This window comes from Oceanicaulis sp. LC35, from assembly GCF_052055585.1.
Lineage (GTDB): Bacteria > Pseudomonadota > Alphaproteobacteria > Caulobacterales > Maricaulaceae > Oceanicaulis.
Map to the genome: position 1 here is coordinate 2,524,518 of NZ_CP170485.1, position 55,881 is coordinate 2,580,398.

Consider the following 55,881-nt stretch of genomic DNA (forward strand, 5'->3'; position numbering starts at 1 on the left):
TCGCGGCGGGCCGAGATCGCGGTCACGGTGAAACCGGCCACAACATCCAGCAGCGCCATTACGATCAGAAGGAAGAAGGTGGAGGTCGCAAAGACCGGCACCAGCAAGAAGAGCAGGATGCCCACCAGCAGGGTCGCCATGGACAGACCGTGATTGAGCAGGGACGACGTGCCCGAGCTGGCCGAACCGATCATCTCGATGAACAGCATGACCAGAGCCAGCGTCAGGATGAGGTCGGCTGCAGACACCGCCCATTCGCCGCTGGGCAGGCCCAGGGTGAACAGGGCGTTGGTCAGCATGGACGCGCCTTCAGCGCCGAAGAAGGCGTCGCTGTAGGCCACCAGGGCGTAGACCGCCATGGGAATGAGCAATTTCGGAAAAATCGTGAACATGTTGAGCCCCCCGCTCTGTTGAACCTGCGCTTCAGAGCTGGCGAGCCCCACAGCAACACCTGAACCCGTAGAATCGACCATGACCGGTCTCCTATCCCCGTCGCCCGTCCACTACCGGCGCCGGTCAGGACCGGAGCCTTCTAGATCTCGTCCCAGCCGCCGGGCTGACGCGCACGGCTGTTGAGCCACATTATACCTAACATATCGCTCAAAGAGGCGAAAAGGCGACCCAGATTGGTATATTTCGATTGTCCCGCGACGCGTGACCTGTGGCCCACATCCCGGAACTCCACGTGAAAGCCTTCGCGCTTCATGAGGGCGGGGAGGAAACGATGCTGGTGATCAAAGAAGGGCAGAAGCAAATAAGCCTCACGGCGGAAGGCCTTGAGACCGCAGCCGGTATCATCGGCGTCGTCATTGAGCAGCGCCTTGCGCACGCCATTGCCGATGCGAGACGCCGTCTTCTTCCATTCGCTGTCCTGGCGACCGACCCGGCGGCCCGCCACCATGCCGGTAGTTTCCGGCTCGGCCATCAGCGCGTCCACAAGCGTGGGGATGTCCGCCGGCGGGTTCTGGCCATCGCCATCCAGCATGCACACGATCGGCGCCCTGGAGGCCAGAACGCCAGTGCGGATGGCGCGCGACTGGCCGGCATTCTTGTGATGGGCGACGATGCGCAGGGTCGGAATGGCGTCCTTGGCCGCGATCAGCTCGGACAGGGTGCCGTCCGTACTGGCGTCATTGATGATCACGATCTCGTGCGAGCGATCCTTGAGAACGCCATAAATCTCTTCCACAAGGCGCGCGGCATTGCCCGCCTCATTGTGCATGGGGGCGATAATGCTCAGCTCTGGGCGGGGATCAGTCATGAAACGCTTCGTCTTGGACGGACTTGCTTGAAGAATATCTCGCCGCGTTTCATACCGATTATTGAGACAGACGCACGACCTTTTTCTGTTTTCCTGTCTGCGGGCCGTTCATGTCGTTGCAAGACCGCCTGATAAACACCGAACGGGCCAGCCTGTTCATCGCCCTGCTGGCGCTCCTTGCGAGCCTTGCGGGCGTGTTCACCCTGCCCGTGCTCGACCGCGATGAAGCGCGCTTTGCGCAAGCCAGCGCGCAAATGGTCGAGACCGGCGATTTTGTGGACATCCGCTTCCAGGATCAGCCCCGCCACAAAAAGCCCATCGGCATCTACTGGCTGCAGAGCCTGACCGTCGCCGTCACCACCGGACCCGAAGCGCGTGAGATCTGGACCTATCGTCTGCCCTCAGTGCTCGGGGCCGTGCTGGCGGCGTTGAGCGCGTTCTGGATCGGGCGACGGCTCTATGATCATCGCACGGGCGTGTTCGCCGGCGCGCTGGTCTCGGTGACGCTGCTGCTCGCCAGCGAGGGCGGCATCGCCAAGACCGACGCCATGCTGGCGGCCATGACCGGGCTGAGCGTGCTGTCGCTGGTGGAGGTCTGGCTGGCGGAAACGCCCGGCAAACGCCGCAAATGGGCGGTGCTGATGTGGGTGTTCGTGGCGCTCGCCGCCCTCATCAAGGGCCCGGTGGCCCCGCTCATGATGGGCCTGGCTGTGCTGGCGCTTTGCGCCATCGAACGGCGCGTGATCTGGCTGAAGGTGTTCTTCTACTGGCCCGGCCCGCTGCTGGCGGCCCTGATCATCCTGCCCTGGCTGATTGGCGTTCAGATCGTGTCAGGCGGAACCTTCCTGTCCGAAGCGCTCGGCGGAGACATGGCCCCCAAGGTCACGTCCGGTCATGAAGGCCATGGCGCGCCGCCGGGCAGTCACCTGCTGCTGCTGCCCATCCTATTTCTGCCCGCCATAGTCAGCCTGCCCGCCGGGATTGCGAGCCTGATCAAGGACTGGCGTGAACAAACGCCCGACGCTCAGGCGGCGCGCCTGCTGGTCGCCTTCATTGCGCCCGCCTGGCTCCTGATCGAGCTCATGCCAACCAAGCTGCCGCACTATTCCTTGCCGATCTATCCCGCCCTCGCCGTGGTCGCCGGGCTGGGCTTTGTGCGCTGGGGCCGGGTGGAACGCCGTTGGCGCTTGCTTGGACTGGGTCTTCTGACGCTGGGCGGTCTTCTGGCGGCAGGCGTGCTGATCGCTCTTGGCGTCCGCTTTCACGGCGCGCTCTGGGCGGCCTATCTCGTAACCGGAATCATGCTGGTCTGCGGGCTGGCCGCGACCTTCGCGCTCTATATGCGGCGCTATGATCTGGCCTTGATCGGGCTGGTCGTGATGGGCTTGAGCTGGCACGGGCTGGGTCGGGGCGTGGTCGCTCCTTCCGCCACACTCCTGTTTCCGTCCGGACAAGCGGTCGAGCACGTTGTCGATCTGCGTGAGCTGGTTCCGGACGCCCCGCTCATTTCAACCTATACCGAGCCCAGCTTTGTCTTCCTGACACATGGGGACGTGATCCTGCGTGATGCGGACGAGATCACTGCGGAACTCGCGAGCGGGGACCTCGATTTCTACTCCCCGCGACTTTACGTGTTTGACCTCAGCCGCTGGAGCGATCAGGCGGCCCATATGCTTCGTCCGATGATACAGCGCGCCTGCGCGGTGCGGCTGGTGGACGGGTTCAACTATTCACGCGGCGAGGGCACGGTTTTGCTGATCGCCGCGACCGGCTGCAGCCCTGCTGACGCCGAGCCTTCAGGGAGTACGCCATGAGCCGCCCGATCGAGATTGTGGAAGTCGGCCCGCGCGACGGGCTTCAGAACGACCCGGTGCTGCTGGACACGTCTGTGAAGCTCGAATTCATCGAGCGACTGATCGAAACCGGCGTCAAGCGCATGGAGGCGGCGAGCTTCGTCAATCCCAAGGCCGTGCCCAAAATGGCGGATTCCATCGAGGTGATGGCGCAAGTCCCGCGCGATCGCGGCGTGTCTTTCATCGGGCTGGCGCTCAATGAGCGCGGCATGCGCCAGGCGATCGAGTCCCGGTGCGATGAGATCAACTATGTGATGGTCGCCTCTGAAGGCTTTGGCAGAGCCAATCAGAACGCCACGCCTCAGGACACCGCCGACCTTCTGGATCGCATCGCGGTGCTGGCCCATGACGCGGCCATTCCGTTGTCCGCCACTATCTCGGTCGCCTTTGGCGATCCGTTTGATGGCGAGGTGGACCCGGCCATTCTGGGCGAGCTGGCCAGCCGTGCCGCCGCGGCGGGTGCGCAGGAAATCGCCCTCGGTGACACCATCGGCGTCGCGACGCCCTGGCAGGTTCAGAAAGCCGTCGGCATTGTGCGCGAGGCCGCGCCGAAAGCGCACCTGCGCCTTCATTTTCACAACACCCGCAACACCGCCATCGCCAATGTCTTCGCCGCGGTCGAAGCGGGCGTGGACGTGATCGACGCCTCGGCGGGCGGGATTGGCGGCTGCCCGTTCGCCCCGAAAGCGACCGGGAATGTGGCGACCGAGGACGTGGTCTACATGCTCGAACGCGGCGGCTTCAGCACCGGCATTGATCTGGACAGGATGATCGAGACCGCCCACTGGCTCGAACAGGTCGCGCTCAAACACCCGATTGAATCCGCCCTGTCCAAGGCCGGCCCGTTTCCGCCACGTTAACCTATAGAATTAATTCAGGTATTACCCAACCCGGCCCATGCGGGACGGTCATCTTGTGTTCATCCACGCGCCCTATCGTGCCTGCATCTGTTTGATGTCCAGCTTGGGAGAGCGCCATGACACGCACCAGCATCCAGCTTCTGGCTCTGACCGTGAGCGCAATGGCGCTGAGCGCCTGTGGCGGCCCGTCCGGCCCCGAGGGTTTGGAGATGCGCGCGCGGCCACTCTCTGGCGAGATCACGCTGGGCCGGAATTTCGGGGAAGAGGTGATTGACCGGGAGGTGCAGGCCGGCGGTCTGATCCGCGCCCAGTCCATCCCCGAGCTCAATGGCTGCGCAGGCGGCATCACCGCCGAGCCCACAGTGACGATCCGCTATTCGCGGCGCGAGGGCGAGTTTCATGTGCGCGCGACTTCGCGGGGCGACACAACGATGATCCTGCACACGCCCTCTGGCCAATGGCTGTGCAGTGATGACGCCATCGGCTTTGATCCGGTCATTCCGGTGCCGTTCGCCGAACGCGGCGCGTATCAGGTCTGGGTTGGCGCCTATGACGCCGGCGAACTGCCCGCCACTGTCAGCATCAGCTCGACCCCGTTCCCGGGCGCGCGGAACGCGCTTGAACAAGGCTTGCAGGATGTCATCGGCGCGATTGCGGGCGTGAACACTCAACGCTCTGTCGAGCGCATTCCACTGCGCCCTGATCAACGCCCCCATTACGGCCGCATCAACTTCCGAGCGGGTCGCGGCAATGAAGAACAGGTTGATGTGCACGTCACCCCCGAACTGCCGCTGTCCCAGGCCAGCATGGAGTGTCCGGGTCACGCGACTCAGGAGCCCACGCTTGTGGTCAATCGCCGCAATGGCGGGGATGCGCCCTTCTCGATCTCGGCGGGCGCTGACTTTGACGCCACCCTCGCCGTCCGCCTGCCCGATGGAAGCTGGGCCTGCAATGACGACGCCTGGGGGCTCAATCCGGGCCTGACCTTTACGAGCGCCGATCGGGGCGAATACATCGTCTATGTGGGCAGCCTGAACCGCCGCATGGGCGGCCCGGCGCAGGTCTATGTCACCGACGGCAATTACGGTCCGCAGCAGACCACACGCAAATAGGATCAGGCCAAGGTTCTAGAGCTCGGACGCCGGCAGCTTGCCCGCGGTCCGGGCCTGGAGCTGCAACAGGAGTGAGCGCATCACCGCGCCCACCAGAAACACCGGCCCCAGCACAAAGCCCTGCAGCGGGCCGATCACCCCGCCATGCAGGGTGAAATAGCGCGCCAGGCCCAGCGCCTTGAAGACCTCGACCTTGACCTGGCTGATCTTGGAGGTGGAGCCCACATGGGCGATTTCCACCCGCGGCTCGAAGATCACTTCACCGCCCGCATCACGGGCGCGCTTGCAAATGTCGATATCCTCGACATGCAGGAAATAGCCTTCATCAAAGCCTTCAAGGCGCTCAAATCCGCGCCGGGTCATCAGCATCGCGGCGCCGGAGACCGTCGGCATGGCGACCGGCTTGGAGGGCAGCGGCTCATGCTCGCGATGAAACTCGCACGACAGCCCCAGGAACCCCGTCAGCGCCGAGCCCAGCGTCAGCGCGCCCCGTCGGCCGCCGCGTTGTTCCTTGCCGTCCGGACCGATCAGACGCGCGCCCACAATGGCGGGTTCGGTCCGCCCCTGCAGGGCCTTGAGCATCTGGCTGGCGTCGCCCGGCTTGAGCACGGCATCAGGGTTGAGAAAAAGCAGGGCTTCGCCGCGCGCCGATTGCGCGCCGATATTGCAGCCTCTGGAGAACCCCAGATTGGCGCCGGTATGGATCAGTCGCAGGCGGGCGTCATGACGGGCGCGCTGTTCCAGCGCTTCAACCATTTCAGGCGGATTGTCGTGATTGACCAGAACCAGCTCGTCCACATCACTGGCGGCGAGCACGGAATCCACGCACTCGAGCAGGACGTCACCCGTACGGAAGGTCACGATGACGGCTGAAATCCCTGATCGGACCGGCTGATCCACGTCCGTTACCCCGCTCACTCATCCCCCGGTGCGGCGTTCGCCGACAGGATGTAGCCCTCTTTGTCGCGCGCCGGCCCCTCGCGTAGCGCCCAGACTTTCCACCATGCCGTTTCACGACGCGGCGGCGGAGCCGGATCATATCCCCAGGTCCCGCCCGGTCGGCATCGCAGAACGCGACCCGCCGCCAGCCAGGAGCCTCGCCACAAACCCTGCTCTCTCACGCAACCAACGGCGTAATTGGAGCAACTGGGCTCATGACGGCACCGCACGCCTAGCGCGTACAGCACCGGAGACAGTCCGATCTGATAGGCGCGGAGCAGTACCAGCCCCACGCGAGTCGGCAAACGTGTTATTCCAGCTCGTTCGCACATTAGAGGCCCAGTCTTACACACGATCAATCCAAATTTCGCCCAAGCGGACTTCGGAATTGTCAACGTTGCGGCAGAGCCGCCTCAAACGCCTCAACAGCCGCGTCAAAGGCCAGCATTATGGAGCCATGACGCTGTCTGTATGATGCGGCGGGTTGAAGCGCCTTAAGGGCGGAAAAGCGACCATTCGGCGCCGCCCCTTCCTCTTTCAGCATCACCCTGAGCGCTTCGCGTGTGGCGCGAATTTCGTCCAGATCCGCGCCGATGGCCGCGCGGGCGAACACGCTGGCGCTGGCCTGCCCCAGGGCGCAGGCTTTCACCTCAAGCCCCAGATCAGCGATGCGACCGTCCACGACCTTCAAATCCAGCGTCAGCTCGGATCCGCAAATGCGCGACACCTTGTGGGCGCTGCCATCGGGATCGGAGAGGCGGCCGATATGGGGAATATCGGCCGCCAGCTCCAGAAGGTCATTGGTGTAGATGTCGCTCATGGCGGTTATGTCCGCACGCGGGCGGCCAGTTTCAAGATGTCAGCCCTTAAGCCGCCAGACGGCCCCTTCCGGCCCGTCATCCACCTGGACATTCTTGGCGTTGAGAATTTCGCGAATGGCGTCCGCCTTTTCAAAATCCTTGGCCTGACGCGCCGCGAGGCGTTCGGCCAGCAGCTGGTCGATCTCCGCGCGCAGCGCTTCATCGACCATATCCAGACCGAACCAGGCGTCCGGATCCTGATCAAACAGCCCCAGAAGACGCCCCGCCGCCAGAAGCTCGCCCTTGGCCCGGGCCTGCTCGGCTCCGCTGTCGGCCTTGTTGGCGCGACCGGCGATTTCAAACAAGGCCGCCAGCGCCTTGGGCGTATTGAGATCATCCAGCAGCGCGTTCATCACCGCTTCGGGCACATCGACCTCAGCCGCCTCAACCCCGTTCAGGCGCCGCAGCATGCCATAAAGCCGGTCCATGGACCGCTGGGTGTTTTCCAGAAGCTTGGCGTTCCAGTCGAGCGGCGCACGGTAATGGCCGGTCATCAGGGCATAGCGGATCACCTCGCCCTTCACGCCATTTTGCAGAAGGTCGTTGGGCTTGATCACATTGCCCAGCGATTTGGACATCTTCTCTGACGCCATCGACAGAAAGCCGTTGTGCAGCCAGTAGTTCGCCAAAGGCGCGCCGTCATGGGCGCAAACCGACTGGGCCACTTCGTTTTCATGGTGCGGGAAGACGAGATCGCCGCCGCCGCCATGAATATCGATGGTCTCACCCAGATTGGCCTCGATCATGGCCGAGCACTCAAGGTGCCAGCCCGGACGACCATTGCCGAACGGGGCCTCCCATTCCGGCTCGCCCGGCTTTGAGGGCTTCCACAGCACGAAGTCAGCCGGGTCCTTCTTGTAGGGGGCCACTTCCACGCGCGCGCCTGCGATCATGTCGTCCACCGAGCGGCCCGACAGCTTGCCATACTTGTCATAGGAGCTGACCGAGAACAGCACATGGCCTTCGGCGGCATAGGCGAAGCCATCTGCGATCAGCTTCTCGATCATGGTGATCATTTGCGGCATGTGCGCGGTCGCCGCCGGCTCGAGCGAGGGCGGTGTGATGTTCAGCGCCGCACTGTCCTCGCGGTAGATCGCCGCGTATTTGTCGGTGATCACGGAAATATCAACGCCAGCCTCAGCAGCCGCGGCGTTGATCTTGTCATCCACGTCCGTGATGTTGCGCGCATAGACCACATGCTCCGCGCCATAGACGTGACGGAGCAGACGGAACAGCACGTCAAACGCGACCGGCGGACGGAAATTGCCAATATGGGCTTCGGAATAGACCGTCGGGCCACACACATACATCGTCACCCGGTCGGCATCGATCGGAACGAAGTCGCGCTTCTTGCGCGCGGCGGTGTCATAAAGCGTGAGGACGGTCATCTGAACTTTTCCAAAGTCTGAGCGCAGCGCAGGGATTTGCGTTGCACTAGGGCGCCGGTCTACAACGTCGACCGCTTGGGAAAAAGACTTCTTACGGCATTGGACATTTCAAAGCCTGAAACTACCTAAGCGTCGGATGCGGATGAAACCGCTTCCCGGAGGATAACATCTAGACCCGGCGCGCGCCGACGGCTTCCCCGTCCCGCCCTGCTGGATCCGGAAACCGGTACTTCGTCGTCCTGCTCATTTTCAGGGCGGCGCCCGTCAACGAAAGGATCCGCCAATCATGGACGCCATGACTGACAAAGAAACCCTGGCCAACCTCCCTGAGGACGCCATCGTTCGCCCGACCCGTGAAGAAGCTGAAGAAGCTGTGCGCACCCTGTTGCGCTGGGCTGGTGACGACCCCCGCCGTGAAGGCCTTCTGGAAACGCCCAAGCGCGTCGTGAACGCCTATAACGACTGGTTCCGCGGCTATGACGAAGACCCGCACAAAATCCTCGGCAAGCGCTTCGAGGACGTGCAGGGCTATGACGACATGGTCATGCTGACCCATATCGATGTGGAATCGCACTGCGAGCACCATATGGCGCCGATCCTGGGCACGGCCTGCGTCGCCTATCTGCCCGACCGCGCCGTCGTCGGCATCTCCAAGATCGCCAAGGTGGTCGAGGCCTTCTCCAAGCGTCTTCAAACGCAGGAGACAATGACCGCCCAGATCGCCGATGCGATCGAGGAAGCGATGAGCCCGCTGGGCGTCGCTATCTTCGTGGACGCCAAGCACCAGTGCATGACCACCCGCGGCGTGCACCACCCGAACGTCTCCACGATCACCACCATGTTCCGCGGCGAGTTCAAGGCGAACGCCGAACTGCGCCAGCGCTTCATGAATCTGTGCGAGCAGTCCAAGCGCTAGGCGCTGTTCCCTCCACAAACAGAAAAGCCCGGAAGCGCTGCTTCCGGGCTTTTTCTTTTAAAAGCTCGCACCCAGCGCTCTCGCGCGCTCAAGCGCCGCCTTCATGCTTGCTTCAAAACGGTCGTCGGCGAATTCCTGATACTCAACGCCCACATGCTCGACCCGGCTCGCGCCCAGATAGCCCGACACCGCCTTCACATGACCCACCAGATGGCCCTGCCCGTCCCTGACGCCGCCCGGCTCAAATCCGAACTCGCCCCAGGCCGTGGCCAGAACGAGCGTCTTGCCTGACAGGACGGGCTCCAGCGGGAAATCACCGCGCGCCAGATCGAAAGTGAAGGTCTGGTCCTTGCGCACGACGCTATCGACCCACGCTTTCAGCCCCGCCGGCATGCCGTAATTATACATGGGCGCGGTGATCAGGATGATCTCGGCCTGGCGCAATTCGGCGATGGCCTGGTCACTCAGCGCCAAAAGCTGTGACTGCGCCTTGCTGCGCTGCGCCTCTGGCGTAAAGGCCGCCGCCACCCAGTCGGACGTAATGATCGGCGGCGGGTTCACGCCCACATCACGCTTGGTCAGCTCAAGCTCGGGATGAGCTTTTGTCAGCGCTTCCATGAAGGCGTCTCCGATGGCGCGGCTGAGCGAGCCATCCTTGCGGACGCTCGCATCTACTCTCAGGACCTGCATAATATTCACCTCTTGGACTGTCGAAATTGAAAGAGGCTTTTGAATTTCCCCATATCACGCGGGCGCGCTATAGAGATGACTTCAGCCAGAGATGAGATTTTCTCATGTCATTACAGACCTCACACCGGGGACTTCGGGCCTTTGAAGCCGCCGCCCGGCACGGAACCCTGGCCCGCGCCGCGCAAGAGCTGGGGGTGACGCCGACGGCGCTGTCTCACGCCATCAAGGCGCTGGAGGGCCAGTTGGGCCTGTCCTTGCTGGTCCGGTCCCCGCGAGGCGTGACCGCCACGCTTGAGGGCCAAGAACTGGCCGAGCGCCTGTCTGGCGCGTTCAGGCAGATCGATGCCGCGCTGGAGGCGCTCAAACCCCGGTCAGGCCGCATCACCCTGTCAGTGACGCCCGCTTTCGCCAGCCTGTGGCTAGCGCCCCGGCTGGCCCGTCTTGAAGAAGACCTTCCCGGTCTGAGCCTCCAGATCGAGACCTCCTACGCGCCCGTGGATCTCAAACGCTCGACCGGGATTGATCTCGCCATTCGCTACGGCCCGATCCGTGCGGGTGAGGAGGTGCTGGTCGAGGATGCATTCGGGGCCTTCGCCACGCCCGCCCTCAGGGACAAGGCGCTGGCGGGACGCAGCATGGACCTTCTGACCCCGCAATGGCGCATGCCGATCGGGAGTGCGCCCGGTTGGCGAGACCTGTCAGAACCGGCCGGCGCACCGTTCAAGATCGCCAATGAACGCGCCTTCGAGGATGAGCAGTTTGCGGTTCAGTGCGCATTGGCGGGACAGGGCGTGCTTCTGGGCAGCCCGCATCTGCTGAGCCTTCTGATCCAGAGGCATCTGCTGGTTCCGGTGGGCCCTGTGATGCAGCTCAAGGGCCCCGCCTACAAGATCGTGGGCCGTGAAGAGGTCTTGCAATCGAGCAAGGTCCGAAAATTCCTGCACTGGCTTCGCGCGCAATTTCAGGACTGACCATGAAAAAGGCCCGGCTGAACCAGCCGGGCCTTCCCGTTTCAGATCTGGCCGCGCCTATTGGCGATAGGCCGAGCATTCAAAGCAGGTGGCGTAAACGCCGTTGGGATCGTTCATCATGTTGATGGTCTCGATCTCGTCCTGCACGTCGCTGGCCATGTCGGCCAGAAGGCCCGTGCCCAACAGGCCTTCGCCAAACAAGGCAGTGCTGGCGCTCGAACCGAACATTTCCAGGAACTGGTGGAAGGGATCCACCTCGTCACGGAATTCGATGACGCGGTAATCGCCCTCTTCCAGACCCGCGCGTGCAGCCGCGGCGGCGATGGCCTCATCATAGCCGCCAATCTGGTCCACCAGACCGCGATCATAGGCTTGCTGGCCGGTCCAGATGCGGCCCTGGGCCACGGCGTCGACCTGATCGCGGGTCATGTTGCGCGATTCCGCCACGATGGACAGGAAGCGCTCATAGCCGTTCTCGATCGACGATTGCAGGATGATGTCCCACTCATCGGTGACGCCGCCCGTCGGGCTGGGCTGACGCGCCGTCTCGGTGAGCGCGATGCCGTCTTCATAAACGCCGATCTCGGCCAGGCTGTCCTCAAAGGTCGGGATAAAGCCGAAAATGCCGATCGAGCCGGTGATGGTGGTCGGCTCGGCCCAGATTTCATGGGCCGGGGTCGCGATCCAGTAGCCGCCCGAGGCCGCCACACCGCCCATGGAGGCGATGACGATCTTGCCTTCCAGGCGCGCCATTTCCAGCTCTTCCCGGATCAGTTCGGACGCAAAGGCCGAACCGCCGCCTGAATCGATGCGCAGCACGATGGCGCGGACATCGTCATCCAGACGCGCCCGGCGGATCAGCTCGGCATGCTGGTCGCCGCCGATCACGCCGCCATCGCCATTGCCGTCCACAATGCCGCCCACAGCCTTGATCACGACGATCTTGTCGCTCGGCAGCAGGTCGAACTCGCGATTGGCTTCGACATAGTCAAAGAAATCGCTGGCCACAAAGCCGAGAGAATCCTCGCCATCATCCCGGCCAAAGCGCTCTTCCAGCAGATCGCGATAGGCGCCGCGTCCGATCACTTCATCCACCAGGCCCTGGTTCTGCGCCACAGCCGCGGTATCGCCGCCATTAGCGACCAGCAGCTCGGGGAACTGGTCGGCATAGTCCTGCAAGGCGCCGTCCGACAGGCCGCGCGCCGCTTCCACGCTATCCTGATAGGCGTTCCAGATATCGCCGAAGACATAGCGGTTCGCTTCCGCCGCCGGCTCGGACATGCCGTCGCCCAGATAAGGCTCGAGTGCGGACTTGAAGGTGCCGACCCGATAGACGTTCACGGTGACGTGCAGACGCTCCAGCAGCGAGCGGAAGAAGGTGCGATACACGGCATAGCCGTTCACACTCGCCCCGCCCATATCGTGCAGATAGACCTGGCTGGCATGGGCCGCCAGGAAGTACCCACTCATGGAGTAATTATCGCCGTAGACGATGATCTCCTTGCCGGCTTCGCGGAAGGCGTCCATCTCGTGCGCGACCTGGTGCAGGGCTGCGGGATAGCCGCCGCCAAAGCGCTCCAGATTCATCACGATGGTGGTGACGTCGTCATCTTCGGTCGCGTGACGCAGACCCTCGACCACATCGCTGAGCAGCACTTCAGAGCCCGGGCCGCCGCCCAGCAGCGACGCCGTGAAGGCGTCATTGGGCGAGATGGTGGTGGGTTCCTCCACGATCGGACCTTCCGGTGCGAAGATCAGCACGCCGCTGTCGGCCATGTCGAAATCGTCATTGGAGAACAGGCTGCCGATGAAGGCGATCAGCAAGAAGAGGATCAGGAAGATCCCGAAAAGGCGCAGAATTCCGTGCTGGAACGCGCCGATATAGCGCCAGATGCGCGCCACGATGTTTTCGTCAGACGACATGGAAACCCCTGTATATCACCCCCGAGTGGACCTTAAAGGTGGCCCACCGGCAAAGCCCTGTCTAGGCGCGGACGCCTTAAAAGACCGCAATCCTGAACGCGGTCAGCTCAGGCGCTCGACCTCGGCGACAGGCCCGCCCAGAGCCGGCGTCACCCGCCAGCGGCTGTCCAGACCCGCGTCAAAGGCCGTGTCCTTGATCGTGGAGACCGCCACGAAGTCCGCGACCGCGTCCTCCGGCGTCAGAGTGAGCAGGACATAACCCTTGGCGTAGACGCTGTGATGAAGAATGTGCGGATTGGCTTTCAGGGTCATCTGACCGAAATCCACGCTCGGCGCATTGACGAACTCATAATCCGACGGGCTGGTCACCGAGGTGACGCCAAATTCGACGCCCACGCGCTCACCGCTTTCGGTCTTCAGGTCCACAGTCCAGAAATTGTGGCTGTCCCCGGTCAGCACGATGAAGTCGGCATTGGCCGCGCGCGCGGCCTCGAACAAGCGCTCGCGCTCGGCCGGAAAGCCGTCCCAGGTGTCGAGCGTCATGGGCACGCTGAACTGGGTCTGCTGGGCGAAATCCCACACCTGACCGCCCGCCAGACGCATGCCCCAGCGCAGCCAGAGCGGCGGCTCCTTGGTGTAATCGGGCGCCGTGGCCGAGCCCATCAGCACCTGGTTGGCGAAGATGCGCCAGGGTTTGCCCGCCGCCGCCGATTGCTCCAACGTGCGGATGACAAAGTCGAACTGTTCCGCGCCCAGCATGGTGCGGTCCTCGCCGCCCACCCGCAACTCCAGCCAGTTGCGGACGGTTTCCTGGATTTGCGGGTCTTGCGGATCGGAATCGAGCGGCACCGGGAAGTCATCAAGCGTCATCTCGTCAGAGCGCGCCAGCAAACGGCTCTCCAGGAAGATCAGCGTCGCCAGATCCCCGATCTCGAGCGCGCCATAGCGCGCCCGACGATCCTCGGCCTCGCGCACCGGCAGCCAGCCATAATAGGCGCGCAAGGCCGCGTCGACGCGATCCGACCAGGCGCCCTCGCCCTGATCCGGGTCGTGGTTCTCGGCCCCGGTCAGATGGGCGTTATTGGCGGTCTCATGGTCATCCCAGATGGTCAGCCACGGCGCCGCGGCCTTGAGGGCCTTCAGATCCGGGTCCGCGCCATACTGGGCGTAGCGGGTGACATAATCCTCATAGGTGACGATCTCGTGGGCGGGCTCGACCATGCGGCCCAGTCGCTCGTCATCCTCCATGGCGTAGCCGCCACGGCCGTACTCGTAGATGTAATCGCCCAGATGCACGACGAGATCGATATCGTTGCGCTCGGCTGCGTCGCGATAGGCGTTGAAGAAGCCCGCCGGATAGTTCGAACACGAGAAAGCCGCGATGGTGAAACGGTCCACGCCGCCCTCGGGCAGGGTGCGCGTCCGCCCGGTCTCACTGACCACATCGCCATAATGGAAGCGGTACCAGTACGCGCGTCCCGGCTGCAGACCGTCCGCCAGAAGCTTGAACGGGGTCATGTTGTTGACGGCTTCAGCAGCGCGGGCGGCTTCGGCCTCGAGAATGACCGAGGTGAAGGCTTCATCCTCGGCCAGCTCCACGCGAACCGGCGAATCAAGACTGTCCGTCGTCACCGCCGTCCACAGCATGATCGAGGTCTGGTCCGGGTCACCGCTGGCGACGCCATGCTTGAAGGGGCCGTCCGCAGGCGGGCGCGGCTCGAAACGCGCTTCCTCACCGCTACAGGCCGTTGCCGCGAGCCCGAGACCCGCAACGCCCGCAAGCGCCGCGCGACGCGTCAGCTTGTATTCCTGTGACATGAACTCCCCCTCTTGTGTGCCCGCTTGCTGCGCGCTTGGGAAAAGTAGAAACCAAACAAGAAGGCCGGCGCAAGGCCCCTCTCCCCGCGCCGGCCACAGTCCCGTCCCCCCGGACGGATCTTGGAACGTCAGCCTAGAAGCTGGCGCCGATGCGGAAACCGTAGGTGCGCGGGGCGCCTGCGATAAAGGTCGGCAGACCAAAGCCCGCGCCGGTGTTGCCGGCGTCGATCAGGTATTCCTGATCGGCGATGTTGTTGCCGAAGATTTCCGCATAGTAGCGCTCGGACGGGTGGTCATAGCGCACCCGGGCCCGCAGCAGGCCGTAGGAGTCCTGACGCACGCCGGCGAAGCGGTCATTGTCGTTGTCGGTGAAGACATGGGACTGCCAGGAGAAGCTCGGCAGGATGGACACCGTCCCCCAGGGCTGGTTCAGGGCTTCCCAGCGCGCGCCCAGCGAGAAGGAGTGCTCGGGCGCATAGCGGAAGCGGTTGCCGCCGAGGGCCTGGGCCTGACCGTTGGAGGTCTTGTCGAACTTGGCGAGGTTGTAGGAATAGGTCGCCATCAGGTCGAGCGTGTCGGTGAGGTGGAAATCGCCCTGCAGCTCCAGGCCGCGCTGGGTCGCAGACCCGGCGTTTTGCGGCACGAAGGTGCTGGTAAGCGGATCAAACACGGACGTGCGGAAGTTGTCGTATTTGGATTCGTAGACCGAGGCGGTCAGCGTGCCGTAATCGAGCGTGAAGAACGCGCCAACTTCCAGGGAGTCCACAATCTCGGCAGGAGAGGTGCTGAAGAAGGACGGATCGCTGGAGTCGATAGAGATGAGGTCCGGGCTGCGGCCGCGGGCATAGCTGACCCAGGCGTTCATGCGGTCGCTCACTTCGTACGCCGCGTTCACACGATAGGTCCAGTCATCGAAATCCGCGCTGGAGCTGATCTCGGCGCCGTTCGGGGAGCTGGTCAGGATCAGGGCCGGACCGAAGGTCACGCGGTTCACGCCCATGGACGAGCCGCCATAGCCTGACGCGTTCTTGCTCTCGTCGGTGTAGCGCAGGCCCGCCGTCACGGTCAGACGGTCGGTGACGTCAAAGGAAGCGTCGGCGAAGAAGTCGAGCGCTTCGGTGGAACCGGCGTTCGCGGATTCTTCAGTGTAGTTCGGACGCAGCGGCACAAAGCCCATGCCCTGGGACAGGGCTGCGATCGAATACGGGAACGGGTTCGCCAGATCGGTCAGGGTTTCAGGCGTGACGCCCAGCAGGCCGGCGATGGTGTTCACATTGCCGAACTGGCCCAGACGCACGAACAGGGCCTGGGTGACAGCTTCATTGTAGATGGCCGGAATACGCTGGGTGTTGGCTTCGTAGAAATAGGTGAAGCCGCCGAAGGCCGTGAAGCGGCCGCCATTGTCAAAGCTCAGGCGCATTTCATGGCTGGTCTGACGACCGGTCGCATCTTCGCCGAAGTTGATCGCTTCAAAGCCGATGCCGAGCGGATCGAAGATCTCGACCGCATCATACTCGCGATAGCCGGTCACGGTGGACAGGTTCCAGGACGGGTTGATGTCCCAGCTGGTCAGGGCGGTCAGGCCCCACACCGTGCGGTCCAGACCCAGACCCTGATCGCTTTCAAAGCCATCGATCACGCGCAGGTCAGCGGCGGAATGCGGGTTGGTGTTGCCGCCTTGCGGGGCGATCACGCCGGACTTGAAGGCGCTGCCCGGGCCGCTGTCCTGCTGCCAGTTGGCGATCAGGTCGAAGTTGAAATAGCTGGTCGGCTCGCCGGAGAACACCACGCGGCCCGCCAGAACGTCACGGCCCTGCAGATCGTCGCCATCGCCCAGATTGGGGATGTAGCCGTCACGCACGCGGTTCATCGCCGCGACGCGCAGACCATAATTGTCAGCCACGGCGTAGTTCACATGGCCGCCGATTTCATAGGAGTCAAAATTGCCAAGACCGGCGAAAAGGCTCGCAGAGTTCTCGAAGGCGGCCTTGTTCTGGATGATGTTGATGCCGCCGATCAGCGCGCCGCGACCAAACAGGGTCGGTTGCGGGCCCTTGGCGACTTCCAGACGCTCGATGTCAAACAGTTCGACATAGGAGCCGCGCGAGCGCGAGATGGACAGGCCGTCCTGGAACATGGCCACGCGCGCTTCAGCGGTGGAGACGCCGCTGTCGGTGGTGATGCCGCGCAGGGAGTAGCCGGTGTTGTTCGGGCTCTGCTCCTGAATGACGAGGCCCGGCGTGTACAGGGCCATGTCTTCAAGGTTGCGGATGTCCAGACGCTCGATCAGCTCTTCGTTGAAGGCCGACACGTTGATCGGCACGTCAGCCAGGGACTGTTCGCGGAACTGGGTGGTCACCGTGATCACGTCGGTGACCTGGTCATTGACCTCGGTTTGAGCGAAGGCGGCGGACGCAGGCGCAAGCGCGAGAACTGCAGCGCACGCAGACAGGCGAGCTTTGAACGTCATTGTAAGGACCCCTGAACTTGGTACATGGCGCACACGGAAGGTGCGCAGACCGGCTGCTGGTAGGGGTCAAGTGTGACGCTTCGCTAACGGCTTGGACAAAGAATGGTAACGGTTCGACATAATGCAGATGACGTTACTTAAAAGCCACTCCATATGCATAAACGAATAGGCCTATTCATTATCAATTGGCCTCAAATACACACACAGAATAGCGCCCATCCGGGGAGGCGCGACTAGAAGCTCGCGCCGATCTTGATGCCCGCCATACGGGGCGACCCGGCGATAAAGGTGGGCAGACCGAAACTGTCCCCGGTATTGCCCGCATCAATGATGTAGGCCTCATCCGCCAGATTGTTGACGAAGACCTCGCCATAGATCCGCTCATCGGGCAGATCCAGGCGGGCCCGGATATTGATGAGACCGAAATCCCCCTGGAGCTCGTCCTGGCGACCGTCGGTCAGGTCATTGTCATTGTCGAAGAAGACCTCTGACTGCCAGGTCCAGGTCGGGATCAGCGACAGCAGCCCCAGTCCTGTCTCGAATTCGGCAAGCGCGCCGACGGACAGCGCATGGTCGGGCGACAGGCGGAAGGTGTTGCCGGCGAACTCTTGCGGTCGGCCTTCGGAGTCCGTGTCGTCAAATTCGGAGATATTGTACGCATAGGTCGCAAACACGGACAGGTGGTCCGTGAATTGATGATCAAGCTGGCCTTCAAAACCGTACTGCGTCGCACGGCCAGCATTGTCCACGATATAGGTGGCGCTTTGCGGCTCGAGTCGCGCGCTCTGGAAGTTTTCGTACTCGGAATAGAAAACGGAGGCCTGAATGTTGGTGGAATCCAGCGTCCAATAGCCGCCCAGTTCATAGCTGTCGACGATTTCTGCCGGAGCGATCACGAACTGGCCGTCTGAGTAACTGATCACGTCCGGACGACGCCCGCGCGCATAGGACGCAAACAGGTTCACCGCGGCATTGAGGTCATACTGACCGGTCACGCGCCAGGTGAAGTCGTCAAAGCTTCGAGAGCCGGACTCCAGCATCACGCCATTGGGCGTCGCGGGGAGAAAGGCGGTCGGCGCTCCCGTAACGCGGTTCGGCGCGTCGATATGCCAGCCGGAGATCCCGGCCTCCTTGTCTTCTGTGGTCCAGCGCAGCCCAGCGCCAAGCGTCAGACGATCCGTGACCGCGTAGGACACGTCACCAAACAGATCAAAGGCAGTGGTTTCGCCGTAATTGGTGGTCCCTTCGCGGTAATCGCCCAGCGGCACGACCTGACCCGCTGTCAGCAGGCTGAGTACGGCGAACCCGAACGGATCAAGCAGATCGTCAAAGCCATCCGCATTGGGGACACCCTGTAGCGCCAGCAAGGCTTCGACCTGCGCTACGCTCAAACCTGCGCTTGCGGCCAGCTGTGGCGCCAGGAGAGCCTGAGCCACGGCTTCATCCGTGGCCAGCGTAATCGCCTGTCGGCTGCGCTCATAAAAATACGACGCGCCGAAAAATCCCGTCACGGGGCCACCGGCGTCATAATTGAAGCGGATTTCCTGACTCCATTGATGTCCGGAACCGTTATCTGCGACCGCGAGCAAGTCTGCGGCAAAGCCATCTGAATCCAGGATCTCCCGGGTCTCAAGGGCGCGCCAGCCGGTGATGGAGCTGAGAGACCAAGTCTCGTTCAGATCGTAATCGCCCAGAACCGTTACGCCGTAGACTTTGCGGTTGATGCCCAGAGGCGCGCCATTTTCCAGCAACGGCGATGTGTTCAGCGCGGCCGGCTCCCAAGGCTCCAGCGAGACGCCCGGCGCAGGCGCGAACACCCCGGATTTGAACGAGGTGCCGCCTTCAGGCGTGTCATCCTGATAATTGGCGATCACATCCAGACGCAGGGCGTCTGTCGGCTCCCAGCGGGCGGAGACCCGATAGGCTTCAAGCTCGACGGCGTTCATCGCCGGTCCGCCCAGCACATTGTCCACATAGCCGTCACGCGCCTTGTGGGCGGCGGCGATTCTGAGGGCGAAGGCGTCGCTGAGCGGCAGGTTCACATGCCCGCGCGCTTCTCGGCGATTATAATCCCCCAGCGTGACAGACCCGGCGCCGGACATCACATCGTTCAGCTGGGCCTTGTTCTGGATAATGTTGATGCCGCCGATCAGCGCGCCGCGACCAAACAGGGTGGGTTGAGGGCCTTTGGCCACTTCCACGCGCTCGACATCGAACAGCTCCACAAACGCCCCGCGAGCGCGCGAGATAGGCACGCCGTCCTGAAACACCGCAACCCGGGCTTCGCCCGTCGCCGTGGTGTCATCTGACGTGATGCCGCGAATGGCGAAGCCGGGCGTATTGGGTGATTGCTCCTGAATCTCCAGACCCGGAACAAAATCAGACAATTCATCAAATTGCTCGACCCCCAGCACTTCAAGGCGACGGGCGTTGTAAGCGGTCAGATTGAGCGGAACATCGGTGACAGACTGCTCACGTTTCTGCGTCGTCACGGTAATCACATCCGTGACCTGCGTCTCGCCCTGCTGAGCAAAAGCAGGCGCAACGGGTGACAGCGCCAGGAGCGCGGTGCACACAGTCAAGCGAGCTTTAAACGTCATTGTCAGTATCCCTGATCTTGTTGCATAGGGTTCATACCGGCGATCACGACCGGATGCGGAATGGGACCAGATAAGCGCTTTCGCTTACCAATTCGTCACGACACGGACGCGGAGTGCAGCTCTGTGTCAGGCGTCCCTGAATGTCACTCAACAGCCCCGAGAAGGCCCCGCCTTTGACCACACCGCCCCCCAGAGAACAGATTGCAACCTCTGCCGAGGCGGGCGAGCGCCTGGATCGCTGGATGGCGGCGACATGGGCGGACCTCTCCCGCTCGCGCTGCAAGGCGCTGGTTGAGCAGGGCTGCCTGCTTGTGGATGGCGAAGCGCTGACCGATCCCTCCGCCAAGGTGCGCGACGGCGCGGTCTATCGTCTGGACGTGCCCGCCCCGGTGGAAGCCACGCCGAAGCCCGAGGACATTCCGCTTGAGGTCCTGTTCGAGGACGCGCATCTGATCGTCATCAACAAACCCGCCGGCATGGCCGTCCACCCCGCCGCGGGCAACTGGACAGGCACGCTGGTGCACGCCCTGCTGTTTCATTGCGCGGGATCCCTGTCAGGCATTGGCGGCGTCGAGCGTCCCGGCATCGTGCATCGCCTCGACAAGGACACGTCCGGCGTCATGGTGGCGGCCAAGACTGACAAGGCGCATCAGGGCCTGTCTGACCAATTCGCCGCCCACAGCGTCGAGCGCGCCTATCTGGCTTTCACCCGCTCTGCGCCCCAACCCCGTGCGGGCCGGATCGAGACGCGCCTCGCGCGCTCCAGCCATGACCGCAAGAAAATGGCCGTGATCGACACGCCCGGCTCGCAAGCGGGCAAGCACGCCATCACCAATTACGAGACGCTTGAGACCTTCGGTCAGGAGCCCGGCCGGTCGATCGGTCATCCCATGTGCGCGCTGGTGCGCTGTCGGCTGGAAACCGGACGGACGCACCAGATCCGGGTGCATATGGCCCATATCGGCTGCCCGCTTCTGGGCGATCCGGTCTATGGCCGGGGCCGGTCCACACCGTTGGCGAAGCTCGACAGCGGCAAGGACTTCAAGGACTTCCGACGTCAGGCGCTACACGCCGCCGTGCTGGGCTTTGAACACCCGGTGACCGGAGAGCCGGTGCGGTGCGAGACCGACCTGCCCAAGGACATGCAAAGGCTGCAAGGCTTTCTGGAACGGCTCTAGCGCGCCATGGCCCGCGCGCGACGGGCTGCTTTCGACCAGCGTCGCGCCCACAGGATGAACAGTCCGGCGGTGCCGAACATGAGCAGCCCGTAGACCGCGGCGGGCATGGCGTAGACGATGTCGCCCAGAAGCGAGCCCGCCACCACAATCGCCAGCGTCGCGTTCTGCAGGCCGCATTCCAGCGTCAGAGCGATGCGCTGGCGCATCTTGAACGCCAGCCAGCTCGACACGGCGAACGCCACCCCCATCGCAGCGAGATTGAGCGCCAGCGACACCGCCCCCGCCTGCGTCAATCGCCGCACCGTCTCGCCAATGCCGTCATTGATCACGGTTGCGACGACCACCGCGGCAAAGACCAGTCCCGACATCAGACGCGAATAGGGCGCGAGCGCATCGGCAAGTCCGGGCGAAAGCTTGCGCACCGCCATGCCCAACGCGACCGGAACGAAGGTCAGAACAAAGATCACCACGCCGGTCGAGACCATGCCCACTTCAGGCGCGCCGGGGCCCATGAACAGGGCCAGCGCAATCATCAAAACCAGGGGCACCGTCACCACGGAGGCCAGCGAGGTGGTCGCGGTGAGCGACACAGAGAGCGCCACATCCCCGCGCGCCATATGAGTCAGCAGGTTCGATGTGGTCCCGCCCGGACAGGCCGCCAGCAAAACCACACCCACCTTCACGGTGGACGGAATGGGCAGAAACGCCACCAGCACGATGGCGATCACCGGCAGGGAAATGAATTGCAGGGCCGTCCCCACCAGGAAGGCCTTGGGCTGCAGCGCAATGCGTTTGAAATCCGCGATCGTCAGGCCCACACCGAGGGTGAACATGATGAACGCCAGGGCGAGCGGCAGCAGAACTTGCACAAACAGACTATCCATGACCGCAACTTTAGAGCGCTTGGATCGCCGCTGAAAGTAACAATCGGATTAGGGGCTTAAGGGGCCGCACAGATTACAGGTCAAGCGCCAGCACCCAGTCATCATAGATGCGGCCACCCACATCGAACTGACGCGTGCCGACCCGCTCAAAGCCCATGCTGTCATAAAAAGCGAGCGCCCGTTCATTGCCCTGATAAACGCCCAGCAAGAGACGTGACGCACCTTCTGCGCGGGCATGGGTGACGGCTTCGGCAAGAAAGCGTCGCCCCAGCCCCGAACGGTGCAGGCTCGCCAGCACATAGATGCGCTTGATCTCAAGATCGTCCGCCCGCGTCTCGATGGGCAGGTCCGGCGGCGTCAGGTGCAGATAACCGACCGGCGCCGCGCCGGGCGCCTGTTCGGCCAGCCAGAGCGAATGGGTCGGTGTTTCCAGCGCCTGTGCGTAGACCGCAGGCGTGTGGCGCTCTGCGCAATGACGGATGATCGCGCCGCCATCAACGACGCCGGCATAGCTTTCCAGAAACGTCGCCGCCCCCACCAGGGCCAGCGCTTCCTGATCGCCCGGACGGGCCTGTCTGACTGAGATGCTCATCGGGTCAGTTTTCGCGGGCTTTCGCGCAAGAGCAATACATTGTTTCCGTTGGAAGCCTTAATCTGGGCGCCGTTTTCTGTTTAATTTCAGGGGCTGACAGATTGTGTTTCAGCTTCACTGGCTTGTGACCCCTAACAATCTGGAAATCGGCTACCTAAATGAACGCGGCGCTGGTCATACCATCAGCGCCAAGGGCTCACTGGGGAGTGACACGCATGGCAAATATGAAAACGGCGCTGACCATGTCGCCCGAAGCCGGTCTGTCGCGATATCTCGCGGAGATCCGGAAATTCCCCATGCTGGAAAAGGATCAGGAGTTCATGCTGGCCAAGCGCTGGCAGGAACACGAGGATTCTGACGCCGCCCACCAGCTTGTCACCTCCCACCTGCGCCTCGTCGCCAAGATCGCCATGGGCTATCGCGGCTATGGCCTGCCGATCGCCGAAGTGATCAGCGAAGGCAATGTGGGCCTGATGCAGGCGGTGAAGAAATTCGATCCCGACAAGGGCTTCCGCCTGGCCACCTACGCCATGTGGTGGATCCGCGCCTCGATCCAGGAATACATCCTGCGCTCCTGGTCCCTCGTGAAGATGGGCACCACGGCGGCGCAGAAAAAGCTGTTCTTCAACCTGCGCCGGATGAAGAGCCAGATGCGCGCGCTGGAAGAAGGCGATCTGCGTCCCGATCAGGTCGAGGAAATCGCCACCAAGCTGGGCGTGACCGATGACGACGTGATCTCCATGAACCGTCGCCTGTCCGGCCCGGACGCCTCGCTTAACGCGCCGATGCGTGCGGATGGTGAAGCGGAATGGCAGGACTGGCTGGCCGATGACGATGCCGATGACGCCGAGGAAGAGCTGGCGGAATCCGATGAATTCTCCATGCGCATGACCCTCCTGCAGGAGGCCATGGGCGCGCTCAACGAGCGTGAGCAGAACATCATTCAGGAACGCCGCCTGACCGAAGAGCCCAAGACCCTTGAGGATCTGGCGCAAGTCTATGGCGTCAGCCGCGAACGCATCCGTCAGATCGAGGTGCGCGCCTTTGAAAAGCTGCAGAACGAGATGAAGCGGCTGGCCGAAGAGCGCGGCCTGATGCCGGCCTAGGCTGCCGGCTCAGCCTTTTCACCTGTGATCGCCTGCATGGCCTTGGCGCGGACAATGCCCAGCGTCAGGCATAGCTGCGCGCCATAATAGGTGACCCAGACAAGCACGCCGCCCCAGTCGAGCCCGGCGTCGAACACCAGCACGTCCCGGAACCAGCGGGTGGCGATCAGCGAGTCCGACACGACGAACATAAGCGCCCCGATCACGATCAGATTGGGGCCTTTGACCAGTCCGGCGGACATGGCCATCAGCAGGATGATCCCCAGATAAACGCTCGCCGGGACGATCAGCGCGCCCATGCCGCCATTGATCCAGAGCCACATCGCAACGCCAAAGACGAACAGGCCGCCCGCCAGCACCAGGCCTTCGCGCTTGAAGCCGCTGCTACGCACCATCAGGGCGAAGATGGCGATATAGGTCAGGTGCGCGGCGCCAAAGAAGCCGATCCCGGCTTCCAGCTGGGGCGGACGCATGGCCAGCGCGTAATCCCCGCCTGCGGACAGCAGCAATGCAAGCGCCAGAACCGGCGCGCGCTTGAGCAGCGCGTACACGCCCAAAAGGATGATCCCCAGCGCCTTGGTCAGCGCCAGACCGGGCATGGAGACGGTCGTCATGTCCAGGCCGAGATAGACCACCGAGGCCGCAACCGACACCCACAGATAGATGGGCGCCGCCCAGTCGGGAAACAGCGGTTCGGTGCGGGCATAGCGGTCAGCGACTGGGTCGGTCATGCGGCAATCTCGTCACAAAGGGGCGCCAATACCGTCAAAGGCGTGCCGCGTTCCTGCGCGAGCGTCAAGGCATACAGCAGCTTTACAGGCTCTAAGGGTTTGTCTCCCCCCGCCGAATGTGTTTGTTTTCCTATCGCTGCCCGGAGTCTGACGCATGATCCTGACCGCTTTCGCTGCTCTTTCACTCGCCGCTTCACCGGCGGAAGGACTGGAACCCCCGTTCCAGGAATTGCTGGCGGCGGCGGCGGCGGAAGACAATGAGGCGGTTTTCATCAACGCGGTCACCTTGCTGGCCCTGACCCAGCCTGCCCAGCGCATCGCGCGCGGGGCCGCGCGCCTGTCTGATCGGCACGCCGTCCTGGCCCGTCGCACGCTGGGTTTACCCATTGCGCCCGTGACGCCCGCCCCGCCCCCCGCCATGATCGCGGTGGACACCGAACTTCAGGACGCCGCCGAGGCGAATGAGCTGACCTCAAAGGTCGACCCGTTCTGGATCGCGGCGCCGGCCTCGGCCATGATGTTGCTCACTCGGGCCGAATCCGAGCTATGGACGGGCAAGATCCGCCTGGGCGTGCGGGCGGATAGCGGGGATTCTGACCGACTGGATTACACGATCGGCCTTGATGCCGAACGTGAACTCGTCGGGTGGGGGTTCGAGACCAGCGCGATCTATTCCTACTCGGAAGTGGACGGCAATGTGGGCCGGGACGAGCTGATCCTGAAAGCTCGCGGCGAACGTGAAGCCGGTGAGCGCTGGACCCTGTTCACCAACACCGAATGGGAGCGCGATCAGATTTCCGGCTTTGACTGGACCGGCTTTCTGGGCGTCGGCGCAGGCTATCGCGCCCTTCAACGCGACAAGGCCGAGTGGACCATCCGCGCGGCGCCCGGCGTCCGCTATATCCAGGAAGTCGACAACGGCTCCTATTACGAAGGCGCGTTCGACCTGTTGTCAGACGTGGAGCTGCAGCTGAGCGATACGATGCGGCTGGAATCGGAAACCCGCTTCCTGGCGTCCAACAGCGCCCGGGCGGACCAGTTGTTCAAGCTGAACACCGATCTGGGCGATCTGTGGTCCCTGGAAGTGCGCTATCGCTACCGCTACGAATTCAACCCCGAACCGGGCTTTGAGGCCGGTGACAGTCGCACCGACCTCGCCCTGGTCCGGGAATTCTAGTTCGTCCGGACGCTATTGCTTGACCGGCTCGGGTTTGCCCGGCTTGCCAGGACCGCGCGGACGCAGACCGCCATTACCGATCTCACCTGCCGAGAACCGCTCAACGAGCGGAACCCAGCGATCCGAACGCGCCGCGATATAGATGAACGGCCCGTCCGGGTTGGAGCGGAAGTTTGAATCCGTCGCCACCACGCGCCACTCGCCATTGCGCTCGATCATGAAGGGCGATCCGGAATCCCCGCGCGTCGTGTCGCAATTGTGCGCCATGGTGTTGTCGTCAAAGACCTCGACCATGCGGCAATCGAAATTGCCCGACAGATTATCGCCCGTATCCCAGGAATAACCGGCCTGGCGGATCGGCGCGCGCAGTGCTTCACGCGCCCCTTCCTCATCCACAAGGGCTTCATAGCCCACATGGCCCAGCTCGGCGCCAAGAGGCTGGTCAATGCGCAGCATGGCCCAGTCGGTGCCGTCCAGATCATCGCCGGAGCTGAAGGCGGCCTCGTCCCAGTCTGAATCCATCAGATAGTCGATGACGCGCGCCGTCCGGCTGCCGCCGGGCAGGTTCTCGCCGGTATGGAAGACGCCCGCCGCGTCGATGCGGCCCTCTTCAGAGACGCAGTGCGCCGCCGTGATCAGGATGTCGTCCCCGATCAGGGTCGCCGTGCAGGTGCCGCCTGCATCAAACTCGATATAGCCCACCACGCTCCACGGGAAGACGCCGGTATCCATCAGGACCCGGTCATCATGACCAAAGTAATGGTCCTGAATGGTCATCGGGCGTTCCCGACCGATGCAATCGGCGCGGTCGGTGCGCGCCTCGCACGCGCCATTGCCCACACCCGGCTCTTCGCAGATGCCGTTAAAGGCGGTGTCGCACTGGTCATTGCGGAAACGCAGATCGATCAGCGCGCCGCAATCGGTGCGGTCGGTAGCCTGGGTGCAGGCGCCGGTGCCGAAGCCCGGCTCGTCACACTCGCCATCATTGGCCCATTGGCAGGAATCATCCTCGACCCCCGCCATCAGGCGCCAGCAATCGGAATGGTCGGTGCCCGCCGCGCAAGCGCCGGTTCCCAGTCCGGGTTCGTCACACTCATTGTCATTGGCGTAGCGACAGCTGTCATCGCCCGCGATGGCGCTGGCGCCCGTCGCCGGGCCCGCGCCCGGCTTGGTCACCTGGTGCAGAATGTTCTGATAATCGCGGCTGGTGAAGCTGTCGCTATCGCCACGAAGCCAGTTCAGCTCCTGCGCAAACGCGCCACCCGCCAGCAGAGCAAGGCCGGCAGAGGCGGCCAGAACGGATTTAAACATCTCATCCCCAATCGTAATTCGGCGCTAGTCCCCCGTGCGCCGGTCACATCCAGTATCGTTCATCTGGTTGAATAGAACATGAAAGCCTAACCCAGCATGTGTTCAGGCGCGATGCGTCAATCTCACTCCCATCAGGCCGGAAGGCCAAGGATGAAGGAGAAACACGATGCATGTAATCGCAAAACTGGCTGCGGCCGCCGCCTTCGCCGGACTGGCCGCCACCGCCCTGCCCGCCGCGGCCAATGCCGCCGACCTCACCGTGAGCGTCAGCACCACGACCGCCGCTGTTCAGGGCTATGGCCATCGTCGCGGCCATGAACCCCATCATCGGGGCTATCGCTGGAACGGCCCGGAAGGTCACTTTGTGGTCTATGCCAACGCCTGCCCTGACCTGCGTGAAGACCGCCGAGACGCCCGTCACAATACCGGCTGGCGGGATCGCCGAGAGGACCGTCGCGACCGCCGCGTGCTCAACTGCCCGGATCGCGCCTGGGATTATGTGCCGAGCCGCCGCGAAGAGCGGGCGGGCCGCACGGGTGACCGCCTGCGTCCGGATCGCGCCTATCTCGATCGCCGCACCGGCGGCTATTACGTCGAGACCCGCTGGGGCGCCGTCCCCGTCCAGGTTGTCCAGGGCCGCGGCGGACGCGACCATCACGGCCGGGGCCGGGGTCGCGGGTATGGCCGTCACTAGATCGGCTAAAGCCTTATGACGCCTTCAAGGTAACGCAAGGCGTCACCCACCAGCAGGACCCGGCCCGCAGATCCGGCGCGCACTTCAAGCGCGCCGGAGCGCGGGCCGACCTGTCTGGCCTTGAGCGCGCTTTTGCCAAGTTTCTGGAACCAGTAGGGCGCGAGCGTGCAATGGGCTGATCCGGTAACCGGATCCTCGTCCACCCCGCTGGCGGGACCAAAGAAGCGCGAGACGAAGTCTGACGCCCGCCCGGGCGCGGTCACGATGACATTGGTGCGGGCGGCCTCAAGCGCCTTCATATCCGGGTTCAGCCCGACCACAGCGCCTTCATCGGCGAACACCAGCATCTGATAGCGGTTTCCGTGCACGCGCTCGATCTCGTAGACCGCCTCCGGCTCGCCCCCGCCCAGCGCCTCGACCACGGCCGGATCGGCCTTGCCCGGCTCATACCCGATCACCGGAAAATCCATCTGATAGCGGCCATCGTCCAGTTTCGAGACCTTCAGAAGCCCCGACAGGGTATGAAAGCGCGCTTCGGGTCCCACCACGCGTCCGGTCTCGAACAGCCAGGCCGCAGAGGCCAGGGTGGCGTGTCCGCACAGCTCGACTTCGAGCTGAGGCGTGAACCAGCGCAGCCCCCATTGATCCTTCTCGCCCATGGGCTTGAGATAGGCGGTCTCGGACAGATTGTTGGACTGCGCAACGCCCAGAAGGTCGGCGTCCGACAGGTCACGATGCAGCATCACGACGCCTGCAGGATTGCCGGTGTGCGGCTTGGCGCCATCGGGAAAGGCGTGAATTTCGGCGTAGGAAAATTCCATTAGTCGTCCACCCTGTAACGTTGCAGGAAGCGGCCATCGAGCCAGCGCTTGAGCTTCAGGGCCGGTTTGCCCTGAAACGCCAGATCCCCATACCGCGCCAGACCTGTGCCGTCCCCCACATCCAGGATCGACAGCCAGCGCGATTGCGGCGTGTAGCGACGCCGGGCGCTGCGCCCGCCCGCAGCATTGATCAGATTCTGGATCAGGATCGGAGCCGCCCGCACGCCGAACACGCCCAGCTTGGGCCGGGGGTGATCCACCATGCGCGCGCAATCCCCAACCGCGAAGACTGACGCATCGCCAGTCCAGGACAGGTCTTCGTTGACCGGCAGCCCCTCCACGGTGGCCTCAAGCCCGTCCGGCAGATTGGCGGCGAGCCCGGTCGCGGCCACCAGTATGTCCACCGGCGCGACCCGACGCTCGCCAAAATGAATCAGCCCCATCGACAGATCTTTCACCCGCTGGGGCACATATTCGACGCCGCAGCGCTGCATGGCCTGCAAGGCCAGCTCACGCGCCTTGTCCGGCCAGCCGGGCAACAGTTCAGGACCCGCAAGCACCATTTGCGGCTGCGCGCCCAGACGTCGCTGAAGGCTGGCCATGGACAGCGCGATCTCGAGCCCGGTCGCCCCCGCGCCGGCCACCGCCAGACGCAAGCGACCGCCCGATGTCTCAACCGTCGCCCGCAGCGCGGCGAGCGCACTGACCGGCTTGGCGGGGATAGCGCCGGCCTGCAGCAAGGGGGTGTCAGCAATATGACTGCCGGTGTTGAGCGACAGCACGTCATAGGTCAGCTCCAGACCATCCTCGAGCGTGATCGTCTTCAAAGCCGGGTTCACCGACTGCACCCTCTGCCGGACATGCAGGAACGGGCCGGCCATCTCGGCGGGGTTCAGGCGCGCCGCGCCGGGTGACAAGGCGCCGGAGAGCACGCCGGTCGCCGCGCCCGAATACCAGAATGCGCCCGGATCAATGAGGGTCAGGGTCATGCCGGCATTGACGAAACGCTGCGACTGCCGCAGCGCTTCCATATGGGCGTGGCCCGCCCCCACCAGAACGACTTGCCGGGTCATGGCGCCGGAACCTCCGCATAGACGGCGAGGAAGTCTGCAAACTCCTGCGGCCGGCGCGACCGGGCGGTGCGCCAGTCATAGGCGCCGCCAGGATTCACCACGCGACCATCCGCGTCCGCGACCACGATGGCGGGCGCGCCCTCGACCTTCTCAAGACCATAGCCCGCCGCCAGATCGATATTCTTGTCGTAACGCCCCACATCGATCAGCACGATTTCATAGCGCTGGGACAGGAAGTCCTGAAGCTGCGGCAGGGCCAGCACACTGGCGAAACGGCGCGCATCCGGGCACCAGTCCGCGCCAAACACCGCCAGCACCCGCTTGCCATTGCGCGCAGCGTATTCCGCATTGCCGAGCGCGCCTTTCGGCTCGGGCGCAGACGCATAGGGCGTCTGAAGATCGGCGATGGCGATGTCATCAGGCAGATAGGGGCGGTTCATGGCGGCGCTCCGGGGTCTCAGGTCACGGGACCGGAAACCTGCGCCCTTCTGGCGCAAAGGTCCAGAATGAGAGGGTGCGACCGGTCTTCACGCCTGCGTCAGGCGGAAAACTTCAGCTCCGCCCTGTCCGCTCGCTTGCCCGGTGTGCATCCGGTCCGCTACCACCTCCATCAGAGACGATGCTTGCCCGCCCGTATCTGGCCTTCCCGCCGGCATCGGGTCATATAGGGCCTCAAAGACGAAGAAGGATATTCACGCATGGCTGCGAAAGAGACCGGCCTCAGCTTCTCCTGGGAAGACCCGCTTCACCTTCAGCAGCAGCTGAGCGAAGAGGAGCGCATGATCGCCGACAGCGCCCGCAGCTATTGCCGTGAAAAGCTGCTGCCACGCGTGGTCGACGCCTATCGTGAGGAAAGCTTTGACCGCGCCATCATGACCGAAATGGGCGAGATGGGCCTGCTGGGCGCCACTGTCGCCGAGGAATATGGCGGCGCAGGTCTGTCGCACGTCGCTTACGGCCTGATTGCGCGCGAAGTGGAAGCGATTGATTCCGGCTACCGCTCGGCGATGAGCGTGCAGTCCTCCCTCGTCATGTATCCGATCGAGGCCTTCGGGACCGAAGAGCAGAAACACAAATACCTGCCCAAGCTCGCCAGCGGCGAATATGTGGGCTGTTTCGGCCTGACCGAACCTGATGGCGGCTCCGATCCGGGCGCGATGCGCACCACCGCCAAAAAGGTCGATGGCGGCTATGTGCTGAATGGCGCAAAAATGTGGATCACCAACTCGCCGATCTCTGATCTGGCGGTGGTCTGGGCCAAGCTTGATGGCGAGATCCGCGGCTTCATCGTCGACAAGGGAACCGAAGGCTTCGATTGCCCCAAGATCGAAGGCAAGCTGTCGCTGCGCGCCTCGATCACCGGCTCGATCTCGCTCAATGACGCCTTTGTGCCCGACGAGAATATCCTGCCGCATGTCAAAGGCCTGCGCGGTCCGTTCTCCTGCCTGAACAAGGCGCGCTATGGCATCGCCTGGGGCGCAATGGGCGCCGCCGAGTTCTGCCTGCACGCCGCCCGCGACTACGCCATGGAACGCGTGGTGTTCGGCAAGCCGATTGCCGGAACCCAGCTGGTGCAAAAGAAGCTCGCTGACATGCAGACCGAGATCGCGCTGGGCTATCAGGGCGCGCTGGCGCTCGGCCGCATGCTCGATCAGGGCGCGTGGGTTCCTGAAGCCATCTCGATGATGAAGCGCAATAATTGCGGCAAGGCGCTGGCCATCGCCCGCGAGGCGCGCGACATCCATGGCGGCAATGGCATCGCCGAGGAGTATCACATCCTGCGCCACGCCATTAATCTTGAGACCGTGAACACCTATGAAGGCACCCATGACGTGCACGCCCTCATTCTGGGCCGCGCCATGACCGGGCTTCAGGCCTTCGCCTGATCCGCCTTCGCGCTCGCACAACAAAAAACCCCGGCGCCAAGGCGCCGGGGCTTTTTTGTTTCGGGTCTGTCGCCGTGGAATAGCGCGTTAGCGCGTTTCCCAGTACGGACGCCGTGCCGTCAGGTTCAACGCCAGCGGGTCAGGCCGCGTAAGCCGTCCCGTAGCGAAGAGCACGACCAGGGTCAGCACCATGCCAACCAGGGCCAGCAGGCTAGTCACTTCAGCAGACGCCAGACGCGGCGCCAGCAGAGCGAAGCCCAACCAGGCGGCAATCAGACCCACACCAACGAGATGAGACATGTGGACCTCCTATATTGCTCACCGTTATAAAAGTGTCACCTTTCCCGGATGACGTCAAGTTTTTTGGCAGGGTACGGATAAAATTTTTTCTCCGGGGACAATCCGCCTCACCCCTAATTTCTTGACGATTCACCACATTCAGGCGCAAACAACGCTCCACGCAGGATGCAGTTCCGGGGCAAAGCCATGCACGCAGAACAGATCTATCTCTCCCGTCACGGCGAAATTGCATCGCTGGTGCTCAATCGCCCGTCCAAGCACAACGCCCTGACCGAGGCGATGTGGCGGGAAATTCCCGAACTGCTGGCCGAAGCGGAAGCGGATCGCGACATTCAGGTTCTGGTGGTGCGCGGCAAGGGCGGGGCCTTTGCGGCTGGTGCGGATATCTCCGAGTTCGAGGAGGTCTACGCCACCGCCGAGCGCGCCCAGGCCTATTCGAAGGCCATTGGAGACGCTCTGGACGGTCTGGCGCGCTTTTCCAAACCCACCCTCGCGGCCATCGAGGGCGCATGCGTGGGCGGCGGCTGCGCCATCGCGCTGGCCTGTGATCTGCGCTTCGCCGCGCAGGGCGCGCGTTTCGGCGTCACCCCCGCCAAGCTGGGTCTGGTCTATCCTTTCAATGACATGCGCCGCCTGGTCAGTGCTGTGGGCGCGTCTGCAGCCAAGGACCTTCTGTTCACCGCGCGACTGGTGGATGCGGAGACCGCGCTGCAGATGGGGCTGATTAACCGGCTGTTGCCGCAAGGCGTTCTGGCCGAAGCGGTCGAGGAGTATGTGCATCACATCACCCAGACCTCCAGCCATACGGCCAGGATCACCAAGCAGATGATCGCCCTGATCGAAGCCGGGCAGGACGAGGATTGCGTTGAGACGCGTCAGCTGTTTCTGGACGCCTTTTCCGGCGATCATTTTCAGGAAGGTTATCAGGCCTTTCTTGAGAAACGTCGGCCGAACTTTCCCAAACCCTGATCCGTGTTGCTCTGCACAATGCAGGCGCAACTCGCATTCCCCGTCGCAGCGACTATGTTAGCCGCGTCTTTTCAAGGCGGGAGGATCCTGTGTCCGATACTTCTGGCGTAGAACCGGTCTCCAGCGCGCCGCGCTACATGACGCTCGCGGAAACCTTGCGGGCCGGCATCGCCGCCGGCAATCCGGCTGTGGGCGAATTGCTGCCCACCGAACATGCCCTGACCGAACAATACGGCGTGTCCCGCCATACGGTCCGCGAAGCCTTGCGCATGCTGGCCGAAGCTGGGCTGATCGCCCGCCGCCGCGGGGCCGGGACTGTCGTGGTCGCGTCCGAGGCCCGCGCCGGTTTCGCCCAGCGCCTGGGCGGCGTGGACGACCTGATGCAATACACCCGCACCGCCCGGCTCAAGCCGCTGCGCCAGCATGTGGGGCCGCTGGATACCGCCGTCGCTCGCGCCTTTGGCGTCGCTCCGGGCGGGGATTACCTGCATGTGCACGGCCTGCGCGGCCAGCCTGATCGCGCCCCTGTCGCGCTGACGGACATGTATATCCGCGCCGACCTGGCCCCGCCGGTCGATGTGTTCGTCGAGCTCAATGGCGGCGTCACCGAATGGATGGCCACCGAACGCGGCGCGCCGACCGCCCGCATCGAACAGACCATCGCAGGCGGACTTCTGACCGATAGTGAAGCGGATGTGCTGGACGCCGAACCCGGCTCCGCCGTGCTGCGCACCATGCGCCGGTATTATGACAAGGGCGGACGCATCATCGCGCTGTCCGACACCGTGCACCCGGCAGACCGTTTCACCTATGAAATGACCATGCAGCGCGAGGCGGACTGATCACTCCGCCGCCCGGTCCTCGGGCTTGTCATTGAGCATTTCATCGAGGATTTCGCGCGTGTCCTCGCCCAGCTTGGGCGCACGACAGGTCGGCGCGTTCTGGCCGTTGATCCGGACAGGATCGCGCACCATTTTCAGCCCGCCCGGCTTGTCGGGGTGTGACACGGTTTCAATCCGGGACCGGGCCTGTGACGCGCCCAGCGCGGCGGACATGGAATGCACGGGCGCTGCGGGCGCCACCCCGCCCAGACGCGTCATCCACTCCGCCGTCGTGCGCGTGGACAGGAAGGCGTCGAGCTCGGCCTGAAGCTTGTCGCGGTTCATCCGGCGCGCCGCCATGTCGGCATAGGCCGGGTTTGACAGCAAATCCTCGCGCTCGATCGCCTGACAGAACGCGCCCCAGAATTTCGGCGCCTGACACATCACGAATATCCAGCCATCCGCCGTGCGGAAAAGCTGGCTGGGGGCTACCGAGGGATGGGCCGAGCGTTCCTGACGTTCCGCGCATTTGCCCTCATTGAGATACCAGGTGGCGGGATAGGACAGCTGGTGCAGCGCCACGTCATAGAGCGAGACATCCACATCACAGCCCCGGCCCGAACGCTTGGCGCCCAGCACGGCTGACACCAGCCCCAAAGCCATCATCGTGCCGCCCATATAGTCGATCATGGACATGCCGAACCGCGTCGGCGGCGCGTCCGGCTCGCCCGTCATCGCCATCAAACCGGCTTCGGCCTGCATCAGATAGTCATAGCCCGGCCAGTGCGCCCGCTCCCCCTCCCGGCCATAGGCGGACAGGTGTGCGCAGACGATGTCAGGCTTGATCCGGCCCAGATGGGCATAGTCCACCTTCAGCTCGGCCGGCAGATCGCCCCTGAGATTGTTGGCGCATGCATCCGCTGTCGACAGCAGACGCTCGAATATGCGCCGGTCGCCGCGATCCTTGAGATCCAGCGCCATGGAACGTTTGCCGCGATTGAAAGTCTGGAAGAACTCGCTGTCATACTCGCCCAGAAAATAGGGCCCGGCGCAGCGCCCGCTATCGCCGCCTGTGGAGGGGTTCTCGATCTTGATGACGTCAGCGCCGAGCGAGGCGAGCAGCTGGGTGCCGTATGGACCCGCGCCGTCCTGCTCGATGGTGAGAACCCTTAGACCGCTCAGAGGCTGATGCATGGAAGACTCACAGCTCAGTTTCCACTTTCCGTAAATGTTAACGAAAAGACAGACTCCGGCCAAGACGATCTACGACTTTAGCGTGAATATCTCGGAAACCACACGTACAGACAGAGGGTTATATCGCCATCACCAAGGGACACAGGGTCGCATTCCCCCGCCCGTCAGACCCTGACATTCTGGTCCCAGAGCCCAAGTGAGGGAGGAGACCGAGATGAACCACAAACACAGAAAAACCCTGCACGCCCTGTTCGCCCATCCCGAGCCGGCCAATCTGTCGCCCACTGAAGTCGAGCATGTCCTGACCGATCTGGGCGCCGAAATCAGCGAGCGCTCCGGCGCGAAATTCGCTGTCACGCTGAACGGGCATACGGCCAATTTCCACCACGCCGCCCATTCGCTTCCCAAGGATGAAGTGCGTCAGCTGCGCAGCTTCCTTGAGACGGCAGGCGTGGATCCCGAGCGCGATTACCCGCTCTGATCACCACGAGCCGGCGCTTGAGGGCCGGGTCAGTCGCCGAGCAAACGGCGCGGGCCCGGCCCTTGCGCGCCCAGCCTGTCCTGCGGGTTGTAGAGCTTGCAGGTTTCCAGAGACAGACATCCGCATCCGATGCAGCCATCCAGTCGCTCGCGGATGCGTTCCAGCTCTGAAATGCGCGCCTCAACGCGCGCCTTGATCCCTTCTGAGATGCGCGACCAGTCCTCACGACTGGGCGTCCGCCCGTCAGGCAGGCGCAGAAGGATCGCGCCGATCTCCTCAAGACTGAGCCCCAATTGCTGGGCGATCAGGATGAAGGAGACACGGCGTATGTCGGCGCGCGCAAAACGGCGCTGCCCGGCATTCGTCCGATAGGCATGCATCAGCCCGGCATCGGCGTAATAGCGGATGGCGGAGACGGGCACGCCGGTCCTCGCGGACAGCTCCCCGATCTTCAAGAGTTTCGGCCTGATCGCCATATAACTGATATTTCTCGATTTAATTTCCTTGATCTCAAGTTAGCTTGAGAAAGTAGGCTTGCCAATATCAGACCTTGATCGTTGGAGCCTTCCCATGACCGCCCCCCTCGACATCGCCCTGCCCGCCCCCCGCAACTGGCACGCCGACCGCGCCCTCTCCCAGGCTGCGGGCAGCCTTTTGAAAGCGCGCCCGGATTATCGCCAGCTCGACGCCGCACTCACCCGGCTGGACGCGGTGTCTCCGGCGCTGACGAACGGCTTTTACAATCACGCCCCGATGGCGGTCGAAGCGCTCTGCTCGATGGGTCAGGGCGATGAGGCGCCAGCCTGGCTTGAGGCGCAGGCGGACAGCTTCACCCTGGCAGGCCCGGAGGGCGCGCCCCTTGATCCCGATGACTGGCGCGCTCTGATCGGCGGTCGAACCCGGTACCCTGAGTGGCGCGCCTTCTTCCGGGACGAGCTCAAGGACAGGCCCTGGCGCGAAGTGCTGAGCCTGTGGGTCCATCGTCTCGTGGACGGGTTCTCCAGCTCCGCCTGTCACGCCATTCTGCAAACCGCCCATATGGCGCGCGCCCTGCACGCGCACGAGACGCCGGTACGCCTGAACGCGCTGGCGAACGCCCTTGCGGCCTGGGCGGACCGATATTCGCCCCTGCCCGTCGAACCCCGCCCCAATCAGGGCGTGCTCGACTTCCACGCCACGCTGAGCTGGATCACGCTGCTGCCTGAGGCGCATGCGCCCGGCGAAGGCGCCATCACCGCAGGCTATGCCCAGCTCGTCCATGCTGACGACTTCGCAGAGGTCACAAGTCTGGTGGATCTGTCCGGCGCGCTTGAGCTGCGCTTTGATGCGCTGATGCAGGAGATGACGCGCCTGTTCATCGCCTATGCCCGCACGCCCTATACCGTGATCGTCTTCACCCATGCCGTCACCGCGACCGCCGCGGCGCGCACCCTCTCGACATTGGTTCCGGACGCCCTGGGGCGGCGGCTTCTGTTCCGCGCCTTCGAGCACGGAGCGGCCCTGATGGCGGCCTTTACGCCGCTGGCCCTTCAGGCGCCCGATCCGATCCGGGCCCTGCCCCCGAACTATCCGGCCTATCGCGCCGCCCGGCACGGGGATGATCACATCATCAAGCTGACCGAAGCCTTGCTCCGCGCCTATCAGCGCAGCCACAACCCGATCTATCTGGACGCCATCGCCCAGGCCTTTGCGGTTCTTCCGGCGCCGGATCGGGACTGATCTGCCTCGCTGACTTGGCGAAACCCCTTATGGAGGGGATAAGGGCGGTATGGTCGCCGTCCTCAGCCCCCTTCTGACACTTGTGCTTCTGGGCGCGTTGATCACCCTGTCGGTGATCGACGCCCGGCGTTTCATCCTGCCTGATCGCATCACCCTGCCGCTGATTGCGGGCGGCGTAGTCGCAGCCGCGCTTCTGGGCTTGACGGTCTGGCTGCATGCCCTGGGCGGGATTGCGGGCTATTCCGCGCTGGTGCTGATCGAGAAGAGCTATGAGCGCGCGCGGGGCCGTCCGGGTCTGGGACGCGGAGACGCCAAGCTGTTCGCCGCCGGCGGCGCCTGGTGCGGCGCGCTGGCCCTACCCGCCATCTTGCTATTTTCCAGCCTTGCCGCGCTGGTCTTCGCGCTGACCCTCAAATACGTCCTGCGCAAGGAGGTCACGGGCGACAGCATGATCGCCTTCGGGCCCTTCCTCGCATTCGGGATCGGGCTTGTCTGGGTGCTGCAGCGGACCGGGCTGTCCGGCCCCGCCGGGTTCTAGAACCGGCCCGGCGCCGTTTGCGCGCCGGTCCGGCAGGAGTAGACACCGCCCAGCGGACGCACGGTTTCGGACCCGTCCATGGCGCGGGCGCGCAGCAGAACATTCTCAAGACGCGGGCCCGAGCCTGTCGCTTCGCCGACCTCTCCCGTCAGGGTGAAGACGAGACTGGCTGTCTGGTCGAGATAGACCCGGCGAAAGCTTTCCCCCAGCACAAACGCACCCGGCTGCGGCGTTGCTCCCAACTCGTGAATGACCCCGTCATGCAGGATCAGCGCGCGCCCGGCGCGTTCATTCTCGAACACGACGAAGGGGTGCCCTTCGCCCATGCCAAACAGGAAGATGCCACACTGACCATCCGCCAGCTCCTGAGGCGGCAGGCTGTCCGCGCGGTCAGGCGTGCTGCGGGCCTGTTCGATCAAAGGCGCGCGATCCGGCGCCCCGGTTGCGCAAGCGCTGACGCCCAGCGCGCATAGGCCAGCCAGAATCCAACGCATCCTCAGCCCTCTTCCTGTACATCACTGTCCGCGATCCAGCGCGCGCCGTCCGCTTCAAAGCCCAGCAAGGCTAGCACGCGTCCGCCATCACGGTCATGCGGCGTCGCCACGATCCGGTAGCGCGGCTCGCGGGGATTGAGACGGATCACACCTTCAAGGTCCAGCACCGGCCCCTGACCGGACAGGTTCAACGCCAGATCCTCACCAGCGCAAAACAGCGTCATGTCGAGGATCGGCAGGTCCACATCATAAGACGCGCCCGCATCCGCCAGCGCCGCGCTCGTGGCGACGCCTTCGGCGGCAAGGCAATGGCCGTCCCGGTCAAAGCTCACACTGACATCGTAAAACTGAACGCCCGCATCATTGAGGAAGGCGAAGCGCGACAGGCCCGGCAGGACCGAAGTCGACGCCGCCCCTCTGGCGTTCCAGACCCGAACGCCCTCTCCGCCAAGACCCAGCTCGCCCGTCATGATGATATCAGGGTCCGCCACCGACAGGGTGACGCCCGGCCGCCCCGTCAGAAGCGACATGGGCGACAAGCGCGTCCGCACTTCATAGATGTCCGTTCCGGCGACGCGCACCCGAAGCGCCTGGCCGTTCCAGACCGTGCCCTGAACCAGCCCCGCCTCGATCCCGACGGGCGCCAGCGCGTCATAGACAAGCCGCATGGGGGCCTTCGCGATCAACCCAACCGCCAGAGCGGCAAGCAATCCCAGAACCAGTACAATCCGCATCATCCCGCCCCTCCGGCGCGCACCAGAGTGAGCTGGGCGCGCACGCGGTTATCGTTCTCACGGTCCAGACTCACCCGCTCGGCGCTCACGCCATGCTCACGGGCCAGAACGCTCAGCCAGCCCATCAGGGCGTCCGCATCCGACTGCTCCATCCACACGCCCAGACGCCCGTCCTCCAAAGGCTGGACCCGGCTGATGGACAGACCGCGCTCCCGCGCCGTGCGATCGGCCAATGTCCGCAAGGGTTCACGATCCCCCGCAGTCACCGCCTGCGCCGAGCGCGCGCGATACTCGGCAGCCTGTACCAGCAGGGTCTCATAGCCCTCAGCCGCATTGGCGTAGCGTTGGGCGGCGTCTGACCGCCAGTTTATTGCCGGGGCCAGAACCCCAAACCACAGCACCGTCAGCAGCAACAGAACCGCGAGCCCGGCCAGCAGCACCTGTTCGCGCGGCGTGCGCGCCTGAAAGGCTTTTTGAAGCGGGGAGAAAAGCGTCATCTGGCTCATGGCAGCCTCACCGTAAACTCGCCTGCAACCCCGGCTGCGCCCTGTCGTGCGCCGCCATCCTCCAGCACCGCGCCACGCGCTTCAGCCGCCTGACGCAAGCGTTCAAAATCGCCAAATCCGGAATAGAGCGCAGTGACCGACAATTCGCCCCGGCTGGCGTCATAACGCAGGGAGTCTACCCGCACGCCGTCCACATCCGACAGAACCTCGGAGAGGACCGAGGCGAGCGGCAGGAAGCCGGCCCCGCCCGCACCCCCGCCGCTGACGCCATTGAGCGCCTGACGCATCTGGGCGCTAACATTGACGATCCGCGCCTCGGGGAAGAGTTGGCGGAACTCCGCCTCCTGCGCCGCCTCATAGCGGTTGGCGCGATCCTCGAGATAGGCCGCCTGCCCCATCATCAGCGCAGACGCGCCCAGAACGGCGACAAGCCCCAGACCCGCCGCCCAGCGCCAGGGCTGCATCAGGGCGGACCAGTCAAGCTTGGCTGCAAAGGCGTCGCCACAAATCGCGGGAAGTGCGTCCATGGCTTCAACCGGCAAAGCCGCCGCGGCAAGACGCAGGTCCGGCGCTTCGATCCGCTTGACCGCAATCGGCGTGTCGTCAGGCGCCATCGGGCCGGGATCAAGGTCTGCGCTGATCAGAACGCGCCGCGGCTGCAGCCGACGCCCCAGCCCGGCCAGCACCGGGGTCAGAAGGTGCGGTTCGATCGCCCCGCACACCGGGTCGGCCAGCGCGGCGTCCAGATCACGCGCCTCGCTTGCCTCTTGTGACGCTGCGCCCAGATCCCCGGCGCGGGTCTGGAAGACCACACGCTCGCCATATCCCATCACCGTCAGATCGCCGCCATGTCCCGTCAGGACCATGCCGTCAGGCAGGGTGTGAAGTCGGGCGATATCGAGGCCGGACAGCATCTCGCGCCAGCGTTTTAGGAGGCCCTGATCCACCGCCGCCAGCCAGCGCGCGCCATCCTCGCCCACCGGGCCGAGGCTCACTTCGACATCCTCAAGCGGCTGGGCGATCTGGTCTTCGATCAGGAAGGGCGCCGCGCGGCGCGCATCGCGTTCTGATTGTCCGGGAACCGGCAGGCGACGGATGAACACATCCTCGGACGGCAGGACCATCACAGCCCGCTCGATGACCGTTCCGGACGGCGCCTGAACCGTTGCGCCCGGCCCCGCCACGCCCTCGGCGATGACCGCCCCGGCGCGGATCACGCTCCAGCGGGCAGTCTGCTCCGCCATCGCCGAAGAGGGCGGCTGAAGGATCAGCACGTCAGTCATCAGAAGGCTCCAAAGCGCTGGCTGCGACGACGCAGATCCCCGCCCTCATTCAATTCAGCCAGCTCTGTCATATGAAATCGGGTTTCGGCGAGGCGCACGCTCACCTCCATCTCGAACCAGCGACTGCGCAAGGTCAGACGCGTCTTCTCCGCATCGCTCAGCTCCAGCGGCGCCAGCAGCGGATCCGCCCAAACCTCTTCCAGGCTTTCATAACCGGCAGGCGGACGACGGAAAAGCAATGTCTCTGCATCCGCCGGATCAAGCTCTTCATGCAAGAGCGCCGAGAGCAGCACGCTCTGGTCAAGCGCGAGTGTGTTGATGTTCAGGGCCGGCTGTTCGGCCAGGGGCAACACGCACAGATAGGGCTGGTACACAGCGTAGAGCGGCGGCGTCATCACCGGCAGCGCCCGCAATTCCTCAAGCTCGGTAAAGCGCTGGTTCGCGGCGCGATAGGGCGGGGCGTAGGCGCCATACGTACGGTCTTCCGCGCCGCCCGGCTCGGCGGACTGATCCGCATCAATCCAGTCGGTGATCTGCGCCAGCAAGGCTTCTGCTTCACCGGCCGGAACCCCGATCTCCAGAGACAGGGTCAGGAAAGCCTGTCGCCGCCACTGCACGTCCGCGGTGCGCGCATCGCTGTCCAGCGGGTCGTCGCCATCAGCGTCTTGGTCGACCAGCGCGTTGATATTCAGGCAGTTATTGCGGTCCTGGATCTCGCCCACAACCTGCCCGTTCTCAAGCGGGAACACCACGGGTCCCGCCAGCCATAATTCGTCAGAGCGCATCACCGCCCGGCCTGGAGTTCCGGCATTCAGGAAGGCCGCCTCGGCCAGATCGCGCGCCCCGCGCGCCATCCAGACAGCCTGCGTGCGCTGATCGATCTGGGCGGTGCGGAAGGCTGCAAAGCGGGTCACATCCATCAGCTGCACCGCCACCGCCGCCATCAGTGCGACCAGCAATAGCGCAGCAATCAATGCCGTCCCGCGTTCGCTCTGACGTTCACTCATCGCCCGACCTCCGCAGTCGGCGACAAGGCCACATGCTCCATCTCGCCCAGTGTGGACTGGACATAAGACAGGCGTACGGCGCGCGGCGCCTGCGCCGCCGCTTCGCCATTGCGGCCGGGCCGCAACTCGATCACGCCGGTCCAGACGCCCGTCATCAGGGCCTCGATCCGAAGATCAGAAATCCCCTCCGCAATCATCTGTCGGACGGGCGCGGCGCCTTGCGCCAGATCAGGATAGAGACTGGCTTCGCGCCACAAATGATCCCCGTCATAGATCCAGGCGACGCGCTGCAAACCCGAGCGCGGCTGCAGCCCGCCCGGATTGGCCCAGCCGGTGCGCGTCAGCACCAGAATTTCACGCGGCTCGCCCTCGCGCACCGGATTCAGGGGATCAGCGCCCTGAACATCGAGCGCAAACACCCGCGGATCGGTCAGCCCGTCCTCGTCCCGCACCGGACGCATCACCATCTGGCCGATGTCTTCGCTGAGAAGGGCCTGAATGCGCTGCACGGCGGCAAGCTCGGCCATCACCGCTTCGGAGGTTTCCTTGGAGCGCAGGGCGGTCGTTAACAGCCCGACACTGATCGCGCTGATCAGGGCGAAGACCATGACCGCCGCCATCACCTCAACCAGAGTGAAGCCTGCTTCGGACCGCCGGGTCATGACGTCCTCCGCAATGTGTCGAGCGTGTAGAGCACGGCGTCAGAGTCCGGTTCGGAGATCACCAGTCGCAGGCGCAGAAGGTCCGGCTGGCCCGCATCATCGACTTCCAGCGCCCAGTCAAAGCTCTGCCCGCCCAGCGCATATTCGCCACGCTGATCGCGCATCGCGCCAGGACCGGCGTTCAGCAAAGCCTCGCTCAGAAGGTTTTGCGCCGCGATCTGCGCCAGCGTAATCTCGCGCGCCAGCGTCGCCGAACGGGCCGAGGTGCTCAGCGCATTCATCAGCGCCACGCCTGCGAGCGCCAGAATGGCGAGCGCCGCCAGCATCTCGATCAGCGAAAATCCGTCCTGAGCGCGCGCGGTCATGACGGCGTATCCGGATCGCGCAGATTCAACCGCCCCTCGCCATCGCGTTCGATCATCCGCACGCTGTCCGCGCCCCGCAATTCATAGGCGAAGGGCTGGTCAAAACCGGTGGGGTCAAACCAGACCTCGGGACCTTCCAGCGCCGCCGCATCTTCCAGCGAAGCCTCGCCGCGCTGCGCGATAGCGCCAGACTGCACCACGAGGATCAGATCTGGGTCTTCAAAGCGTTGCGCGTCAAAGGCGGGATGGTCGGTGCGAACACGCCAGACGCCCTCTTCAAAGCGGTAGAACTGATAGCCGCGCCCGTCAAAGCGCGCGCCGAACCCCACATGCTGGCCCGACACCAACGCATCCTGCCGCGCCTCGTTGAGCGCGCGCACAAGCGCCTCGCCTTCGAGCTGGGCCGGGGAATCCTCAGGCTGGAGCATGACCACGGCCACGCCCGTCACCAGCGCCATGATCGCCAGCGCCGCCAGCGTCTCGATCAGCGAGACGCCCGCTTCAGAGGATCGGGGCGGACGAGGCATCAGTCCTGTTCGGCGTTCCAGTTGCCAATGTCGGCGTCTTCGCCCTCACCCCCTTCGCGTCCATCCGCGCCCAGCGTCCAGACATCAAACCGGCCATGCTCACCCGGATAGAGGTAGAGGAAGTCATTGCCCCAGGGATCGGTGGGCAGATTATTGATGAAACCACCCTCGGGAAAACGCGTCGCCAGACGGGCGTCAGCCGGCGGGGTCACAAGCGCATCCAGGCCTTCATCGGTGCTGGGATAACGACCCATGCGCAGGCGATAGGTTTCCAGCGCCTGCTCAAGCTGGCTGATCTGGGTCTGGGCGGTGGAGGAATTGGCCTGACCCAGCATGGGCAGGACATTGATGGTGATGATGGTGGCCAGAAGCCCGATGATCACCACGACCACCATGACCTCCACGAGCGAGAGCCCGGCTTCCTCATCCTCGAGACGGCGCGCGTCCTGTTTGGTGAGCAGCATGTCTCAGTCTCCTTGCTGGCCGCGCTAACCCAGCGCAGCAGTGTTCAGTTGCAGGATCGGCAAGAGGATCGAAAGCACGATCCCCACCACGATCACGGCCATGGCGATGATGATGCCCGGCTCCAGCAGGCTCAGACCCACCGTGATCGCGCCATCGACCTCGGCCTCCATATGCTCGGCGGAGCGCTGGAACATTTCCGCCAGACGGCCCGAGCGTTCGCCCGCCGCTACCATGTAGACCATCAGCGGCGGGAACCAGCGCGCCTGACGAAGCGCAGCCGCCAGCCCCTTACCGGTTTCCACCTGCTCTATCACCGCGCCCAGCATCGTCTGGAAGGGCAGATTGTCCGACGCCCGCCGGGCCGCGCGCAGGGCTTCGGGCAGCACCGCGCCCGCATTGATCAGGATCGCCATGGTGCGCGCAAAGCGCGCCGCCTCGACCTTGCGGGCGAAACCGCCGAGGCCAGGCAGGCCAAGCTGGCTGGTCTGGACCGCGCGTTTGACGGGCTCTCGCCGGATCAGCACCGAATAGAGCAGGACCGCACCGAGAATTCCGACAATCAGGATCGGCCAGCTGGCCTGAAGCGCGTCTGACAGACCGATCATGACCCGCGTGATCAGCGGCAGGGTCATGTTCATGGTCTCAAACTGCTCGGCGATCTTCGGCACGATCGCCACCAGCAGAACGCAGACCACCAGAAGCGCGACCACACCCAGCACACTGGGATAGATCAGCGCCGCGCCCACCCGGCGCTTCAGCGCGCCCGCTTTTTCAAGGTAATCGGCCAGACGGTCGAGCACTTGCCCCAAACCGCCCGCGCTTTCCCCCGCCGCGACCATGGCGCGATACACGCCGGGGAAGCTATCGGGATAGAGCGCCATGGCGTCTGACAGGCGTTCGCCCTCAACCACTTTCTCGCGCACGCCCATCAGGACGCGGCCAACCTGGCCCTTGTCCGCCTGACCACCCACCAGACCCACCGCTTCTTCGACCGGCATGCCCGCGTCAATCAGAGTGGCGAGCTGGCGGGTGACGCCAGTCAGATCGTCTTCAGACAGGCCCTTGGGCTTGAACAGGTTCGCCACCGGGTTCGCGCCGCCAGTTTTCTCGCTGGCGCGCGACACCGATAGCGGCGCAAGCCGACGGCGCCGCAATTCCTTGCGCGCGGCGGCTTCGCTATCAGCGGACAGAAGGCCTTTGGTGCGCTTGCCCGCCGCGTCGAGCGCTTCGTACTCAAACGCCGCCATCGCGCTCGCCATCCTCGCGACACACCCGCATCACTTCCGCCAGCGATGTCTCACCGGCCTTGGCCAGCTCCACGCCCGAGCGCCACAGCGTATTGCGATGAGCGAAAGCGTGGCGGGCGATCTCGCTCTCGCGCGCATCCTCGTGGATCATCGAGGCGACAGCATCATCCACCACCAAAAGCTCATAGACGCCGCGTCGCCCCTGATAGCCGGACCCGCCGCAGCTGTCACAGCCCTTGGGTTTGTACAACAGCGCGGTCTCGCCGGGCTCCAGCTCCAGCATGCGCTGCTCGCCCGCATCCGGCTCATAGGCGGTCTTGCAGGACGGGCACAGGCGACGCACCAGACGCTGGGCCACCACCGCCTTGATGGTGGTCGCCAGCAGATAGCTTTCAACGCCCATATCGCGAAGGCGCGTTACCGCGGCGGCGGCGGAATTGGTGTGCACGGTGGAGAGAACAAGGTGACCGGTCAGAGAGGCCTGCACCGCGATCTCGGCGGTCTCGACGTCCCGGATCTCGCCCACCATCACCACATCGGGGTCCTGGCGCAGAATGGCGCGCAGGCCCGCCGCGAAGGTCATGCCGACCTTGGTGTTCACCTGGGTCTGGCCCACGCCCTCAACCGCGTATTCCACAGGGTCTTCCACGGTCAGGATATTACGGGTCTGATCGTTCAGGAGGTTCAGCCCGGCATAGAGCGTCGTCGTCTTACCCGCACCCGTGGGACCGGTGACCAGCACCACGCCATTGGGCTGGGTCAACACCTTGCGGAAGTCCTCAAGCTGGCGCGGAGACATGCCGAGCTGTTCGAGCGTGAAGCGCGCGCTGTCCTTGTCCAGAAGACGCAGCACGACGCGTTCGCCATAGCGCGACGGCAGGGTTGAGACCCGCACATCCACGCCCTTGCCCGCCAGCGTCAGGGTCAGGCGGCCATCCTGGGGGATGCGTTTTTCCGCGATGTCGAGCCGGGCCATCACCTTGATGCGGCTCGTCAAAGGCGGAGCGAGCCGCCCGCTCAGCGACACCATTTCACGCAAGACGCCATCGACGCGCAGGCGCACGGACACCCGGTCCTCGAACGGTTCGACGTGAATATCAGAGGCGCCCGAGCGCACGGCCTCGGCGATCAGGCCGTTGATCAGGCGAATGATCGGCGCGTCGGACGCGCTGTCCAGAAGGTCGGCGGTCTTGGGGATGTCGTTGATGATGTCAGACAGGCTCTCGCCCGCCTCATCCTCGGCCCGGTCCGACATGGAATGGGCGAGACCATCAAAGGCGTAGATTTCAGACAGGGCCCGATCAAAGGCGCGGGCGTCCAGTGTACGCACTTCACACGCCTGCCCCGCCGCCCGGCGGGCCTCCACCAGCGCCAGCGCATCTGCATCCTCACGCAGGAGAAAGACCGGGACCTCCCCGGTCTGAAGCGCAACGCCGCGTTCGCGGGCAAAGGCGTAGTTCAGCGGCTTCAAGGCTTACTCCTGGCCCGCATCATCACCCGGAAGGGGACCTGCGAAAGGTTGCTGGCCGCGCATCATCATGTCCACGATGGATTCAAGGCTGGACGTTCCGCCCGTCGCCTCACGCTGTTGGCCCACCGCATAATCATAGCTGTTGCGGGTCACGTCGCGCATGGTCGCAGCATCGCGCACGATGGTCGGACGGATGAAGACCATCAGATTGCGACGCGTGGTGGAGCGGCTGTCATTGCGGAACAGACGACCCGCGCCCGGCAGTCGGCTCAGCCCCGGCACGCCGCTTTCCGCTTCCTGCTCGTCGGTCTCGATCAGACCGCCCAGCACGATGATTTCGCCATCATCGGCCAGCACCGTCGTCTCGATCTTGCGCTGATTGGTGATCAGCTCGACAAAGTCGGCGCTGACCGGTCCAGCCACGGATGACACTTCCTGACGGATCTGCAGACGGATGGCGTCGCCATCATTGATTTGCGGGCGCACATAAAGCTGCACGCCGACACTTTCGCGCTCGATCTGGCGGAAGGGGTTGGAGTTGTTCGAGCCCAGCGTCTCGCCCGTGGTGATCGGGATTTCCTGACCCACCATCAGATTGGCTTCCTCGTTATCCAGCACCATCAGCTGAGGCTTGGAGAGGACGTTGGAATCCGTGTCGCTGTCGAGCGCATTGACGATGACGCCAAAGAGCGAGCCATCGTTGAGCTCGCCGCCGAAGCCGAAGGCGCCGCCGCGGGCATTCACCAGCGAGGACAGAGCCAGATTGCGCAGGTTCACATCGGCGCTGCTGGTGTTCTCTTCCCCATTCGAGCCCAGACCGCCGGTCAGAAGCGCGCCGGTCAGCGCCAGAAGGTCAGGCTGACGAGTGGAGCCATAGCGGGTGTAGGCGAACGGCATGGCGTCATCGCCATCGCCCGCCAAGAGGAACTGAACGCCCAGATCGCGTGCGGTCTGGTCGGAGATTTCCACCACAATGGCTTCCACCTGCACTTGCGGGCGGCGCACATCGAGACGGCTGATCACCTGTTCCAGCTCGCGCAGCACGTCCGGATCGGCGTTCATGATGATGGAGTTGGTCGCCGCGTGATGGGCGATCGAAACCGGGCGTCCGCCGCTTTCCGGACCGCTGAGCGCTTCAGCGAATTGCTGCAGGATCGGCAGCAGGTCATCGCCCTGGGCATGGTTGAGCGCGACCACGCGGAAGGTCTGGGTGGAGGCGCTGACGGCATCGATGCGGCGCACCAGCGAGATCATCTCGCCCACCGCCGACGGCTCGCCGCGCAGCAACAGCGCATTGGAAGCGGGCACGGCGGCCACGGTCACGTTGGATGGCGCCTGATCCTCGCCGCCCTGATTGCGCTCGCGCAGGCGGGCGATGACAGACGCCATCTCTTCGGCGGGCAGGTTCTCCAGCGTCAGCATTTCCACGGTGGAGGTGTCGCGGTCCGCTTCACGCAGCGCCGCTTCGATGGCGCGAATGTTCGAGGCGAAATCGACGATCACGACCAGATTGCCGGACTCAACCGGGTTCACCGCACCCGACGGGCTGAGCATGGGCGTTACAGCACGGACGGCGGAGCGGGCAGAGGTGTTGTTGAGGCGATAGACCCGCGTCAGGAAGACATCGCCATCGCGTGTCGCCGATTGCATGGGCGCGCCGGCACGGGCGCCTTCGGCCTGGGGCACGATCTGGAACACGCCCGGCGCGGTCTGCACCGCCGTATAGCCGTTCACGCGCAGGGTGGAGAGAAAGACCTGAAACACTTCTTCATCGCTCAGCGGCGCTTCGGAGACGATGGTCACAAGCCCGCGCACATCGGGATCGAGCACGAAGGTGTAGCCCGTCATCAGGGCGATATCGTCGATCACCGCGCCGATCTCGGCATTGCGATAGTTCAGGGTCTGACCGCCATTGGACTGGGCGAAGGCGGCGCCGATCAGCACGGCCGGAGCCAGCACGAGAATGAGCATGCGGGACAGCAAGGTCACGGGTCTTACTCCTGTCGGGCGGCGTCAGCCGCGGACGGTGTGAGGGTCAGGCGTTGGCCATCGCGTTCGATGCTCAGGCGCACTTCACCCGAGTTCGAAAGGGCCCGGGCCAGCGCATCAGGCGCGCTGACCGGCGTATCATTGAGAGCGAGGATGACATCTCCCGGCTCCAGCCCGAAACGGGCGAGCCAGGTGCGGTTGGCGTCAGAGCCGATGTCCAGACCGATGAGCTGACCGTCGCGCAAGCGCGGGCCCAGATCGAACTCCTCGATCAGCTGGTCGATTTCAGGTGCGCGCGTGCTGGCAACGGGCGCCGCGACCGCTGGCGCGGCGGCGCCGCTGGCGCTCTGACGCGCCTGTCGGCGTTCCCGGTCACGCAGATAGAGCGACTCCCGCGCGCCCCGGCGATTGATTTCGATACGGTCAGGATGAATGGCCTCGACCGTGATGCCGCTGGCGATCTCGTCACCGACGCGGACAATACGCTGGCGGCCGTTTTCCGCATCAATGATGGCGGAGCCGTCCTGCTCGCTCGCGCCCACACGCACACCGCGCAGGGAAATGTTCAACCGGCTTTCCGGCGCCGCCTCGACCGATGGCGCCGCTTGGGACAGTCCGGTCGAGAACAGTCCCGTCACCGGCGCCTGGGCACTGACCGGATCAGCAGAGGCTGCGCTGGCCGAGACGCGGGGCGGATCAATCCGCACATCCAGCGCATCAGCACCGTAAAGGCCGAACCACACCGCCCGCGCCAGAACCCAGCCCAGCACGATCACCGCCAGCACCGCGCACGTCGCCGCCAGTGCGCGGTTGATGCGCATTGCAGGAGCGGTTGCGGTTGGGGACAGGGTGCGGGTCATGGCTCTTGTTGTTCGCCTCAGTCCAAGCGGGCGGACTGTAACGGTAGTTATCACACTATGAGAAGCAGCAAGGCGGACTTTCCCGAAAGAAAGCCCGCCTGCCTGTCTTGGATTGAATCCTGGCCTAGAAGGACTTCTTCAGGCTGATCGAGAACGTGGTTCCCAGATCATAGGATTCAAAGTTGCGCTCTTCGCCGAACGCTTCCTGGTGCGCGGAATAGCCCTCGCCCAGAATGTTGCGGATGGCGAAACGCAGATCGACATCACCGGCGCGCGGCACGCTGAGGGTGCGGTTATGCACCAGGTCCAGCGTGAGCGGCGGCTCTTCGATCACTTCCGGGAAGAACGCCGAGCTTTCAATGTTCGGCGTGGTCGGGTTGTCCACGGACACGTTGAACTGGATGGTGCGAACGCGGTCGCTGTTCCAGTTCAGCAGCAGTGCGGTGCGAGTGCCGGTGCTCTTGGCTTCCCAGCCGATCTGCAGGTTGACGATGTGGTCGGACTGACCGTTCAGGCGCTGACCATCAAGGATGCGCGAGAACGCCGCCACTTCGTTCGGCACCACCACGTCGGTGGAGCCGCCCGCCGGCACGCCGGCGGCGATCACGGTGTCGGTCTGGTCAACCGTGATTTCCGACTGGCTGTAGGTGTAGTTGGTGTTCACGAACACCTCGGCGTCACTCCAGAAGCCGTCATCACCGAACGTGTCGGCCATGTCGAAGGTCTTCTCGAACTCGATCTCGAAGCCGTAAAGGGTGGCTTCAGGCGCGTTCAGATAGGAGTTTACCGGCTCTTCCGCAGCGTTGAAGAGATACTCAACGATCGGGTTTTCCAGCTCTTTGTAGAAGACGCCTGCGGTCAGGAACTGATCCCGACCGAAATACCATTCCAGACGTGCGTCATAGTTGGTGATCTCGGTGTCCACCAGGTACGGGTTGCCCACGAAGCGCTGGTCAAGCTCGGTATCGGTGAACAGGGCGAAGCCCAGCTCACGGAATTGCGGGCGGGTGATGGTTTCAGAGTAACCGAAACGCGCCTGCAGGTTGTCCGCGAAGGTCCAGGTCAGCGTGGCCGCCGGCAGGAGATAGTCTTCCTGGGTGGTCACTTCGGTGGACTGACCCGCATTGTCGAAGTTGAAGGTGCGGGTGGACAGCTCGCCGTCTTCCCAACGCACGCCCAGGGCGGCGCGCAGGTAAGGCGTGATCTCGACGTCGGTGGCGAAATAGGCGCCTTGAACGTCCAGCTCACCGGCATAGGCGTCCGCCGCGCCCGATGCGCCGCGTTCGCGGATCTGCCAGGTGCCGCCTTCAGACGGAACGCCGATGTTCGGATCTGCGAAGATGTAATCGATGCGCGAAGAGCGGAAGAGGTTCGAGGAAGAACCCGAGAACGCCATGTCGCGGCTGAACGCGGAGCGCTCACGATTATTGGCGGCGTAACCGGCTTTCCACTCCCAGGACAGGCCCAGGGCTTCGAGCGGCAGCGTGAAGTCGATGCCGTAATCGGTGACTTGCTCGTCCACGCGGCTGAACGAGATGTTGTTGCCGCGGGTGTCCGGACGCAGCACCAGCTGCTCGGCGCCATTCACGGTCTCGAACTCGTAACGCGCACGGCGCTGGTTCGGAGCGTTGCGGGACGCGTCGGAGAAGGCCGCGCGCCAGCTGGCTTCGAGCTCGCCCAGCGATTCAAACATGTGATCGCCAGACAGCTGGTAGGTGTAGACCTGACGCTCGTAGAACGCGGTGGAGTCGTCGCGGAAATCGTCTTCTTCGGTCGGCAGGAGATTGCCGAATTCAGAGCGGGTTTCCTTTTCGGTGGAGCGCAGGATCAGCGACAGGAACTGGATCTCGTGCTCGCCGAACTCGACCCCGACAGAGCCCAGAAGGTTCAGGGAGATGTCGTTGGTCGTCTCCATGAAGCCATAGTCGGTGTTCTGGGTGATGGTCTCGCCCGACACGACAGAGCTGCCTGCGGTGATGTCGCCGCGACGGCCATTCTTGGTCTGCCAGTCATTGTCAAAACCGACCGAGCCCAGAATACCCAGGGCGAAATTATCGAACTCGAAGCGCTGGCCGCCAGAAGCGTCCACGCCCCAGTTCGGCTCGATATCGCCTTCCTGGATGACCCAGAGCTTGGAGTTTTCAAGCGAGCGGCCGAACTGGGCCAGGGTCTCGTCGTCCCAGATCCGGTTATCAGCGCCGACACGGCTGGTCTCGAACAGCGGCTTGAACTCGTCAGAGATCTCGCGGGTGTTGTCGCCAAAGCCCCAGCGGTCATTGCTGCCGCCATCATGGAGCAGGCCGGTGTTGAAGTTGGTCTCGGTGTCAGCCGACAGGCTCGTGCCGATTTCAAAGAAGCCTTCCGCCGGCAGGGCGGAGGTTTCAATCGAGATCAGGCCGCCGCCGAACTCGCCCGGGAATTGCGGCGAGAAGGTCTTCTGCACTAGAACGTTGGACACCACGCTCGTCGGGAACAGATCCAGCGGCGCAGCGCGCAGCAGGGGTTCCGGCGACGCCAGCGGCGAACCGTTCAGAAGGGTGTTGGAATAGCGCTCGTTCAGACCCCGCACGACCGGGAAGCGGCCGTCGGAAATGGTGATGCCGGAAACGCGGCCCAGCGCGTCAGCGACGCTGGAATCCCCGGTGAGCACGAAATCGTCAGCGGACAGGAAGCTGGACACCTCGGAGGTGACGCGCTTGTCGTCCGGAACATACTGGTAGCGAACCACCACGACGTCTTCAGCCTGGGAGGCGTCGACCGCCTCTTGCGCCGAAGCCACCGTCAGCGGCGTCACGCAGACGCCAGACAGCAGAGCCGCGGTGAACGCGATGCGAGATTTAAGCATCATAGTCCCCAATTCATTGGTTTGCAGGAGCGGCCGCCCCACCCGAGAGGGCGAGGCGGCCATCCAAGGGCTCTGGCCTTAGTTCGGTGCGCCGGCCGGCAGCAGGGTCCAGCCGGTGAAGCGGTCGTCAGACGCGTTCTCGACCGCGCCGACATAGTCGACGCTGGTGAAGAAGCTGCGACGGCTCGCGTCGATCACGGTGTCGGTGGTCGGGTTGATCGCGGTGACGGCGTTCTCGTTGGCGCCCGGCACGAAGACCTGGCTCAGCGAAGAGGCGCCCAGAACGTTGTTCACATTGCTGGTGTACGGCGCGACGCCGTTGAAGAAGTTGGCGTGGTTGAACGCCGGCAGTTCTTCATCAGCAAACGAGGTGGCGCAGGAGAAGAAGGTCGAGCGCAGGGTCAGATCGCCATTGGCGGCCTGGGTCTGGGTCGAGCTGTCATCAATGTGCAGGCACTCGTCGCCGAAGCCGGTCACAACACCGTTCAGGAAGTCACCTGCGGTGCCTTCGCGGATCAGCATGCCCGTGTCCTGGGTGCCGATCAGGGTGAAGTTGGCGATGGTCGGGTTGGAGCGCGGCTCGCGGTCGTCATTGTCTTCAAAGTTGTCGAACTCGAAGCCGTTGTCGCCCGAACGAGACCCGTCCAGATCCCCCTGGATCACCAGCACGAACTGGGCGTTCCCGGTCCAGCCATCGGTGTAGTCCATGGAGTCGTCGCCGATCTGGGTCAGCAGCAGGTTCTTGACGTTGACCGAGCCGCCGAAGAATTCGACGCCATCGTCAAAGTTGTTGTGGACCTGAACGAATTCGACCGTGGTGCCGTTGCCGACGCCCTGGAAGGCGATGCCGTTCAGCTCGTTGTCCGCGGTCACTTCCGCGCCAGCGTACTGGACGCGGGTGTAGCGGATGGAGCCGGAATTGTCGGACGCGTCCGCGCCGCCGAACAGGCCCGAAGAGCCTTCGCCCGCTTTTTCACAATCCACGGTGCCGCCGATGGCCGCCGGATCGTCACAGGCGTTGATCGGTGCGCGACCATTGATGATCAGGCCGCCCCACTCGGCGTTGTTGCCGGTGTTGTAACCGCGGGTGTTGCCCGCAGCGGCCGCCAGGATGTCTGCACGCGAGGTCATGATGACCGGAGCGCCGCGCGAACCGTTCGATTGCAGTTGCGAGCCGCGGGACACCACAAGGTAGTCAGCGGTCGAACGGCCGAAGATCGTCACGCCCGGATCGATCGTCAGGGTCGCTTCCAGTGCATTCGCGCTCGGGTTGGCGGCGTCAGGGCCGGCATCGATGCCGACAAACACAGCGCCCACGAGTTCGTAGAGCGGGCCGGCGACCAGGCGAACGTCACGGTCCACGGTGCCGGTGATGCGGCACACGAACTGGCTGCCGATGGTTTCGCCAGAGGCCACGGTGCCGGTTGGGCAGGAGGTCACTTCCGGGAACAGGCCGAAGGTCCAGCCGGTGGCCCAGCTGTTGCCAGCCGATTCGCTCGGCGAGAAGGCGCCGACATAGTTCACGCTGTCAAAGAAGGCGCGACGACCGGCGTCCACGACCGAAGCGGAGGTCGGGTTCAGCGCGGTGACGGCCTGCTCGTTGGCGCCCGGGAAGAAGGTGCCCACCAGCGTGGATGCGGCTTGCACATTGTTCTGGTTGGCGGTGAACGGCGCCACGCCATTGAAGAAGTCTGCGTGCACGAAGGCCGGCAGTTCTTCATCAGCAAACGCGGTGTCACAGGAGAACAGGGTCGAGTTCAGCGTCAGCGCGCCAGCGGCGGCCTGAGATTGGGTCGAGCTGTCATCGATGTGCAGGCACTCGTCCTGGAAGCCGGTGACGACGCCATTCAGGAAGTCGCCCGCCGTGCCTTCACGGATCAGCATGCCCGTGTCCTGGGTGCCGATCAGGGTGAAGTTGGAAATGGTCGGGTTGGAGCGCGGCTCACGGTCGTCATTGTCTTCAAAGTTGTCGAACTCGAAGCCGTTGTCGCCAGAGCGCGAACCATCAAGCGCGCCTTGCTGCACCAGAACGAACTGGGCGTTGCCGGTCCAGCCATCGGTGTAATCCATGGAGTCGTCGCCGATCTGGGTCAGAACCATGTGCTTGACGTTGACCGTACCGCCGAAGAACTCGACGCCGTCGTCAAAGTTGTTGTGGACCTGGACGTAGTCGACTTCGGTGCCGTTGCCGACGCCCTGGAAGGCGATGCCGTTCAACTCGTTGTCCGCGGTCACTTCCGCGCCCGCAAAGCGAACCTGCATGTAGTTCAGACGACCGGAGTTGTCCGCAGCGTCATTGCCGCCAAACAGACCCGAATTGCCTTCGCCGGCCTTTTCGCAATCGGCTGCGCCGCCGATAGCGGCCGGATCGTCACACGCGTTGATCGGTGCGCGACCGTTGATGATGATGCCGCCCCATTCCGCGTTCGAGCCGTCGTTGAAGCCGCGCGGATTGTTGGAGAGGGTCGCTTCCAGATCGTCAGACGACGTGAAGATGACCGGGTTGAACTGAGCGCCGTCCACGATCAGCTGCGAGCCGCGCGCCACGGTGAGGTAGTCAGCGGTCGTGCCGCCAACCACATAGGCGCCTGCGCCGATGGTCAGGGTGGCGGAGGTGGAACCGGTCAGCGGGTTGGCTGCGTCGCCGCCTGCGTCGGTGCCGACAGCAACCTGGCCGTTCAGGAAGTAGATCGCGCCCTGACCATTGGTCACGGATGCGCCCGGCAGGGTGGTGTCAGCCAGCAGGGTGCCGGAGGTCTGACACGCCGTCAGCTCGACGCTGCCCAGGGTCTGGGTCAGGGAGGAGAAGCCCGTGGGGCATCCGCCAGCCGGACGCGCGTCAACCGCAGCAGACGGCGGGGTCGGCGGGGTCGGATTGGTCGGAGCCGGCGGCGTCGGCAGCTGGCCTTCACCGGGCGAAGAAATGGACGAATCCGAGCACGCGGCGATTACGGCGATGGACACGCCCGCCAGCAGCAGCTTGATCTTGGACATTTGGACTTTCATCAGAGAACCCCCCGAGGGACTTTGAGTGGCGCAACACTTCAGGCACGCCGCACTGGCCAATGGCGCAGGCGGTCGCTCGGGGCGTGAACAGACAGCAAGAATGTAACGCGGGGTTTTCAGATACGTGACGAAGCCATGACATGGCTCTCCGCCCTGTTCAGGAGCGCAAATCCAGGCGCATCCATGACCCGCGACAGGTTCGGATTCGCGTGCCATGGCAGTCGAATGGATCGAGTGTGGCGCGAATGCCCATTCGATTTCTGGTTTTGTGAAATTTGAGTGACACGGACGGTCACAGGCGAAATCCGACCGGATTTACCCGCGGGCTGCGTATCGGGCGTCAAAGACGCTGCGCCATTGTGACAGATCATGTCCGGCGCCGCGGGCCAGGGCGAGAATCTCGTCCGAAGGCAGGTCCTCGGACTGCGCCAGCGCCCAGCCCAGCATGGAGCGCGCGCCGGACCGGCAGAAGCCCAGCACCTTGCCCGTGGCCTGCGCCGTCAGGGCGTGAATGCGCTCCACATCCGCCAGCGCAATCTCCGCCCCGTGCATGGGCGCATGAAGATACTCAAGCCCAGCCTCCCAGGCCGCCGCCTCGATATCCATCGAATCAGGCTGGTCGGGCGCTTCGCCGTCCGGGCGGTTATTGATGAGCGCAACGAACCCCTGATCGGCGAGCCGCTTCACGTCCTCAACCGCAATCTGGCCGGAGATGTAGAAGTAAGGGCTGACCTGGGCCAACGGCATCGGGAGCTCTCCTAAAGCGCGTCGAAGGGGATCTTCAGATAACGCACGCCATTATCCTCGGCGGGCGGCAACTCGCCAGCGCGCATGTTCACCTGCACGCTGGGCAGGATCAGATTGGGCATGTCCAGGGTGGCGTCACGGCGCTCGCGCATCGCCACGAAACTGTCCTCATCAATACCGCCGCCCACATGGATATTGCTGGCGCGCTCGTCGGCCACCGTGGTTTCCCAGGCATACTCATCGCGTCCCGGCGCCTTGTAGTCATGGCACATGAACAGGCGGGTCTCGTCGGGCAGGGCGAAGATCTTGTGAATGGAGCGATAGAGCATGCGCGCATCACCCCCCGGGAAATCGCACCGCGCAGTGCCGAAATCGGGCATGAACAGGGTGTCGCCCACAAAGGCGGCATCCCCGATCACATAGGTCATGCAGGCTGGCGTATGGCCGGGCGTGTGCAGGGTGCGCGCTTCCAGCTCGCCGATCATGAAGCGCTCGTCATCCTCAAACAGATGGTCGAACTGGGAGCCGTCGCGCTGG

General features: G+C 63.9%; 53 protein-coding genes (2 of these 53 running past the window's edge). 15 read left to right on the forward strand and 38 right to left on the reverse strand.

Annotated features, from left to right (window positions below):
- Together ACFELO_RS12085 and ACFELO_RS12090 are read right to left on the reverse strand one after the other, a co-directional pair.
- Window positions 1-473, reverse strand: partial view of a hypothetical protein gene (locus ACFELO_RS12085; protein ID WP_440958015.1) — the 5' portion only. The gene continues 16 nt to the left of window position 1, outside the view; 473 of the gene's 489 nt are visible here — the first part of the coding sequence; the start codon lies at window positions 471-473; the stop codon falls past the left edge of the window.
- A 59-nt stretch (window positions 474-532) separates the two neighbouring features.
- Complete coding sequence (locus ACFELO_RS12090) at window positions 533-1,261, reverse strand: glycosyltransferase family 2 protein (protein WP_440958016.1); 729 nt, start codon at window positions 1,259-1,261, stop codon at window positions 533-535.
- 110 nt (window positions 1,262-1,371) lie between these two features.
- Here ACFELO_RS12090 and ACFELO_RS12095 point away from each other — a divergent pair, with 110 nt between their 5' ends.
- From ACFELO_RS12095 to ACFELO_RS12105, 3 genes are all read left to right on the forward strand, one after another.
- Window positions 1,372-3,075 carry an ArnT family glycosyltransferase gene (locus tag ACFELO_RS12095; RefSeq protein ID WP_440958017.1) on the forward strand — a complete coding sequence of 568 codons (1,704 nt, stop codon included), beginning with the start codon at window positions 1,372-1,374 and terminating at the stop codon, window positions 3,073-3,075.
- On the forward strand, window positions 3,072-3,974 hold the full coding sequence (locus tag ACFELO_RS12100) for a hydroxymethylglutaryl-CoA lyase (RefSeq protein ID WP_440958018.1): 903 nt from the start codon (window positions 3,072-3,074) through the stop codon (window positions 3,972-3,974). The genes ACFELO_RS12095 and ACFELO_RS12100 overlap by 4 nt, the downstream gene beginning before the upstream one ends.
- 116 nt (window positions 3,975-4,090) lie before the next feature.
- Complete coding sequence (locus ACFELO_RS12105; RefSeq protein ID WP_440958019.1) at window positions 4,091-5,086, forward strand: hypothetical protein; 996 nt, start codon at window positions 4,091-4,093, stop codon at window positions 5,084-5,086.
- Window positions 5,087-5,101: 15 nt separating this feature from the next.
- On the opposite strand, the gene ACFELO_RS12110 is transcribed toward ACFELO_RS12105, so the two are convergent.
- From ACFELO_RS12110 to cysS, 4 genes are read right to left on the reverse strand one after another with little or no spacing between them, the layout of a single operon-like run.
- Entirely contained in the window at window positions 5,102-6,004 is a 903-nt protein-coding gene (locus ACFELO_RS12110; protein WP_440958020.1) for a glycosyltransferase family 2 protein, read from the reverse strand.
- On the reverse strand, window positions 6,001-6,357 hold the full coding sequence (yidD, locus tag ACFELO_RS12115; RefSeq protein ID WP_440958021.1) for a membrane protein insertion efficiency factor YidD: 357 nt from the start codon (window positions 6,355-6,357) through the stop codon (window positions 6,001-6,003). The genes ACFELO_RS12110 and yidD overlap by 4 nt, the downstream gene beginning before the upstream one ends.
- A gap of 59 nt (window positions 6,358-6,416) precedes the next feature.
- Window positions 6,417-6,845: an iron-sulfur cluster assembly scaffold protein gene (locus ACFELO_RS12120; protein WP_440958022.1), complete on the reverse strand. Its 429-nt coding sequence runs from the start codon at window positions 6,843-6,845 to the stop codon at window positions 6,417-6,419.
- A gap of 39 nt (window positions 6,846-6,884) precedes the next feature.
- Entirely contained in the window at window positions 6,885-8,273 is a 1,389-nt protein-coding gene (cysS, locus tag ACFELO_RS12125; protein WP_440958023.1) for a cysteine--tRNA ligase, read from the reverse strand.
- Between the two features lie 286 nt (window positions 8,274-8,559).
- Between cysS and folE the strand changes: the two genes are divergently transcribed.
- Window positions 8,560-9,189, forward strand: a complete 630-nt coding sequence (folE, locus tag ACFELO_RS12130; RefSeq protein WP_440958024.1) for a GTP cyclohydrolase I FolE — start codon at window positions 8,560-8,562, stop codon at window positions 9,187-9,189.
- A gap of 57 nt (window positions 9,190-9,246) precedes the next feature.
- On the opposite strand, the gene ACFELO_RS12135 is transcribed toward folE, so the two are convergent.
- Window positions 9,247-9,879 (reverse strand): FMN-dependent NADH-azoreductase, encoded by a 633-nt coding sequence (locus ACFELO_RS12135; RefSeq protein WP_440958025.1) that lies wholly within the window; start codon window positions 9,877-9,879, stop codon window positions 9,247-9,249.
- Window positions 9,880-9,983: 104 nt separating this feature from the next.
- Here ACFELO_RS12135 and ACFELO_RS12140 point away from each other — a divergent pair, with 104 nt between their 5' ends.
- Window positions 9,984-10,850: a LysR substrate-binding domain-containing protein gene (locus tag ACFELO_RS12140; RefSeq protein ID WP_440958026.1), complete on the forward strand. Its 867-nt coding sequence runs from the start codon at window positions 9,984-9,986 to the stop codon at window positions 10,848-10,850.
- A 57-nt stretch (window positions 10,851-10,907) separates the two neighbouring features.
- Here ACFELO_RS12140 and sppA read toward each other — a convergent pair whose 3' ends face one another.
- From sppA to ACFELO_RS12160, 4 genes are all read right to left on the reverse strand, one after another.
- A complete protein-coding gene (gene sppA, locus ACFELO_RS12145) occupies window positions 10,908-12,773 on the reverse strand; it encodes a signal peptide peptidase SppA (protein WP_440958027.1) in 1,866 nt (621 codons plus the stop codon).
- A 102-nt stretch (window positions 12,774-12,875) separates the two neighbouring features.
- Entirely contained in the window at window positions 12,876-14,591 is a 1,716-nt protein-coding gene (locus ACFELO_RS12150; RefSeq protein ID WP_440958028.1) for an alkaline phosphatase D family protein, read from the reverse strand.
- A 133-nt stretch (window positions 14,592-14,724) separates the two neighbouring features.
- On the reverse strand, window positions 14,725-17,061 hold the full coding sequence (locus tag ACFELO_RS12155; RefSeq protein ID WP_440958029.1) for a TonB-dependent receptor: 2,337 nt from the start codon (window positions 17,059-17,061) through the stop codon (window positions 14,725-14,727).
- Window positions 17,062-17,294: 233 nt separating this feature from the next.
- Complete coding sequence (locus ACFELO_RS12160; RefSeq protein WP_440958030.1) at window positions 17,295-19,553, reverse strand: TonB-dependent receptor; 2,259 nt, start codon at window positions 19,551-19,553, stop codon at window positions 17,295-17,297.
- A 248-nt stretch (window positions 19,554-19,801) separates the two neighbouring features.
- Between ACFELO_RS12160 and ACFELO_RS12165 the strand changes: the two genes are divergently transcribed.
- Complete coding sequence (locus ACFELO_RS12165) at window positions 19,802-20,839, forward strand: RluA family pseudouridine synthase (RefSeq protein ID WP_440958031.1); 1,038 nt, start codon at window positions 19,802-19,804, stop codon at window positions 20,837-20,839.
- Here the strand turns inward: ACFELO_RS12165 and ACFELO_RS12170 are convergent.
- The gene (locus ACFELO_RS12170; protein WP_440958032.1) at window positions 20,836-21,723 is read right to left on the reverse strand and encodes a bile acid:sodium symporter family protein; all 888 of its coding nucleotides are present in this window, start codon (window positions 21,721-21,723) and stop codon (window positions 20,836-20,838) included. The two genes, ACFELO_RS12165 and ACFELO_RS12170, sit on opposite strands and share 4 nt — an antisense overlap.
- A gap of 73 nt (window positions 21,724-21,796) precedes the next feature.
- Window positions 21,797-22,315, reverse strand: coding sequence for a GNAT family N-acetyltransferase (locus ACFELO_RS12175; RefSeq protein WP_440958033.1), 519 nt, complete (start codon window positions 22,313-22,315; stop codon window positions 21,797-21,799).
- Between the two features lie 215 nt (window positions 22,316-22,530).
- On the opposite strand from ACFELO_RS12175, the gene rpoH reads away from it, so the two are divergent.
- The gene (gene rpoH / locus ACFELO_RS12180; protein WP_440958034.1) at window positions 22,531-23,421 is read left to right on the forward strand and encodes an RNA polymerase sigma factor RpoH; all 891 of its coding nucleotides are present in this window, start codon (window positions 22,531-22,533) and stop codon (window positions 23,419-23,421) included.
- Here rpoH and ACFELO_RS12185 read toward each other — a convergent pair.
- Window positions 23,418-24,152 (reverse strand): lysoplasmalogenase, encoded by a 735-nt coding sequence (locus tag ACFELO_RS12185; protein WP_440958035.1) that lies wholly within the window; start codon window positions 24,150-24,152, stop codon window positions 23,418-23,420. The two genes, rpoH and ACFELO_RS12185, sit on opposite strands and share 4 nt — an antisense overlap.
- A 154-nt stretch (window positions 24,153-24,306) precedes the next feature.
- On the opposite strand from ACFELO_RS12185, the gene ACFELO_RS12190 reads away from it, so the two are divergent.
- Entirely contained in the window at window positions 24,307-25,329 is a 1,023-nt protein-coding gene (locus ACFELO_RS12190; protein ID WP_440958036.1) for a DUF481 domain-containing protein, read from the forward strand.
- A gap of 12 nt (window positions 25,330-25,341) precedes the next feature.
- Here ACFELO_RS12190 and ACFELO_RS12195 read toward each other — a convergent pair whose 3' ends face one another.
- Window positions 25,342-26,640: a trypsin-like serine peptidase gene (locus tag ACFELO_RS12195; RefSeq protein ID WP_440958037.1), complete on the reverse strand. Its 1,299-nt coding sequence runs from the start codon at window positions 26,638-26,640 to the stop codon at window positions 25,342-25,344.
- A gap of 166 nt (window positions 26,641-26,806) precedes the next feature.
- Here ACFELO_RS12195 and ACFELO_RS12200 point away from each other — a divergent pair, with 166 nt between their 5' ends.
- Window positions 26,807-27,334 carry a hypothetical protein gene (locus ACFELO_RS12200; protein ID WP_440958038.1) on the forward strand — a complete coding sequence of 176 codons (528 nt, stop codon included), beginning with the start codon at window positions 26,807-26,809 and terminating at the stop codon, window positions 27,332-27,334.
- Between the two features lie 5 nt (window positions 27,335-27,339).
- Here ACFELO_RS12200 and ACFELO_RS12205 read toward each other — a convergent pair whose 3' ends face one another.
- The 3 genes from ACFELO_RS12205 to ACFELO_RS12215 are packed head-to-tail and all read right to left on the reverse strand — an operon-like array spanning window position 27,340 to window position 29,668.
- A complete protein-coding gene (locus ACFELO_RS12205; protein ID WP_440958039.1) occupies window positions 27,340-28,155 on the reverse strand; it encodes a PhzF family phenazine biosynthesis protein in 816 nt (271 codons plus the stop codon).
- A complete protein-coding gene (locus tag ACFELO_RS12210) occupies window positions 28,155-29,228 on the reverse strand; it encodes an NAD(P)/FAD-dependent oxidoreductase (protein ID WP_440958040.1) in 1,074 nt (357 codons plus the stop codon). Before ACFELO_RS12210 ends, ACFELO_RS12205 begins: the two co-directional genes overlap by 1 nt.
- Window positions 29,225-29,668: a thioredoxin family protein gene (locus ACFELO_RS12215; protein WP_440958041.1), complete on the reverse strand. Its 444-nt coding sequence runs from the start codon at window positions 29,666-29,668 to the stop codon at window positions 29,225-29,227. The genes ACFELO_RS12210 and ACFELO_RS12215 overlap by 4 nt, the downstream gene beginning before the upstream one ends.
- 258 nt (window positions 29,669-29,926) lie before the next feature.
- Between ACFELO_RS12215 and ACFELO_RS12220 the strand changes: the two genes are divergently transcribed.
- Window positions 29,927-31,114, forward strand: a complete 1,188-nt coding sequence (locus ACFELO_RS12220; RefSeq protein WP_440958042.1) for an acyl-CoA dehydrogenase — start codon at window positions 29,927-29,929, stop codon at window positions 31,112-31,114.
- An 87-nt stretch (window positions 31,115-31,201) separates the two neighbouring features.
- Here the strand turns inward: ACFELO_RS12220 and ACFELO_RS12225 are convergent, their stop codons facing one another.
- Window positions 31,202-31,414: a hypothetical protein gene (locus ACFELO_RS12225; protein ID WP_440958043.1), complete on the reverse strand. Its 213-nt coding sequence runs from the start codon at window positions 31,412-31,414 to the stop codon at window positions 31,202-31,204.
- Window positions 31,415-31,600: 186 nt separating this feature from the next.
- Between ACFELO_RS12225 and ACFELO_RS12230 the strand changes: the two genes are divergently transcribed.
- Together ACFELO_RS12230 and ACFELO_RS12235 are read left to right on the forward strand one after the other, a co-directional pair.
- Window positions 31,601-32,383: an enoyl-CoA hydratase/isomerase family protein gene (locus ACFELO_RS12230; RefSeq protein WP_440958044.1), complete on the forward strand. Its 783-nt coding sequence runs from the start codon at window positions 31,601-31,603 to the stop codon at window positions 32,381-32,383.
- Between the two features lie 89 nt (window positions 32,384-32,472).
- The gene (locus tag ACFELO_RS12235) at window positions 32,473-33,225 is read left to right on the forward strand and encodes a GntR family transcriptional regulator (protein WP_440958045.1); all 753 of its coding nucleotides are present in this window, start codon (window positions 32,473-32,475) and stop codon (window positions 33,223-33,225) included.
- On the opposite strand, the gene ACFELO_RS12240 is transcribed toward ACFELO_RS12235, so the two are convergent.
- Window positions 33,226-34,398, reverse strand: a complete 1,173-nt coding sequence (locus ACFELO_RS12240) for a CaiB/BaiF CoA transferase family protein (RefSeq protein WP_440958046.1) — start codon at window positions 34,396-34,398, stop codon at window positions 33,226-33,228.
- A 214-nt stretch (window positions 34,399-34,612) separates the two neighbouring features.
- Here ACFELO_RS12240 and ACFELO_RS12245 point away from each other — a divergent pair, with 214 nt between their 5' ends.
- A complete protein-coding gene (locus ACFELO_RS12245; RefSeq protein ID WP_440958047.1) occupies window positions 34,613-34,879 on the forward strand; it encodes a hypothetical protein in 267 nt (88 codons plus the stop codon).
- A gap of 29 nt (window positions 34,880-34,908) precedes the next feature.
- On the opposite strand, the gene soxR is transcribed toward ACFELO_RS12245, so the two are convergent.
- On the reverse strand, window positions 34,909-35,355 hold the full coding sequence (soxR, locus tag ACFELO_RS12250) for a redox-sensitive transcriptional activator SoxR (protein WP_440958048.1): 447 nt from the start codon (window positions 35,353-35,355) through the stop codon (window positions 34,909-34,911).
- 94 nt (window positions 35,356-35,449) lie between these two features.
- Between soxR and ACFELO_RS12255 the strand changes: the two genes are divergently transcribed.
- Together ACFELO_RS12255 and ACFELO_RS12260 are read left to right on the forward strand one after the other, a co-directional pair.
- Window positions 35,450-36,598 carry a questin oxidase family protein gene (locus ACFELO_RS12255; protein ID WP_440958049.1) on the forward strand — a complete coding sequence of 383 codons (1,149 nt, stop codon included), beginning with the start codon at window positions 35,450-35,452 and terminating at the stop codon, window positions 36,596-36,598.
- Window positions 36,599-36,647: 49 nt separating this feature from the next.
- Window positions 36,648-37,136 carry a prepilin peptidase gene (locus ACFELO_RS12260; protein WP_440958050.1) on the forward strand — a complete coding sequence of 163 codons (489 nt, stop codon included), beginning with the start codon at window positions 36,648-36,650 and terminating at the stop codon, window positions 37,134-37,136.
- Here the strand turns inward: ACFELO_RS12260 and ACFELO_RS12265 are convergent.
- The 17 genes from ACFELO_RS12265 to ACFELO_RS12345 form a co-directional block, all read right to left on the reverse strand.
- The gene (locus ACFELO_RS12265; RefSeq protein ID WP_440958051.1) at window positions 37,133-37,630 is read right to left on the reverse strand and encodes a hypothetical protein; all 498 of its coding nucleotides are present in this window, start codon (window positions 37,628-37,630) and stop codon (window positions 37,133-37,135) included. The two genes, ACFELO_RS12260 and ACFELO_RS12265, sit on opposite strands and share 4 nt — an antisense overlap.
- 2 nt (window positions 37,631-37,632) lie before the next feature.
- Complete coding sequence (gene gspN, locus ACFELO_RS12270) at window positions 37,633-38,367, reverse strand: type II secretion system protein N (RefSeq protein ID WP_440958052.1); 735 nt, start codon at window positions 38,365-38,367, stop codon at window positions 37,633-37,635.
- A complete protein-coding gene (gene gspM / locus ACFELO_RS12275; RefSeq protein ID WP_440958053.1) occupies window positions 38,364-38,870 on the reverse strand; it encodes a type II secretion system protein GspM in 507 nt (168 codons plus the stop codon). The genes gspN and gspM overlap by 4 nt, the downstream gene beginning before the upstream one ends.
- A complete protein-coding gene (gene gspL / locus ACFELO_RS12280) occupies window positions 38,867-40,153 on the reverse strand; it encodes a type II secretion system protein GspL (RefSeq protein WP_440958054.1) in 1,287 nt (428 codons plus the stop codon). Before gspL ends, gspM begins: the two co-directional genes overlap by 4 nt.
- Window positions 40,153-41,160, reverse strand: coding sequence for a type II secretion system minor pseudopilin GspK (gene gspK, locus ACFELO_RS12285; RefSeq protein ID WP_440958055.1), 1,008 nt, complete (start codon window positions 41,158-41,160; stop codon window positions 40,153-40,155). The genes gspL and gspK overlap by 1 nt, the downstream gene beginning before the upstream one ends.
- Window positions 41,157-41,822 (reverse strand): type II secretion system minor pseudopilin GspJ, encoded by a 666-nt coding sequence (gene gspJ / locus ACFELO_RS12290; protein ID WP_440958056.1) that lies wholly within the window; start codon window positions 41,820-41,822, stop codon window positions 41,157-41,159. The genes gspK and gspJ overlap by 4 nt, the downstream gene beginning before the upstream one ends.
- A complete protein-coding gene (gene gspI / locus ACFELO_RS12295) occupies window positions 41,819-42,187 on the reverse strand; it encodes a type II secretion system minor pseudopilin GspI (protein ID WP_440958057.1) in 369 nt (122 codons plus the stop codon). Before gspI ends, gspJ begins: the two co-directional genes overlap by 4 nt.
- On the reverse strand, window positions 42,184-42,714 hold the full coding sequence (locus tag ACFELO_RS12300; RefSeq protein WP_440958058.1) for a GspH/FimT family pseudopilin: 531 nt from the start codon (window positions 42,712-42,714) through the stop codon (window positions 42,184-42,186). The genes gspI and ACFELO_RS12300 overlap by 4 nt, the downstream gene beginning before the upstream one ends.
- Entirely contained in the window at window positions 42,714-43,178 is a 465-nt protein-coding gene (gene gspG, locus ACFELO_RS12305) for a type II secretion system major pseudopilin GspG (protein ID WP_440958059.1), read from the reverse strand. Before gspG ends, ACFELO_RS12300 begins: the two co-directional genes overlap by 1 nt.
- 24 nt (window positions 43,179-43,202) lie before the next feature.
- Window positions 43,203-44,426: a type II secretion system inner membrane protein GspF gene (gspF, locus tag ACFELO_RS12310; RefSeq protein WP_440958060.1), complete on the reverse strand. Its 1,224-nt coding sequence runs from the start codon at window positions 44,424-44,426 to the stop codon at window positions 43,203-43,205.
- Window positions 44,413-45,897 (reverse strand): type II secretion system ATPase GspE, encoded by a 1,485-nt coding sequence (gene gspE, locus ACFELO_RS12315; protein WP_440958061.1) that lies wholly within the window; start codon window positions 45,895-45,897, stop codon window positions 44,413-44,415. Before gspE ends, gspF begins: the two co-directional genes overlap by 14 nt.
- Before the next feature lie 3 nt (window positions 45,898-45,900).
- Window positions 45,901-47,886, reverse strand: coding sequence for a type II secretion system secretin GspD (gene gspD / locus ACFELO_RS12320; protein WP_440958062.1), 1,986 nt, complete (start codon window positions 47,884-47,886; stop codon window positions 45,901-45,903).
- Window positions 47,887-47,891: 5 nt separating this feature from the next.
- Window positions 47,892-48,746 carry a type II secretion system protein N gene (locus tag ACFELO_RS12325; RefSeq protein ID WP_440958063.1) on the reverse strand — a complete coding sequence of 285 codons (855 nt, stop codon included), beginning with the start codon at window positions 48,744-48,746 and terminating at the stop codon, window positions 47,892-47,894.
- Between the two features lie 124 nt (window positions 48,747-48,870).
- Window positions 48,871-51,594 carry a TonB-dependent receptor domain-containing protein gene (locus ACFELO_RS12330; protein ID WP_440958064.1) on the reverse strand — a complete coding sequence of 908 codons (2,724 nt, stop codon included), beginning with the start codon at window positions 51,592-51,594 and terminating at the stop codon, window positions 48,871-48,873.
- 75 nt (window positions 51,595-51,669) lie between these two features.
- Window positions 51,670-54,597, reverse strand: coding sequence for a hypothetical protein (locus ACFELO_RS12335; RefSeq protein WP_440958065.1), 2,928 nt, complete (start codon window positions 54,595-54,597; stop codon window positions 51,670-51,672).
- A gap of 315 nt (window positions 54,598-54,912) precedes the next feature.
- Window positions 54,913-55,344, reverse strand: a complete 432-nt coding sequence (locus ACFELO_RS12340; RefSeq protein WP_440958066.1) for a TIGR01244 family sulfur transferase — start codon at window positions 55,342-55,344, stop codon at window positions 54,913-54,915.
- An 11-nt stretch (window positions 55,345-55,355) separates the two neighbouring features.
- Window positions 55,356-55,881: the 3' portion of an MBL fold metallo-hydrolase gene (locus ACFELO_RS12345; RefSeq protein WP_440958067.1), read on the reverse strand. 353 nt of this gene lie beyond the right edge of the window; only the last 526 of its 879 coding nucleotides appear in the window; the start codon falls outside the window, past its right edge; the stop codon is at window positions 55,356-55,358.

What these genes read in the sequence shown, in the direction of transcription:
- ACFELO_RS12260 (WP_440958050.1), top strand. Translation starts at nt 36,648, where the DNA reads ATGGTCGCCGTCCTCAGCCCCCTTCTGACACTTGTGCTTCTGGGCGCG.
- gspF (WP_440958060.1), bottom strand. Translation starts at nt 44,426, where the DNA reads ATGGCGGCGTTTGAGTACGAAGCGCTCGACGCGGCGGGCAAGCGCACC.
- ACFELO_RS12165 (WP_440958031.1), top strand. Translation starts at nt 19,802, where the DNA reads ATGTCACTCAACAGCCCCGAGAAGGCCCCGCCTTTGACCACACCGCCC.
- folE (WP_440958024.1), top strand. Translation starts at nt 8,560, where the DNA reads ATGGACGCCATGACTGACAAAGAAACCCTGGCCAACCTCCCTGAGGAC.
- ACFELO_RS12340 (WP_440958066.1), bottom strand. Translation starts at nt 55,344, where the DNA reads ATGCCGTTGGCCCAGGTCAGCCCTTACTTCTACATCTCCGGCCAGATT.
- ACFELO_RS12205 (WP_440958039.1), bottom strand. Translation starts at nt 28,155, where the DNA reads ATGGAATTTTCCTACGCCGAAATTCACGCCTTTCCCGATGGCGCCAAG.
- ACFELO_RS12210 (WP_440958040.1), bottom strand. Translation starts at nt 29,228, where the DNA reads ATGACCCGGCAAGTCGTTCTGGTGGGGGCGGGCCACGCCCATATGGAA.
- gspM (WP_440958053.1), bottom strand. Translation starts at nt 38,870, where the DNA reads ATGAGCCAGATGACGCTTTTCTCCCCGCTTCAAAAAGCCTTTCAGGCG.
- ACFELO_RS12185 (WP_440958035.1), bottom strand. Translation starts at nt 24,152, where the DNA reads ATGACCGACCCAGTCGCTGACCGCTATGCCCGCACCGAACCGCTGTTT.
- ACFELO_RS12155 (WP_440958029.1), bottom strand. Translation starts at nt 17,061, where the DNA reads ATGACGTTCAAAGCTCGCCTGTCTGCGTGCGCTGCAGTTCTCGCGCTT.
- rpoH (WP_440958034.1), top strand. Translation starts at nt 22,531, where the DNA reads ATGGCAAATATGAAAACGGCGCTGACCATGTCGCCCGAAGCCGGTCTG.
- ACFELO_RS12245 (WP_440958047.1), top strand. Translation starts at nt 34,613, where the DNA reads ATGAACCACAAACACAGAAAAACCCTGCACGCCCTGTTCGCCCATCCC.
- ACFELO_RS12265 (WP_440958051.1), bottom strand. Translation starts at nt 37,630, where the DNA reads ATGCGTTGGATTCTGGCTGGCCTATGCGCGCTGGGCGTCAGCGCTTGC.
- yidD (WP_440958021.1), bottom strand. Translation starts at nt 6,357, where the DNA reads ATGTGCGAACGAGCTGGAATAACACGTTTGCCGACTCGCGTGGGGCTG.
- ACFELO_RS12175 (WP_440958033.1), bottom strand. Translation starts at nt 22,315, where the DNA reads ATGAGCATCTCAGTCAGACAGGCCCGTCCGGGCGATCAGGAAGCGCTG.
- gspN (WP_440958052.1), bottom strand. Translation starts at nt 38,367, where the DNA reads ATGATGCGGATTGTACTGGTTCTGGGATTGCTTGCCGCTCTGGCGGTT.
- ACFELO_RS12095 (WP_440958017.1), top strand. Translation starts at nt 1,372, where the DNA reads ATGTCGTTGCAAGACCGCCTGATAAACACCGAACGGGCCAGCCTGTTC.
- ACFELO_RS12140 (WP_440958026.1), top strand. Translation starts at nt 9,984, where the DNA reads ATGTCATTACAGACCTCACACCGGGGACTTCGGGCCTTTGAAGCCGCC.
- gspL (WP_440958054.1), bottom strand. Translation starts at nt 40,153, where the DNA reads ATGACTGACGTGCTGATCCTTCAGCCGCCCTCTTCGGCGATGGCGGAG.
- ACFELO_RS12100 (WP_440958018.1), top strand. Translation starts at nt 3,072, where the DNA reads ATGAGCCGCCCGATCGAGATTGTGGAAGTCGGCCCGCGCGACGGGCTT.
- ACFELO_RS12135 (WP_440958025.1), bottom strand. Translation starts at nt 9,879, where the DNA reads ATGCAGGTCCTGAGAGTAGATGCGAGCGTCCGCAAGGATGGCTCGCTC.
- gspK (WP_440958055.1), bottom strand. Translation starts at nt 41,160, where the DNA reads ATGAGTGAACGTCAGAGCGAACGCGGGACGGCATTGATTGCTGCGCTA.
- ACFELO_RS12225 (WP_440958043.1), bottom strand. Translation starts at nt 31,414, where the DNA reads ATGTCTCATCTCGTTGGTGTGGGTCTGATTGCCGCCTGGTTGGGCTTC.
- ACFELO_RS12150 (WP_440958028.1), bottom strand. Translation starts at nt 14,591, where the DNA reads ATGTCACAGGAATACAAGCTGACGCGTCGCGCGGCGCTTGCGGGCGTT.
- gspJ (WP_440958056.1), bottom strand. Translation starts at nt 41,822, where the DNA reads ATGACCCGGCGGTCCGAAGCAGGCTTCACTCTGGTTGAGGTGATGGCG.
- gspG (WP_440958059.1), bottom strand. Translation starts at nt 43,178, where the DNA reads ATGCTGCTCACCAAACAGGACGCGCGCCGTCTCGAGGATGAGGAAGCC.
- sppA (WP_440958027.1), bottom strand. Translation starts at nt 12,773, where the DNA reads ATGTCGTCTGACGAAAACATCGTGGCGCGCATCTGGCGCTATATCGGC.
- soxR (WP_440958048.1), bottom strand. Translation starts at nt 35,355, where the DNA reads ATGGCGATCAGGCCGAAACTCTTGAAGATCGGGGAGCTGTCCGCGAGG.
- ACFELO_RS12335 (WP_440958065.1), bottom strand. Translation starts at nt 54,597, where the DNA reads ATGAAAGTCCAAATGTCCAAGATCAAGCTGCTGCTGGCGGGCGTGTCC.
- ACFELO_RS12090 (WP_440958016.1), bottom strand. Translation starts at nt 1,261, where the DNA reads ATGACTGATCCCCGCCCAGAGCTGAGCATTATCGCCCCCATGCACAAT.
- ACFELO_RS12215 (WP_440958041.1), bottom strand. Translation starts at nt 29,668, where the DNA reads ATGAACCGCCCCTATCTGCCTGATGACATCGCCATCGCCGATCTTCAG.
- ACFELO_RS12170 (WP_440958032.1), bottom strand. Translation starts at nt 21,723, where the DNA reads ATGGATAGTCTGTTTGTGCAAGTTCTGCTGCCGCTCGCCCTGGCGTTC.
- ACFELO_RS12190 (WP_440958036.1), top strand. Translation starts at nt 24,307, where the DNA reads ATGATCCTGACCGCTTTCGCTGCTCTTTCACTCGCCGCTTCACCGGCG.
- cysS (WP_440958023.1), bottom strand. Translation starts at nt 8,273, where the DNA reads ATGACCGTCCTCACGCTTTATGACACCGCCGCGCGCAAGAAGCGCGAC.
- ACFELO_RS12120 (WP_440958022.1), bottom strand. Translation starts at nt 6,845, where the DNA reads ATGAGCGACATCTACACCAATGACCTTCTGGAGCTGGCGGCCGATATT.
- gspI (WP_440958057.1), bottom strand. Translation starts at nt 42,187, where the DNA reads ATGACCGCGCGCGCTCAGGACGGATTTTCGCTGATCGAGATGCTGGCG.
- ACFELO_RS12240 (WP_440958046.1), bottom strand. Translation starts at nt 34,398, where the DNA reads ATGCATCAGCCTCTGAGCGGTCTAAGGGTTCTCACCATCGAGCAGGAC.
- ACFELO_RS12195 (WP_440958037.1), bottom strand. Translation starts at nt 26,640, where the DNA reads ATGTTTAAATCCGTTCTGGCCGCCTCTGCCGGCCTTGCTCTGCTGGCG.
- ACFELO_RS12325 (WP_440958063.1), bottom strand. Translation starts at nt 48,746, where the DNA reads ATGACCCGCACCCTGTCCCCAACCGCAACCGCTCCTGCAATGCGCATC.
- ACFELO_RS12230 (WP_440958044.1), top strand. Translation starts at nt 31,601, where the DNA reads ATGCACGCAGAACAGATCTATCTCTCCCGTCACGGCGAAATTGCATCG.
- ACFELO_RS12330 (WP_440958064.1), bottom strand. Translation starts at nt 51,594, where the DNA reads ATGATGCTTAAATCTCGCATCGCGTTCACCGCGGCTCTGCTGTCTGGC.
- ACFELO_RS12200 (WP_440958038.1), top strand. Translation starts at nt 26,807, where the DNA reads ATGCATGTAATCGCAAAACTGGCTGCGGCCGCCGCCTTCGCCGGACTG.
- ACFELO_RS12255 (WP_440958049.1), top strand. Translation starts at nt 35,450, where the DNA reads ATGACCGCCCCCCTCGACATCGCCCTGCCCGCCCCCCGCAACTGGCAC.
- ACFELO_RS12105 (WP_440958019.1), top strand. Translation starts at nt 4,091, where the DNA reads ATGACACGCACCAGCATCCAGCTTCTGGCTCTGACCGTGAGCGCAATG.
- ACFELO_RS12220 (WP_440958042.1), top strand. Translation starts at nt 29,927, where the DNA reads ATGGCTGCGAAAGAGACCGGCCTCAGCTTCTCCTGGGAAGACCCGCTT.
- ACFELO_RS12300 (WP_440958058.1), bottom strand. Translation starts at nt 42,714, where the DNA reads ATGCCTCGTCCGCCCCGATCCTCTGAAGCGGGCGTCTCGCTGATCGAG.